Origin of the sequence: Nocardia macrotermitis, assembly GCF_009604405.1 — a bacterium.
Taxonomy (GTDB): Bacteria; Actinomycetota; Actinomycetes; order Mycobacteriales; family Mycobacteriaceae; genus Nocardia; species Nocardia macrotermitis.
On sequence record NZ_WEGK01000013.1, the window covers coordinates 114,538 to 172,208 of the forward strand.

The following is a 57,671-nucleotide window of genomic DNA, read 5'->3' on the forward strand; positions in this document are numbered from 1 at the left end:
GGCCTCGGGTATCTACCTGATCAACGACGCGATGGACGTGGAGGCCGACCGGGCCCACCCGACCAAGCGGTACCGGCCCATCGCGGCCGGTGTGGTGCCGGTCAACCTGGCCTTCGCGCTGTCGGTCGTGCTGCTGGTCGGTTCGCTGCTGATCTCCTTCGTCGCGGCCTGGCAGCTCGCGGTCACCATGGCGGTGTACATCGCGATCCAGCTGGGCTACTGCTTCGGCCTGAAACATCAAGCGGTGCTGGACATCTGCATCGTGTCCTCGGGCTTCCTGCTGCGCGCGGTGGCCGGTGGCGCGGCGGCGAACATCCACCTGTCGCAGTGGTTCCTGCTGATCATGGCGTTCGGCTCGCTGTTCATGGCGGCCGGAAAGCGCTACGCGGAGTTGAAGATCGCGCTGGACACCGGCGCGAAGATCCGTAAGTCGTTGCAGTACTACACGCCCACCTACCTGCGTTTCGTCTGGACGATCTCGGCGACCGCGCTGGTGGTGTTCTACGGCCTGTGGGCGTTCGAGACCGATCACAAGCGCACCCTGTGGTACGCCATCTCGATGATTCCGTTTACTATCGCAGTCCTGCGTTACGCGGTCGACGTCGATGGCGGCGAGGCCGGAGAACCTGAAGAGATCGCGCTGGGCGACCGCGTATTGCAGTTCCTGGCCATCGCCTTGATCGGAGCGGTAGGTGTCGCTGTCTATCTCACCTGACGAGATGCTGGCAGACGGGGAACAGCGGGAGGGGACGGACGGTTCGGGCGATACGCTCGACCGTGTCCGGCTACGTGATCCCGCACGTCGTTTCGCGCTGTTCGCTCGCCTGGCATTCGTCGGTGGGGTGGTCACCACCGTGGTCGTGTTCGCCTGTGGCGCCTGGGCGCGCCGCTGGATCGCGGACGACGGCCTGATCGTGCTGCGCACCGTGCGCAATCTGCTGGCCGGCAACGGCCCGGTCTTCAACGCGGGTGATCGCGTGGAGACCAACACCAGTGCCGCGTGGACCTATGTGATCTGGTTCTTCAGCTGGATCACGCACGCGCGCCTGGAATACGTGAGCCTGTTCACCGCACTGACGCTCTCGCTGCTCGCGATCACGTTCGCGATGTTGGGCGCGGCGCGGCTGTGGGGCGGCGCGGCAACGCAATTGCTGCTTCCGGCCGGTGCGATCGTCTACATCGCGGTGCCCCCGGCCCGCGACTACGCCACCTCCGGCCTGGAGAACTGCCTGGTCATCTTCTGGCTGGGCGTGCTGTGGTATCTGCTGATGCGCTGGTCGCAGGCCGAACGTGTGCGGCTGCCAAACCTTTTCGGCCTGGTGTTCTGGGCCGGGTTGTGCTGGGTGGTGCGGCCGGAGATGACCATTCTCGGCGGGCTGGCCCTGATGCTGGTGTTCTGCGCGCCGATGCCCGCCTCGCGGCTGCGTCCGATCCTGTTGCGCGCCTGCGTCGTCGTGGTCGGCGGCGCCGTGCCGGTGGGGTATCAGATCTGGCGGATGGGTTACTACGGACTTCCGGTGCCCAACACCGCGGTCGCCAAGGAGGCGGGCGGTGCGAAGTGGGGACAGGGTTTCAAATATCTGTGGGATCTGAGCGGGCCGTACTTCCTGTGGGCGCCGCTGCTGGTGTTGGCGATCGTCGCGGTGGTGATCCTGCGGTCGCGCCGGGCGCAGCGTGCGTCGGTTGCCGACGACGATTCGGAATCGACTGCGACACCGGGACGTTCGGGTCTGCTCGGCCGGATCGAAAGCGTCCGGCAGCAGCTGCGCACCTCGCGCGCGGTGGTCACGTTGTTCCTGGTCGGCGCGGTACTGCTGATCATCTTCGAACTGCGCGTCGGCGGCGATTTCATGCACGGCCGAATGCTGTTGCCGCAGTTGTTCATTCTGCTGCTGCCGGTGTCGGTGCTGCCGGTGTGGCGGTTCGGCGCGGTGGCACGCGGTGCGCTGCACCGGAATTGGGCGTTCGCGCTGCCGGTGGTCTGGGTGGCGATGATCGTCTGGGCGTTCTTCGCGGCGAACACCACCGGGAACAAGTCCGGTGCGGGGATCAGCGCGGACGGCATCGTCGACGAGCGGATCTACTACGTGCTCAACAGCGGTCACGATCATCCGATCCTGGCCGAGGACTATCTGGACTATCCGCGCATGCGCGCGATGGTCGACGATATCGACAACACCCCGAACGGCGGCCTGCTGCTGAACTCGCCGTCGTTCATGATGTGGTACATCGCGCCGCCGCCGCTGCCGATCCCGGCGGGCGGGGCCGATCACACCGTGTACTTCCTGAATCTGGGTATGACCAGCATGAATGTTCCGCTGGACGTGCGCGTCATCGATCAGGAGGGCCTGGCCTACCCGCTGGCCGCGCATTCGGACCGCCTCACCGACGGCCGCATCGGCCACGACAAGAGCCTCTACCCGGACTGGCCGCTGGCCGACACCGGCATGGTCGACATCCATCCGTGGATGCCCTGGTATCTGGACGAGAAGTGGGCCAAGCAGGCGCACGCCGCGCTGACCTGCCCGGCCACCCAGGATCTGCTGGCCTCCTCGCGGGCGCCGCTGACGCTCTCGCGGTTCAAGCACAACCTGGTCCAGGCGTGGGGATTCTCCAAGTACCGCATCGATCGGGTGCCCAAGTACGAGATCGAGCGCTGTCATCTGGTGGACCCGGCTCCGACGCCGCCCCCGCCGGTGCTCACCCCGCCGAAGTAGCTCGTCCGACCGGGCGGCGGACACCGTCGTGATGTGTCCAAACCTGTTATTTGCTGTGAAGTTACTGTGTATTTCGACGTGCGGTCCGGCGCGGTCGGTTTCCCGGCCGACCGGACGAACGTCCAGGTCAGCTGGGTAACGAATCGTTATCCCGAGTTGTCCGCGAACCCCGGTCGTGATGTGCTGGACACCCGTTCCGCACGGCGTTTTCCGGTACTTCGTATCATTTCGGTAACGCTGCGGCATGGTTCGCGCGATAAGCTCACCGAGTACTTCCGTCCGGCGGTGCAGGCCCGCTTGTGCTGGTGGACGGACCGCATGACGCGGCCGAGCCCGGCCGCACAAGGGAAGGGCCGAACAGGATATGCGAGGCGTGACTGTGCGTTGGGCGCAGGAGAGACGTCGGAGACGGTCGCCGGATCAGGCGGCTCGACGACGCACCGGCTGGATGCGGCGCTCGGCGCTCGGATTGGCGTTGGCCACGCTGCTGCCGCTGGGAATGTCCGCGGCTCAGGCGGGGACCGCGTCCGCGGCGTTCACCCCCACCGGATTCGACTTCTGGGTCGATTCGTCGGTCATGGGTCCGATCAAGTCGCGGGTCTTCCGCGCCGCCGACGGCAACACCGACCGCGTGGTGTACGCGCTCGACGGTGAGCGCGCCGGCCTGGACCTGTCCGGCTGGGAGATCAACACCAACGTCGCCAATGCGCTGACCCGCGCCAACATCAACGTGGTGATGCCGGTCGGCGGCCAGTCCAGTTTCTACATGGACTGGAATTCGCCCAGCTCGTTCCTGGGCATTCCGCCGCAGGCCGGTTCGTCGGGGTCGTCCTCGGGCTCCTCGTCGGGTTCGGGCGGCTTGCAGATCCTCGGGCAGGGCCCGGGCAAGAGCTACCGGTACGACTGGGAATCCTTCGTCACCCGCGATCTGCGCAACGCGCTGCACGACCGGCTCGGCTTCCGCACCACGCGCAACGGCGTGTTCGGACTGTCGATGGGCGGTAGCGCGGCGCTCACCCTGGCCGCCCACCACCCGGACATGTTCCACTACGCGGGCGCGTACTCGGGTTATCTGAACATCTCCGCGCCCGGTATGCGAGAAGCGTTGCGCGCGGCCATGATCGACGCCGGTGGGTACAACATCGATTCGATGGCCCCGCCGTGGAGCCCGAAGTGGTACTACATGGATCCGTTCGTGTTCGCGCCGCAGTTGAAGGCCAACAACACCAGGCTGTGGATCGCGGCGGGCAGCGGTATTCCGGGTCTGGGCGATGTGTCCAATGCGATGGACGTCATCCAGGGCTCCCCGCTCGAGGCGTTGGCGCTGGCCAATACCCGGGCCTTCCAGGTCCGCATGCTGAGCCTGGGCGCCCGCAACGTCACCTACGACTTCCCCTCCCTCGGTGTGCACAACTGGCACAACTGGGAGGCCGAGGTCGACAAGATGATCCCGGATCTGTCCGCCAACATCGGCTGATCCGCCGGGTAACAGAATGGCCGCGTACGGAGTGCCTCTCCGTACGCGGCCATTGTTCGGTTAACATTCTCGCCTATTGAGATCCAGCTGAGGATCACCTCGTTTCAATTCCTCGGACAGACGTCAACCCCAAGGTTCGCGGCCCGTCTTGCCGTTCGGACGCGTGGCGGGTGCGAGGAACGAGTGCCCGACACGGGGCCGAACGGCAAGACCTCGGGGGCCGCGAACACGCCGGAGCGAAGCGGAGGCAATTCAACACTGCGTGGTCGATACTCGTTCTGTTGTCGACGTCCGTGCTGTACGGGGGCGCACCGTATGCGCCGAGGAGTTCGTCTGTGTTGTCCGAATAGATGGGGTATCGGGCCGCGAGCGGGTATGCGGAGACCGATGCCCGAGCGAAAGGCGAGACCCGATGCGATTTGCGCCCAGGAAGCCAGGCTTCGGTTCACCCGGCATCCGACGATCGTGGCCCGGCCGGGGGTTCGGCCGCTCGGCGCGGAAGTGGTTCGGCCGCACGGCGGTGGCGGCGGCGTTGGTCGTGGTGATGCCGATCGGGCTGTCGATCCAGGGGGAAGTGCCGAGGGCCGCGGCGGCATTCGATCCGCACGCCTTCGACTTCTGGGTGAACAATGCGGCGATGGGTCCGGTGAAGACCCGGATCCTGCGCGCCCGCGACGGTAATACCAATCGCGTCGTCTACGCGCTGGACGGTATGCGCGCCCGGCAGGACCTCAATGGCTGGGAGATCGAGACCAATGTGGCCGAGGTGCTGGCCAACTGGAATATCAATGTGGTGATGCCGGTCGGCGGCCAGTCCAGCTTCTACGCGGACTGGAATGCGCCGAGTTCGTTCTTCGGGCTGCCGCCGACCAATTTCGGGTCCTCGAGCGGATCGGGCGCGACCGAGACGTTCATGTCCGGTCCCGGTAAGTCCTACCGGTACGACTGGGAGACGTTCCTGACCCGGGATCTGCGCAACGCGCTGCACGACCGGCTCGGCTTCCGAACCACCCGCAACGGCGCGTTCGGCCTGTCCATGGGCGGCAGCGCGGCGCTGATGCTGGCCGCGTACCACCCGGATCAGTTCAGTTTCGCCGGGTCGTTCTCCGGATATCTCAATGTGTCCGCGCCCGGTATGCGCGAGGCGATCCGGACCGCGATGATCGATGCGGGCGGCTACAACGTCGATTCGATGGCCCCGCCGTGGGGGCCGAAGTGGCTGGCCATGGATCCGTTCGTGTTCGCGCCGCGGCTGGTCGCGAACAACACGAGGCTGTGGATCGCGGCCGGTAGCGCCGTGCCCGACCAGGCGGATCTGGCCCCGCCGGTGGGCGCCGCCGCGGATCGGGTGGTCCGCGGTATGCCGCTGGAATTCCTGGCGCTGCTGAACACCCGGTCGTTCCAGGTGCGAATGCAGACCCTCGGCGCGCGCAACGCGGTGTATTCGTTCCCCAATTACGGCATCCACGACTGGATCAACTGGAGTAACGAGGCGTACCGGATGATTCCGGACATGTCGCGCAATATCGGCTGAGCGGCAGCTACATTCGGCCCGGGACCAGCAGGTTCCGGGCCGAATGTCGTTCCGGTGGCGTCCATGTGACACGGATTGTCTTGGGCCGCGCGGCAATTCGGATATGTGAACGGGCGGAAACGGTGATCGGGCGGTGCGGTTTCCATGATCGTTACCGCCCGGATGAATTCCCGGCGCGCACCGGTTCGAGCGGATTCCCAGTTACCACGAATTCCTGGATCGGGGAAGGGTTCCCGCGACATAACCGCCCGAACGCGATAGGGTCACTGCACGATTACGAAAGGTCTCGGGCGGATTTCGGACACGGCATCCACCCCGTCTTGCTAACCGCGGATCCGTCGAATATGGTCCAGCGAGCGCAAGTGTGACCACCCTCGTAGACGCGCCGTGGCTCGCTTCGGAGATCGGGATCCGATGTGAGTGTGTACCGTGCCGCCGACAGCAGTTCGACTGCGGTTGCGCGGTACGCCTACAACAGCAGACTACAGCAGCAGAAAGTGAGCAGTATCCATGCGTTTCGGCAGGTCCGCAGCGCCGACGTCGGATTCGGCGTCCGCCTCGGCGGGAGTTTCCCAAGGGCGGCGAAATGCTCGGTTCGGTTGGCGCGCGCGACTTCTCGCTGCTGGCGCCGCTGCACTGGCGCTCCCGCTGGCGACGGCTGCGGCGATCCCCGCGGTCGCCGTCGCATCCCCGATCGTCGGTCACCCGGTGCACCAGACCCCGCCCGGTGGCTACCAGGAACTGATGGTTCCGTCCTCGATGGGTCCGGTCAAGGTCCAGGTGCAGTGGGCCCGGCGCGGCGGTAATGCCGCGCTGATGCTGCTCGACGGCCTGCGCGCCCGCGACGACCGCAACGCCTGGTCGTTCGAGACCAACGCGCGCGGCATGTTCGGTAACGACAACGTCACGCTGGTCATGCCGGTGGGCGGTCAGTCCAGCTGGTACGCCGACTGGCAGTCGCCGAGTAACACCAACGGCCAGAAGTTCACCTACATGTGGGAGACGTTCCTGACCAAGGAACTGCCCAACTTCCTGGCGAACTACGGCGTCTCGCGGACCAACTGGGCCGTCGCGGGGCTGTCGATGAGTGGTCCGGCCTCGCTGCGGCTGGCGGGGTTCCACCGGAACCAGTTCAAGTACGCGGCGTCGTTCTCGGGCCCGTTGAACTGGAACGCACCCGGTATGCGTGAGGCGATCCGCGTCATGATGCTGGACGCCGGCCGGTTCAACGCCGACTCGATGGCCGCGCCTTGGAGCCCGCAGTGGCTGCGCTCGGACCCGATGGTCTTCGCCCCGCAGCTGCGTGGCCTGCCGATGTTCATCTCCTCCGGCAGCGGTCTGCCCGATCAGCGCGACAACGTGAGTTCGGCTGTGGGCGTGTTCAACACGAGCACCGCGATGGCGCTCGAGGCCATCGCGATGGTCAGCACGCACACCTTCCAGGCGCGGCTGGAGTCGCTCGGCATCCCGGCCACCTACGACTTCCCGGCCACCGGAACCCACATCTGGCGGAACTGGCAGGACGAGCTGGGTAAGGCCCGTCCGGGCATCCTGGCCGCGCTGCATGCCTGATATGTAACTGGAACTCCCCCAACCGGCGTCGTGCCTCGTGCACGACGCCGGTTGTCGTTTGCGGGCAGTTTGTCCGGGCCCGATCCGGCGCGCAGCGGACGTTGAATGGACAACCCCTAGTTCTATCCGCGCGTCGGCACCTTCAAACGTGATTCGCGCGGTAGAAAAACTTCTGTGGCAGGTGTGGCGGATGAGAGCAGGGGGAATGCGAAACGCGCCCGAGCGCGCCGGTTCAGGCTCGCGGCCCTATCGGCCGCTGTCGCCCTACCGATCGCCGCGGGCTACGCGACGGGCACCCCAGCTATCGCCCAGCCACCCATCCCCCCACCCCCGCTAACCCCGACCCACACAGCCCCGGCCCCCTCGGCCCCGGCACGAGTCACCCCCGCTCCCGGCCCGGCTCCCGCGGCACATCCGGCTTCGACCCCCGCTGCGCCGACCCAGGCGGCTCAGGTGCCCGCGTCCGCCCCGGCGGTGCCAGGCCCGGTGGCTTCCGCTCCCGCCGCTGGTGATGCCGCCGCCCCGGGCTCGGCCCCTGCGCCAGCTGCTCCGACGTCGGCGGCCCCGGCCAAGTCCGGCCCGGTGGTCCCGGCTCGCACAGCTCCGGTTGTCCCCTTTGCGCCGGTTCGCGCGCCCGCGCCCGCCGCCCCGGCTCCCACCCCGGCCGCGCCCGCATCTGCCGCGCCCGCCGCCCCTGCGCCAGCTGCTCGGACGTCGGTGGCCCCGGCCAAGTCCGGCCCGGTGGTCCCGGCTCGCACAGCTCCGGTTGTCCCCATTGCGCCGGTTCGCGCGCCCGCGCCCGCCGCCCCGGCTCCCACCCCGGCCGCGCCCGCTCCGACTTCGACTCATGCTGCGCCTGCACCGGCTGCGCCTGCTGCTGCTCCGGTGGCTCCCGCACCTGCTCCTGGGACGACTCCGGCGGCGGGGGTGCAGCCTGCGGCTCCTGCTCCGGCTGCGCCGAAACCGGCGGCTCCGCAGTCGGCAGCGCCTGCGGCTCCGGCTCCGGCGCCGCAGGCCGCGCCCGCGCCCGCGCCGCAGCCCGCGGCTCCCGCGCCCGCGCCGCAGGCGGCGCAACCGGTGCCTGCGCCGCAGGTGAAGCCTGCGCCTGCGCCTGCGCCGTTGCCGGGTGGAGCGAGTGTGCGGAAGGTGGTGTGGCTGAACAGTCGGTGGGTTTCGCTGTGGATCAATTCGCCGTCGATGGCTACGCCGATTCAGGTGCAGTTGTTGTTGCCGCGGGATTGGTATACGCGGCCGGATATGCGGTTTCCGCAGTTGATCATGTTGGACGGGCTGCGGGCGACCGATGATTACAGCGGGTGGACGCACGATGCGGGGGCGGCCGATTTCTATGCCGACAAGGATGCGCTGGTCGTGTTGCCGATCGGAGGGCAGTCCAGCTTCTACTCCGACTGGGCCAAGCCGGACAACGGCAAGAACTACCAGTGGGAGACGTTCCTGACCAAGGAGCTGTCCCCGGTGCTGGAGAGCCAGTGGCGGGCCACGGCGGTGCGCGGCATCGAGGGGCTGTCCATGGGCGGTACGGCCGCGATGTTCCTGGCCGGGCGCAATCCGGACTGGGTGAAGTACGCGGCCTCGTATTCGGGGTTCCTGACCACCACGACATTGGGTATGCCGCAGGCGATCATGTTCGCGATGCGCGACGCGGGCGGCTTCGACGCGAACGACATGTGGGGGCCGCCGACCAGTTCGGAGTGGGCCGCGCACGATCCCGCCGGACTGGCCGAGAAGTTGAAGGGGATCAGCCTGTACGTCTCGGCGGGCGCGGGGACCACGGGCACCTACGACACCCCGTCGGGGATCGCGCCGGGGATGAGTACGAACGTCGCGGGGATGGGGCTGGAGATCCTGTCCCGGCTGACCACGCAGAACTTCGTCAGCAAGCTGAACAGGCTGGCGATTCCGGTGACCGCGGAATACCGCCCGTCGGGCACGCACTCCTGGCCGTACTGGGATTTCGAGATGCGGCAGTCCTGGCCGCAGGCCGCGCAGGCACTCGGAGTGCCCGCCGACGCACCCGCCTGCAACACCGGCGGCGCGATCGGGGCCGCCGCCGCGATCGGCTCGTGGCTCGGCCACTGCACCACCGCTGAGTACCAGGTGGCGGGCGGCAGCGCGCAGGACTTTCACGGCGGCCAGGTGCTCTGGTCCCCGTCGACCGGTGCGCACCCGGTGGCCGGTGCGATCAGCGGCACCTATCAGGCGACCGCGGGACCCGCTGGGACACTGGGCTTTCCGGTCTCCGACGAACGTCCGCTGCCCGACGGGCACGGACGTTTCCAGCGCTTCCGCAACGGCGTGATCTATTGGTCCCCGCAGACCGGCGCGCAGGTGGTGCGCGGCGCGATCCTGGACGCCTGGAACAAGCTGGGTTCCGAACGCGGCCCGGCCGGATACCCGACCGGACCCGAGACCAGAACCCCGAACCGCGACGGCGTGGTGCAGGGCTTCCAGAACGGCCCGATGTACTTCAGCGCCAAGACCGGCGCTCACCGCGTGGTCGGCCTCATCCTGGGCAAGTACGCCCAACTCGGTTTCGAGAACAGCTTCCTGGGTTTCCCCACTGCCCCCGAACAACCCCTGGCCAAGGCCGGACGCATCAGCCGCTTCGAAGGTGGAAACATCTACTGGAGCCCGCTGTCCGGAGCCTGGGCGGTCCGCAACGGTCCCATCATGGACGCCTGGGCCCACCAGGGCTTCGAACAGGGCAGACTCGGCTACCCGATCAGCGACGAATTCCCCGTCCCCGGCGGCGTCCAACAGAACTTCCAAACCGGCTACGTCGTCATCAACAACGGCAAACCGGAAATCCACGGGCTGTAATTTCTTCCTCCGCCCCGAGAGGTACGTGACCGTGAGTTCTGCCGCCGCCACCGTGCGGACAACCTCCCGATACCTGGTTCCGCCGACCCCGTAGCACGCCGACAGCAAGGTTTGCGGCGCGGCTTGCCGGTCGGACGCGTGGCGGGTGCGAGGAACGAGTGCCCGACACGGGGCCGAGCGGTGAGCCCTCGGGCGTCGCAAACCCGCCGGAGCGGAGCGGAGGCAGAAAATACAGCTAGCCTGGATGCGACCTGACCTGACCTGACCAGATCGAGGATACGAATTCATGCTTCGGACCAGTGGAAAGGCTTCCGGCCTCGCCGGACGTGGTGCGGCCGCGGGTGTGGCCGTCACGATCGCCTCCGTCCTGTTGCTCGCCGGTTGTGGCGGTAACGACTCGACCGCGTCGAGCACGCCGACGTTGCGGACCTCGACGACCACGGCCGCGCCGACCAGCACCACGACCGTCGCGTCCAGCGCCACCGCGAGCACCACGAAGGCCGCGCCTGCGACGACCACGACCGAGCTGCCGCAGCCCGCGGTGACGCCGACGCTGACCGCCCCGAAGCTGACCGCGAAGGATCAGGCGTACCTGGACGCGCTCAAGGCGCGCGGAATCTCGGTGTCCTACACCGATATCGCGCTGTCGGTGGGTGACTACATCTGCAAGGCCGAGAAGAGCGGCGTCTCGCAGCAGGAGGTGCTGACCTACGTGAACGCGATGGCCGGTCAGGATCCCTCCTACGATCCGAACAAGATGCCGATCGCACAGCTCGGCCAGGCCTATGTCGCGGTAGCCAACCAGACGTACTGCAAGTGACGGCGCGGCGTTCGGGATACGGCAGGGGCGGGCGCGGTCGGCGGCGTTCGGGATGTCTGACGGTGCTCGGGGTGCTCGCGCTCATCGTCGTGCTGGTGATCCTGCTGTGGTACATGCTCGCGGGGTGTTCGCACATTCCGGTGCCGACCCCGCCCGGGACGACCAAGAAGCCGACCTCCCAGTCGGCCTCCTGCCCGGACGTGCAGTTGCTCGCGATTCCCGGCACCTGGGAGTCCAACAGCAACGACGATCCGCACAATCCGACCGCGAATCCGCTCTCGTTGATGCTGAACATCACCAAACCGGTGCAGCAGCAGTTCGCGAGCAGCCGGCTGGACGTCTACACCGTCCCGTACGTCGCGCAGTTCTCCAATCCGATCGCGCTGCCGCCGGACGGGCAGGCCTCCTACAACGTGAGCCGCTCCGAGGGCACCTCGCGCGCGGTGGCCGAACTGACCTCGATGTACCAGAAGTGCCCGCTGACCACCTATGTGATCGCCGGTTTCTCGCAGGGCGCGGTGATCGCCGGTGACATCGCCGCGGATATCGGCGCGAGCAAGGGTCCGGTTCCGGCCGATCAGGTGCTCGGGGTGATGCTGATCGCCGACGGCCGCCGCGAACCCGGTGCGGGTCAGGCGATCGAGGTCGGTCCGACGCCGACGGGCGTGGGCGCGGAGGTCACGTTGAAGGGTCTGAGCGTTCCGGGCATCACCATGACCGGGCCGCGGGCGGGCTTCGGCACGCTGGCCGATCGCACCTACACGATCTGCTCGCAGGGCGATCTGATCTGTGCGGCTCCGAGTCAGGCGCTGACCCCGGCCAATATGATCCCGAGTCTGATGACGCTGGTCCGCGCGGCCGGGAATCCAGTGCACAGCCTGTACAACTCGTTCGTGGTCGACGCGAGCAACCGCACCACCGCGACGCAGTGGACCGCGGGTTGGGCCGAGGGTCTGGTCAAGGGTGCACCGCATCCGAAGCACTCCTGAGGCGCTCCCGAAGCGGCTCCGGAGAGCTCGGGTGAGTGCTTCGTCCGGAGTCCTCGTTCATCAGGACTCGACGAGAACCCCTCGGTTCCCGTCATAGGCTGTAAAGTGCAGCTTTGATCGCGACGCCGGAGCCGGTTCCATCGGGACCGACCGGCGTCGCACCGATTTCCGCACGGGTCAGGAGCATGGGTTTCATGACACAAGCCGTTGCACCGGCCGGTCGTACGACCGCGCCGGGCGCGCCACCGCGGGCCTCGCGCCGCGCGAGGGCAGGCGAGGGCATTCCGCACCGGGACGACGTGGGCGCGTTCGGTGAACGCATCCCGCGGCCCGGCGGACGGTGCGCACCGACTGTGGTGATCGGCACATCGGGCGAGATCGACGGAGAGGTCCGTAACATGGGCCGGGTCGGGTCGATGTCCTATAGTGGAGCGTTTCCGACCCGGATGGGTGTTCTCGTCCAGAATCGGGCCGCAGGGTGTGGTCCACAACAGGTTGGGTCCGCTGAGCAGACTGCCGCGGTGCCCGCTCTGTACCATGTCTCTGGTTTTGAATACATCTAGCCGATAGGCGGTCACCGCGCAGACCGCCGACAAAGCCGCAGGCAGGCTCTTGCACGAAGAGCGGCCGCGGCCGTAAGAGAGTCGGGGCCTCACAGGTATCAGCGGCCATGGTGCCGTGCTGCGTGTGCCTCGGAGGAGAAGGAATGACGGACGAGACTTTCGACGACTACTTGGACGAAACCGGGAACATCAGGATTCCCGAGGGTCGCACCCTGGTCGACTACGTCGAGAAGCACACCCGCAACGACGCGAACACCCTTGCTTATCGATACATCGACTACTCACGTGAGCGCGACGGTGAGTACCAGGACCTGACCTGGAAGGAATTCGGTGTCCGGCTGCGCGCGGTGGCCGCACGCCTGCAGCAGGTGAGCAAGCCGGGCGATCGAGTGGCGATTCTGGCGCCACAGGGTCTGGACTATGTGATCTCCTTCTTCGCCGCGATCTACGCGGGCTGCATCTCGGTGCCGCTGTTCGATCCGGACGAGCCCGGTCACACCGACCGGTTGCACGCGGTGCTGGCCGACAGTGCGCCCTCGGCGATCCTGACGGCGAGCTCCTCCGCCGCCGGCGTGCGCCAGCTCTTCCGTGCCCTGCCCGCCGCGCAACGTCCCCGCATCATCGCCGTGGACGCCGTGCCCGATGCCATGGGCGACAAGTGGGTCGTGCCGCAGGTCGACGTCGACGATATCGCCTACCTGCAGTACACCTCGGGATCGACGCGCACTCCGGCCGGTGTGGAGATCACCCACCGCGCGGTGGGCACGAACCTGTTGCAGATGGTCAACGCGATCAATCTGGACTGGAATTCGCGCGGGGTGACCTGGCTGCCGCTGTTCCACGACATGGGTCTGCTGTGCGTGATCCTGCCCGCGATCGGCGGCAAGTACATCACCATCATGTCGCCGAGCGCGTTCGTGCGGCGGCCGTACCGGTGGATCAAGGAGCTGGCCGCGGTCTCCGACGGCGCGGGCACCTTCGCCGCCGCGCCGAACTTCGCGTTCGAGCACGCCGCCGCACGTGGTCTGCCGCGTAACGGCGAGACGCTGGATCTGTCGAACGTGATCGGGTTGATCAACGGCAGCGAGCCGGTGACGACGTCCTCGATGAAGAAGTTCAACGAGGCGTTCGCGCCGTACGGGCTGCCCAAGACGGCCATCAAGCCGTGCTACGGCATGGCCGAGGCGACGTTGTTCGTGTCCGCGACGCGGCACGAGGACGAGGCCAAGGTCGTGTACGTCGACCGCGACGAGCTCAACGCGGGTCGTGTGGTGAGGCTCGAGCAGGGTGAGCCCGGGGCGATTCCGCAGGTCAGCTGCGGTTATATCGCGTTGTCGCAGTGGGCGGCGATCGTCGACGGCGACACCATCGACAGTGCCGAGGGCGCTGCCGAGCTGCCCGAGGGCCGGGTCGGCGAGATCTGGCTGCACGGTGAGAACATCGGCATCGGGTACTGGGGCCGGGACGAGGAGACCCGCAAGACCTTCAAGAACCAGCTGGTGCACCGGCAGACCGAGGGTTCGCACGCCGAGGGCACCGCGCAGGACGCGATCTGGCTGCGCACCGGCGACTACGGCGTCTACATCGACGGCGAGTTGTACATCACGGGCCGGGTCAAGGACCTGGTGATCGTGGACGGCCGCAACCACTACCCGCAGGATCTGGAGTATTCGGCGCAGGAGGCCAGCACCGCGCTGCGCCCCGGTTTCATCGCCGCGTTCTCGGTGCCCGCGAATCAGCTGCCGGCCGAGGTGTTCGAGTCGGGCAGCCATTCGGGTCTGCAATTCGACGCCGACGACGCCTCCGAGCAGCTGGTGGTCGTCGCCGAGCGTGGTCCCGGCGCCGGTAAGGCCGATCCGCTGCCCATCGCGGACGCGGTGCGCGGTGCGATCTCGCAGCGGCACGGTGTTACCGTTCGCGACGTGCTGTTGGTTCCCGCGGGTTCGATTCCCCGCACTTCGAGCGGCAAGATCGCCCGCCGCGCCTGCAAGGCCGCGTATCTGGAGGGCACACTGCGTGGCGGTTACACGCAGCAGGCGTTTCCCGATGCACCCGATGAAGAGTGACGTGACGGCGATTTCGGTCGTCGGTCCCTGCCCGCGCACCACCCGGACACAGGTAGCTTGAGGATTGATGGCTGACAACGAGGGCACCCAGACGACCGAGACCGCCGCCGCACACGCGGAGTCTGCCGATACCGCCGCCGCGGAGTCCGCGAACGGCGCCGCCGAGACCGCGGAATCGACTGCGGCAGTGGCGAAGTCGGGCGAGGCGCAGCCCACGGGCACCGATATGTCGGTGGCCGAGCTGCGCGAGTGGTTGCAGCGCTGGGTCGCCGACGCGACCGGCCAGCCGATCGAGAACATCACCGTGGATCGGCCGATGGAGGAATTCGGTCTGGCCTCGCGTGATGCCATCGCACTCGGCGGCGATGTCGAGGAACTGACCGGCGTGCTGCTGAACGCGACGATTGTGTACCAGCATCCGACGATCGCCTCGCTGGCGGAGCGAATCATCAACGGGGAGCCCGAACTTCCCGAGGACACCACCGACGATTCCTTCTACACCGCCGGATACCGGCCGGGAGAGGCCCACGACATCGCGATCGTGGGCCTGTCCACCCGACTGCCGGGTGCGGGCGACACCCCCGAGTCGACGTGGGAGTTCCTGATCAGCGGCGGCGACGCCATCCGGGAGCTGCCGCCGGGCCGGTGGTCGGAGTTCACCGCCGATCCGGAGGTCGCGGCGGCCGTGGCGGCGGCCAACACCCAGGGCGGTTATCTGGACCAGGACGTCGTCAAGGGCTTCGATGTGGAGTTCTTCGCGATGTCGCCGGTCGAGGCGGCGCGGGTGGATCCGCAGCAGCGGTTGATGCTCGAGTTGACCTGGGAAGCGTTGGAGCACGCCAGGATTCCCGCGAGCGACCTCAAGGGTGAGTCGGTCGGCATCTATGTCGGCAGTTCGACCAACGACTTCCAGCTGCTCGCGGTGCTGGGTGCGGGCAATTCCGATCCGGACGCGCCCGCCTCGGCCGACGCCTACGCGATCACCGGTAGCTCCTCGGCGATCATCTCCAACCGCGTCTCGTACTTCTACGATTTCCGCGGCCCGTCGGTCACGGTCGACACCGCCTGCTCCTCGACGCTGGTCGCGGTGCACCAGGCCGTGCGCGACCTGCGTTCGGGCGATGCGGATCTCGCGCTCGCGGGCGGGGTGAACATGCTGCTCGCGCCCGCCGGTTCGCTGGGGTTCGACGCGATCGGCGCGTTCGCAAAGGACGGGCACATCAAGGCGTTCTCCGCCGACGCGGACGGCATGATCCGCTCCGATGGCGCGGGCCTGGTGGTGCTCAAGCGGCTCGCGGACGCCGAACGCGACGGTGACACCATCCACGCCGTCATCAAGGGCACCGCGATCAACAACGACGGCCGGTCCAACGGCCTGCTCGCGCCGAACCCGGAGGCGCAGGCCGATGTGCTGCGGCGCGCGTACCGGGACGCCGGAATCGCGCCCTCCACAGTCGATTACATCGAGGCGCACGGCACCGGCACCCTGATCGGCGATCCGATCGAGGCGTCCGCGCTGGGTCGCATCGTGGGTCGCGGCCGCGACGAGGACAAGCCCGCGCTGCTGGGTTCGGCCAAGACCAACTTCGGTCACCTGGAGTCCGGCGCGGGTGCGGCGAGTTTGGCCAAGGTCGTGATGTCGTTGCGGCACAACGTGATTCCGCCGAATATCCGGTTCGCGGGCCCGAACCCGTACATCGACTTCGACGAGGCGCACCTCGAGGTCGTCGACGCGCCCACCGAGTTCCCCCGCTACAGCGGCACCGCCACCATCGGTGTGTCCGGTTTCGGTTTCGGCGGTACCAACGCGCATGTCGTGATCCAGGAGTACGTGCCCGCCCCCGCCGTGTCGGAGGCCCCGGAGGCAAGTGCCGCAACGGATCTGGACGACGAGACCACCGATATCGTCGCCGACGCCGAGGCCATCCTGGACCGGACCGACGAGAACGCCGAATCCGATGCGCCGGAATGGACTTCGGAGCGTACCGACCCGTTGCCGGTGATCCTGCCGGTCTCGGCCTATCTGCCCTCGCGTCGCCGCCATGCCGCGCAGCAGCTCGCCGACTGGCTGGAATCCGAAGCGGGACAGGATGTTCCGCTCGCGGATGTGGCGCGGTCGCTGGCCAAGCGCAATCACGGACGTTCGCGCGGCGTGGTCGTGGCGACCACCCGCGAGGAGGCGATCGCCGGACTGCGCGCCCTCGCCACCGGTAAGCCGGGCCAGGGCGTGTTCACCGCCGACGCGCCCGCCGCGAAGGGCGCGATGTGGGTGCTGTCGGGCTTCGGCTCGCACCACCGCAAGATGGGTAAGCAGCTGTACCTGGAGAATTCGATCTTCGCCCGCACCATCGACGAGGTCGACGAACTGGTGCAGGACGAGGCCGGATACTCGGTGCGCGAGATGATGCTCGACGACGCGCAGGACTGGGACATCGGCACCTCGCAGGTCGGCGTGTTCGCCATCCAGTTGGGTATCGCCGCGCTGCTGAAGGCGCACGGGGCCGAGCCGTCGGCCATCGTCGGACATTCGCAGGGCGAGGCGGCCGGATCGTATCTGTCCGGCGGTATGCCGCTCGAGGACGCGGTGCGGGTGATCTGCGCGCGGTCGCGGCTGATGAAGGAGGGCGACGAGATGTTGCCCGACTCCGATATCCGCAATATGGCGCTGCTGGAGTACAGCGCCGAGGATATCGAGGCGCTGTTGCCGGAATTCCCGGACATCGAGGTCGCGGTGTACGCCGCGCCGACCAACACCGTGATCGGCGGGCCGCCGGAGCAGGTGCACGCGATCGTCGCGCGGGTCGAGGCGGCGGGCAAGTTCGCCCGGGTGCTGCAAACCCGCGGCGCGGGGCACACCTCGCAGATGGATCCGCTGCTGGGTGAGTTGGCCGCGGAGCTGGCGGGTATCGAGCCGACCAAGCCGACCGTCGATCTGTATTCGACCGTGCACAAGAGTGTGGTGTACCGCGCGGGTTCGGATCCGGTGCACGACGTCGACTACTGGGTGACCAATATGCGGCACTCGGTGTACTTCACCAATGCGGTGCGCCAGGCCGTGGACGCGGGGATCACCACCTTCCTCGAGCTCGCGCCGAATTCCATCGCGCTGATGCAGGTGCTGGGCACCACGTTCGCCGCCGGTGTGCACAATGCCGCGTTGATCCCGACGCTCAAGCGCAAGGAGGACGAGGCCGCGGGCATCATCTCCGCGCTCGCCCAGCTGTACGTGCAGGGGCATCGGGTCGATCTGTTCTCGCTGGTGGGTGCCGGTGACTACGCCGACGTGCCGCGAACCGCCTTCCTGCGCAAGGAACATTGGCCCAAGGTGAGCCTGGCCACGGGTTCGGGCAGCGGCCGGGCGCCGGGTGCGCACGTCGCGATGCCCGACGGTCGGCACGCCTGGGAGGTGCAGGCCGCGGCCGTGGCCGGACTGCCCGAACTGGTCGCCGCCGCCGCGTCGCAGGTGCTCGCCGACGTGGTTGTCGGTGCGGCACTGGCACATTCGCCGGTACCCGCCTCGGGGACGTTGACCACCACGCTGACCCCGCATCCCGGTGGTGCGTCGGTGCAGGTGCATGCCAAGCAGGACAACGCTTTCCGGTTGTTGTTCGAGGCGGTCGTCACCTCGTCGGCCGCGGGTGCTCCGGCTGTCGCCGCGCCCGCTGTCGCGGAAACCGTTGCGGCACCGGCTGTTACCGCCGCCGACGGCCCGGTCGCGCTCGCCGAGTTCGGTGAGCGCTGGGATCCGGCCAGCAGTGAGACCGTCGAGGAGCGCCTCGCGATCATCGTCTCCGAATCCATGGGTTACGCCGTGGAGGATCTGCCGATGGAGATCCCGCTGATGGAGCTGGGTCTGGATTCGCTGATGGCGATGCGGATCAAGAACCGGGTCGAATACGAATTCGACATTCCGCAGTTGCAGATCGCGGCGGTGCGCGATGCCAGCCTCAACGAGGTCGGCAAGGTGCTGCACTACGCGATCGAGCATCGGGACGAGATGGTCGCCATGGCCGAGAAGCAGGCCGCCGAGGGCGGCACGCTCGCGGTGGACGACGAGTTCGTCGCCGCGGCCCGTGCGGCGGTGGAGTCCGGACAGGATCCGGCCGAGCTGCTGAAGGCCAAGGCCGCCGAGGCCGAGAAGTCCGCCGCCGCAACCGAATCCGATCAGGCGGCGAAATCCGCTGCTGTGGAACAGGATTCGGCCGACAACGCGAAAGTCGCTGTCGAGGAAGCGGAGTCCGGCGGTGACGCGAAAGCCGTTGTCACGGAGGCGAAGTCCGACGCGAATTCCGCTGCTGCGGAATCGGATTCGACTCCGGCGGATATCGCCAAGGCCGCCGAGGCGAACATCCCCCCGCGTGACGCCGCCGAACGTCTGGCCTACGCCACCTGGGCGACCATCGTCGGCAAGTCCGCGGGCGGCATCTTCGACGCCCTGCCGGAACTGGACGACTCGACCGCGCGAAAGCTGGCGGAGCGGCTCACCGAGCGGGTCGGTTCGGAGGTCACCGTCGCGGATGTGCGCGGTAGCGAGACCATCGAACAGCTCGCGAACATCGTGCGTGCGCATCAGGCCGACGACGTCGACGGTTACGTGCGCACCCTGCGCGCACCCGTCGAGGGCTCGGATGCGTTGCCCGTCTTCGTATTCCACCCGTCGGGCGGTAACACCCTGGTGTACGAGCCGCTGCTCAAGCGGTTGCCCGAGGACACCCCGATGTACGGGTTCGAGCGCATCGAGGGGTCGATCGAGGATCGGTCCAAGGAGTACGCGGACAAGATCCGCACCCTGCACCCGGACGGCCCGTACGTGCTCTACGGCTGGTCGCTGGGCGCGGTGTTCGCGCTCGGTGTCGGCCAGGTGATGCGGGCGGCCGGTGACGACGTGCGCATGGTCGGCCTGATCGATCTCGCGATTCCCGTTGAGGCCGAGGACAACAGCCCGAAGGGGCGGCGCGCGCGGGTCGAGCGTTTCCAGGAATTCGCGCAGAAGACCTACGGCATCAAGGGTGAACTGGACGACGACATGCTCGACGAGCTGGCCCAGGCCACCGACGAGGAGCAGTACCAGATCATCATCGAGCTGATGAAGTTCGCGGACGTCAAGATTCCCGGCGGCGTCATCGAACATCAGCGCACCTCGTGGCTGGACGGCCGGGACCTCGAGAAGACCCGCCCGTCGCACTACGACGGGGAAACCGTGCTCTACCTCGCCGATCGCTACCACGACGGCATCATCGAGATCGAACCCCGCTACGCCGACCGTCTCCCCAACGGCGGCTGGGACGATTTCATCCCGAATCTGGAAATCATCCACATCCCGGGCGATCATCTCCAGATCATCGACGAACCACGTATCGCAACGATCGGGGCAGACCTCACCCTGAAACTCGCGGAAATTGCGAAGGGAGCCCAGTGAACACCACGGCGGAGAAGCTTGCCGATCTGCGCAAGAAGCTCGAACTTGCCCAGGAACCGGCGGGCGAAGCCGGTGTGGCCAAGCGCGCCAAGAAGGGGATTCCGTCCGCCCGCGAGCGGATAGAGATGTTCCTCGATCCCGGCACCTTCGTCGAGATCGGCGCGCTGATGCGCAACCCGAACGTCAAGGATTCGCTGTACGGCGACGGTGTCGTGGTCGGGCACGGCAAGGTCGAGGGACGTCCGGTCGCGTTGTTCTCGCACGATCAGACCGTGTACGGCGGGTCGGTCGGCGAGATGTTCGGCCGCAAGGTCGGCATGGTCATGCAGTACGCGGCCAAGGTCGGCTGCCCGATCATCGGCATCCAGGATTCGGGCGGCGCGCGCGTGCAGGAGGCCGTGGTCTCGCTGGCCTGGTACGCGAACCTCGCGCTGCTCACCGAACCGCTCTCGGGCATGGTCCCGCAGATCTCGATCATCCTGGGCAACTGCGCCGGTGGCGCGGTGTACCAGCCGATCAACACCGACGTCGTGGTCGCCACCGAGAGTGCGCACATGTTCGTCACCGGGCCCAAGGTGCTGCGCGAGGTGACCGGTGAGGACATCAGCCTCGAGGAGCTCGGCGGCGCGTACAGCCAGGCCGAGTACGGCAACGTGCACCACATCGCCAAGGACGAGCAGGCGGCGTTCGACTGGGTGCGGCACTATCTGAGTTTCATGCCGTCCAGCTGCCAGGACGTGCCGCCGGTGATCAATCCGGGCCTGGAACCCGAGGTCACCGACACCGATGTGGAACTGAACACGATCGTGCCGGATTCGGACAACGCCGGCTACGACATGCACGACATCCTGCTGCGGATCTTCGACGACGGGGATTTCCACGAGGTCGGCGCCGCGGCGGCGAAGAACATCATCACCGGATTCGCCCGCGTGGACGGGCATGCGGTGGGTGTGGTGGCGAATCAGCCGATGGTGTACGCGGGTTCGCTGGACGCGCGGGCCTCGGACAAGGCGTCGCATTTCGTGCGTATGTGCGACGCGTACGACATTCCGCTGGTGTACGTCGTGGATACGCCCGGGTTCATGCCCGGTGTGGAGCAGGAGAAGATCGGCGTCATCAAGCGCGGCGGCCGGTTGCTGTTCGCGTTCGTGGAGGCCACGGTGCCGAAGGTGACCGTGGTGATCCGCAAGTCCTACGGCGGCGGGTACGCGGCGATGGGGTCCAAGCAGCTCGGCGCGGACATCAATCTGGCCTGGCCGACGGCCCGGATCGCGGTCATGGGCGCGGAGAGCGCGGTCAGCCTGATCGGTGGACGGCAGATCGCGGCCGCGCCGGAGGTGCAGCGCGAGGGTATCCGCAAGCAGATGATCGACTTCTACAACGCGACCGTCGCGACGCCGTGGGTGGCGGCCGAGCGCGGTTACGTCGACGCGGTCATCGAGCCGTCCTCGACTCGGCTGGAGATTCGCCGGGCGATGCGGTTGCTGCGCGAGAAGCGGCTGGTCCGCAACCCGCGCAAGCATCATCTGCTGCCGCTGTAATCCGTTGTCCCCGTTGGCTTTCCGATGCCCGTTCGGCCGTCCGGAAGAGCGGGCATCGGCCGCATCCGGTCACGCCTGCGGCGGGGTGTCCTCGCCGGGTGTGTGGGTTATCCGGACCACCACCTGCTCGTTGTCGACGGTGTAACCCTCGTAGACGAATTCGGTGTGGGTGGCGGCCACGTATTCCTGCCAGGCGCGGTATTCGTGGTGTTGCCAGCCCGGATAGTTGAAGTATTCGTCGAAGACGATGACGCTGCCCGGGTGCAGTCGCGGCCCGACCAATTCCAGCACCGTGCGCGCCGAGCTGTACAGATCGCAATCGATGTGCAGGAAATCCACCGGGCCGGGATGTTCGACCAGGAATTTCGGCAGCACATCGGCGAACAGGCCGACGACGAGTTCCGCGCCGGCCACCTCCGGCCACCGCTCGGTGGCGAAACTGCCTTCGGGAAAACCGGTGCGCCAGGATTCGGGCAGGCCGTGGAACGAGTCGAAGCCGTACACCCCGCCGTCGCGGTTCTCGGCGATGACCCGCAGCGTATTACCCGTGGCCACACCGAATTCCAGGGCCAGACCGTCGCCCGCGCACAGTGACAACGCGTAGCGCAGGGTGTTGTGCGGGGTGTCGAACACCTGGCCGGTCGTCATCTGATCCGTGGCCAGGCGGGCGCTGTCCGACGCCGCGACGGCCTGCGCGGCGAATACCAGGTTGCGGCGGTGGCGTCGCTCGTAGCCGTCGATCGACTGCAACATCACGTTGGCGGTGGCCGTCACATGATCGCGTAGTTCCCTGGTGATCTCCTCGCGCAGGGAATTGCGGAGTTCGTCGAGTTCGCGGGACCAGGTGCGCGCCGGTGCGGCGGACTCGACGGTGTGCGGGGGATGGGTGTGCAGTTGTTCCGCGAGTTTCCGATATCTGCCCAGTATGGCCTCGTAGGGGAAACCTTCGTCCTGCGGGAAGAATGTCAGGTGGCTGACCAGCAGTTTCGGGTATATGCAATTCGGGCGGCCGAGATATCCCGGTATCTGCACCGACAGCATGTGTTCGTCGTCCTGCATATCGGCGGACATGAAGGACATGTCCCGGCCGAGCCAGGCGACGAAGTTGATGCTGATCCGGCCGCCGAACCGGACGGGGGCCGCGGGCATCCGCTCGAACAGGTCGCGATTGTCCAGGAAGTAATTGTGCAGGTCGGCCGCCATTGTCGCGCTGGCCCACAGGTATTCGTGATGGTTCTCCGGGGACGGGCTCACCCGGATCAGATCCCGCGGCACCGCGCCGTGGCGCTGTTGCAGATCGGCGCACACGCCATTGTTCACGACATTCGCGCTGACCAGGAAGTATTCGCGTGCGCGGGCCCGGAATCGGATGAAATCGGCCAGCTCGTCCAATTGGATGTAGACGATGTCGTCATCGCATTTGAGGAATACCGTATCGGCGTAGTGCTCGGCGCGTTCCGCGTAACTCATCAGCGCCTCGGACCAGCCCGATTCCGAGCGTCCGGCGGTGTGGTAGAGGTACTCCCCGGCGCCTTCGCCGTTCTCGCGGTCCGGGAATCGCCATTCACCCGTGGCGCCGTAACCGGTCTTCACGTGGATGTCGTATCTGCCCTGGACCATTTCCATCTCGTGCGTGAATGCCGGATTGCCGTCGATCGACAGCGTCAGGCCCGCGGAATCCAGGCGGAGTTCGATATCGCGGAACAGGACCGCGGACAATATGCCCGGAGTTTCCTTCTGGGCGATGATCGGCGGTTCTTCGTCGCGATCGGTGAACAGTTCCGCCGGGGTGTCGATGCGCCGGAGCGCGGTGCGGGTGTTCGCCCAGCCGCCGATGATCAATTCATAGGCGGGCGCGGACGGGTAGCAGGGATCGATCCCGATATGGACGTCGCTGCCCGCGCGTACCCGGGCGGAGAATATCCGGGCGTCGTCGAGATTCGTGTCCACGCGAACCGTGGGGTAATAGATCAGATCATCCGGTGTGCGCCCGATCACCGGAAACCGGGATTTCAGCCAGTTGTCGTCGTGCTCGTTGCGGGAGAAGTTCCACACGTGCCATTCGTCGATGATGCCCCGGCGCAACGCTTCTCGGACATAATCGGTCAACAGTTCCATGCGGTCCTGGCGACCGGCGAAGGTGAGCATGACCACGGGCTGTCCGTCGACCGGCACGGAGTTGTACGCCTTCCCATCGGCACCGCGCGGCCGAGCCGCGTCTGGATCGACCGAAGTCTACCTGAGCTGGGAATGTCTGTAATTTCGTGCGCGCGCCTGAACGGGCACTGTCGGGGGACTGAACGAGAGCTGAACGGAGTGTCTTTTCCGGATTCGACCGGTCCGCCTCCCGCATATGAGAGCCTTCAGCTATGGGTATCGCACCGAAGGCAGTCCTGGAAGGCGGCCCCGCCGACCTGCCGCAACGCATCGTCCCGATCACCCCGCCCGGCATCGAACTGCGCGTGCAGTTCCACGGCGGCTACGAGCGTTTCAAGGTGACGCCGCGCCACCAGGACACGCCCGAGGGCAACCTGCCCGTCTACCAGTGGTGCGAGCGTCTGGAATAGACGTCTCATCGAGGATTCGCTCAGGTTCCTTCACGACGGACGGCAGGCGGCGCGGGAAGTATTGCGCCGCCTGCCTTTTCGTCTCAGTAGCTGCGCATGGGACCGGGTGACCAGAGGCCCGAGCGGGTCGCGGTGCCGGTGGTGACCGTCGCCGGGGTCGCGTCGGGGACGTAGCGGTCGTAGCGCTCCAGGGAACCCCAGTCGCGGGCCCAGTTGTCCTTCAGATAGGTGGGGATGGTGGTGGAATTCGCCAGCATCTGGGTGAAGCCGAGCGGGCCGCCGAACTCCTCGGCCTGCCAGGTGTCGGTGGAGCTGACCGCGAGGGGGCGGTCCGGCAGGATGCGGTAGTTCGGCATGTCGGCCACGCCGTACCGGTGCAGGAACGGCTGCTGGCAGGGGAATTGCAGGCCGACGGCCCAGTCCTCGAGCACCGGCTGCGTCGAACCCAGGAAAGTGTTGAGCGACTGGAGTTTCGGCACCCGCGGCGGGGTGAAGGCCAGCCACTGATCGCCGATCAGCACCCGGCGGTCCGCGACGATGCGCACCGCGTCGGCGTCGGGGGAGAGCTTGTCCAGCGGGATGCGCAGGTTCCGCCAGGACGGCGCGGGGCCGACATCGCGCGGGACGTAATTGCCTTGCGACACAACCGATCCGTCGGCCTGGCGCTTACCGTATTCGAGCACCAGATTCTGGCCGTACTGCAACGCGCCGGTCTGGTCGTAGGACAGGATCCGCCCGGCCGCGGTCACCACCACCAGCGGTGACTGCGCCGAACGCGGCGGCAGCTGATACCAGCTCGAGGTCAGATGCGCGGGGGTCTGCAAACCCTCCTGGTAGCTGCCCATGATCGGGGTCTTCGCCGGATCCAGCCCGAACGGCAGGGCGACGGTACTGCCGTTGATGCCCGGATGTTTGATCGAGCCGCCACCGGTTCCGGCGTTCTGGCCCTCGGCGAAGTTCGCGCCGACCGACTGGCTGGAGGTGTTGCCCGTGCCCGGTTTCACCTCCACCGCATCGGCTTTCAGATCCGCGGGCACGCCGTTGGGGGTGAATCCGGAGGGATCCGTGCCCGCGAGCGGATCGCCCTTCGCGGGGGGATTCGCCCGATCGGCGATCGGCTGCAACCGGCCGTCGTTCGGATTCGATTCCACCAGAACGTCATTGGCCAGGCCGCAGGAATTACCGCGCAGCGCGTCGAAGTTCGACCGGGCCAGCGAGAACGCCGGATACTGCGAGTACGCGCCCTTGGCCAGCGAGAGCACCTCGAACAGCACCATCGCGGCCGCGACCACCGTCAGCGGGATGGCGGCGAATTTGCGGATTCGTTTGCCGCGCACGGATTTCGAGGACTCCGGCGGTTTGGCGTATCCCTCCCGCAGCGCCTGCCAGCCCACCAGGATCACCGCCAGGCCGAACAGCACCAGGACCACGGTGTTGGACTTGATGTTGTGCAGCACAACCATTTTGTCGAACCACGGCACACCGTAACTCGACACGTACCAGTAGCCGTTGATGCCCGAGAACGACAATGCCAGCGTGAACAGCAGTGCCGCAAGGAAAATCGAGCGGTTCTTGCGTGACCGCAGCGCCGTCGCCGAGACCGCCACCGCGGTCACCGCCGCCAGCGATCCGGCGATACCGGCGTACGCGCCGAAGTGGTGGGTCCACTTGGTCGGGTTGAACATCATCAGGAAGATCGTCCCGAACACCACGCCCAGCAGCCGCCAGGTCGGCGCGCTCGCGATACCCGGCACCCGGCGGCGGCGCAGCAGCACCAGCATCGTGGTGATCAGGCACAGGATCATCACCAGGAAGGCGAAGCGGCGCGAGACCGAACCGTCCACGGTCTTCACGAACAGGTAGTAGTACCGCAGATAGTCCTCGTACCAGGCCAGATTCGGTCCGGTCTGCTGCCGCAGCCGGTCGGCCTCCTGAATTCCGGCGAAGGTCTGATCGCTGTAGACCACGGTCAGCACCAGGAATCCGGCCGCGGCGATCGGGGCCAGCAGCGGCAGGGTGGAACCGAAGAACGAACGGTCCCAACGGTTTCGGCCGGATTCGGCGAGAACGCGCCTGCGGCGCACCACGATTCGCACCAGCGGCCGGATACCGGCGAGCAGGGCGGCGATACAGTTCAGGCCGGTCGGCGCGGCGGCCAGGGTGAACGCGGCGGCCAGCACCGCGATCGCGGCGGGCATCAGGCGGCCGGTCGCGATGGCGCGTTCGATGGAGACCCAGGTCAGCAGCACACCAAGGGCGACAATGGGTTCCGAGCGCAGGCCGTTGTCGTAGGGGAGCCAGAAGGCCAGGAAGACCAGACCACCGGTCCACAGCGCGACCCGTGAGTTGCGTACGCCCCGGCCCAGGCGCGGCACCACCTCGCGGCTGATCACCATCCAGCAGGCGATGGCGCACAGCGTCGCGGGGATGCGCACCCACGGGCTCGCGGTGGAGATGTGCGCGAACCACTGGATGACGTCGTAGTACCAGCCGAACGGCGCCTCGGGCACCCCGTACCAGCGGAAATAGTTGGCCAGATAGCCCGCGTGCGGCGCCACCCGCACCATGGTCAGGATGTAGCCGTCGTCGGAGGTGTTCGCGCCGATGAAGTGCCACACCAGCAGTGCGCCGATCACCGCGCCGTCGGCCCACGTCGGCTTCAGCCAGTGCCGGGGGAAGATGCGCCGATGGCCGCGCCCGTCACCGGAATCGAGCCGGGCCAGCGCGCCCAGCGCGATCAGCGTGCACAGCAGCGCCGCGATCGAGGCCGCCAGTTTGGTCACCGTCGGGGTGGAGGTGAAGCGGGAGTCGACCGTCATGTGGAAGGACAGGCCGGCCGGAACCGCGCCCTTCAGATCGGAGAACACGCCCACCACCTGCGGCCGCAGATCACCCGCCTGGGTGCCCTCGACCGGGACGGTCACCTTCGTGGTCCGACCGTCCGGCCCCGGCTGATCGATCTGCGTGGTCAGCCCGGTGAACGCGGCGTAGGTGTGGGTGATGTCCGAAGTGATGTGGATCGCGCCGCAGCCGCGCAGCTCCGAGCGTTTGGCCGAGGCCACGATGGCATTGCGGTTCACCACGTCGACCGTGTCCGGCGTGACCCGGACGAACAACGCCTCCAGCGCGGCCCGATCCCCCTGCGCCGGGGCGGTGTTGAGCACCATCGCGCCCGGCGCGAGCTTCGCCACCGCCGCACACGGAATGCTCGCCTCCAGATCCACCGGCACCTGCGACATCAGCGGCGCCTCGACACTGCCGAGCGTCCCGTGCTGCGGCCAGTTCACCTCGGAGGTGGTCTGGTTCACCGGCAGGAACGGCGTCGCCAACGCGAACACCGCACCCAGGATTCCGGCGATCAGGGCGATCAGACGGGCGGTGCGGAAGTCACTGGACGTCGCGGGAGTAGCGGCGGGGATCGGGTCTGTCAAGACAGCAGTAGCGGCGTCGGGCACTGGGTGATCGTAGCTGTGTTTTTTGCCTCCGCTCCGCTCCGGCGGGGTTTTCGGCGCCCGTGTGGCTCGTCGTTCAGCCCTCGAGACTCGGCCTCCGGCCATGCGCTTCGAGGGCTGAACGACGAGCCGCGCCGAAAACCCTTGGAGCTGGCCTTGTTGAGCCTTTCGCTTCGCGGGCAATTTCCAGCCGGACGGAGACGGTTCGCCGCTGGGTGCGTTGGTTGTTGCGTTGGGTTGGCTCGGTGGCTTGCTGGCTCGTCGTTCAGCCCTCGGGACTCGGCCTTGGGTCTTGCGCTTCGAGGGCTGAACGACGAGCCGCGCCGAAAACCCTTGGGGTTGGGCTTGTTGAGCCTTTCGCTTCGCGGGCAACTTCCAGCCGGACGGAGACGATTCGCCCCTGGGTGCGTTGCAGGGACGGGCGGTGTTGCGGGGGCGGGTGGTGTTGCAGGGACGGGTGGTGTGGTGGTCACTTCTCCTTGATGGGTGCTTCCTTCTTCCATCCCCAAGCGTTGTGCACCGTGACGCCGATGTCGGCTGGGGTGGCGGTGGGGGTGTAGGGGGTGAAGTGGACGAGGGAGCCCCAGTCGCGGTCCCAGTCGTTGTTCAGGTAGGCGGGGACGGTTTGGGCTTTCAGGAGTAGTTCGGTCCAGCCGAGGGGGCCGCCGCCGATGTCGTCCTGCCAGGCGTTGGCGGCGTCGGAGCCGGTGCGGTCGGGCAGGATGCGCCACTTCGGGACCTCGGCTACGCCGTCGTGGTGGTCGTAGGGGCGTTGGCAGGGGAAGGCGAGGCCGACGTGCCAGTCCTCGAGGACCGGATCCTGGTGTCCCAGTACCGAATTCAGGGGGGCGAGTTTCGGGAGGCGGGGTGGGGTGACGGCGAGCCACTGCTTGCTGGTCAGGTCGTTGGCGACGGCGACGATGCGAACGGCGTTGGTCTGGGCGGGGATTCGATCCAGGGGTACGCGCAGGTTGCGCCAGGAGGGCGCACCACCGATGTCGAGCGGGACGAACGAGCCCAGTGCGGTTTCGACGCCGTCCGGTGCGCGGTGGGCGAATTCGACGCTCAGGTCCTGGCCGTAGGTGACCACGCCGTCCTTGTCGACCGACTTGATCCGGCCCGCGGCGGTGACGACCAGTGTCTTGTAGGCCGAGTCACTCTGCGCCCGAGCGAGATCCAGTCGGTACCACTGCGAGGTGAGGTGGGCCTGCTGTTTGTCGCCGGTCGTGTAACTGCCCATGACCGGGGTGCGGGCGGGGTCGAGGCCGAACGGGAGGGCGACGGTGCTGCCGTTGATTCCGGCGTGATCGGTTGTGCCGCCGCCGGTTCCGGCCGAGGTGGTGCGGGTGGTCTTGTTCTGTGAGTCCTGGTTGACCGAGTTCGCGCCGCCGGTCGAGGTCTCCTCGGCGTCGGCGGTCAGGTCGTCGGCCACGCCGTTCGGGGTGAAACCGGTGCTGTCGCCGGACAGGCCGTTGGCGGCGGGGCCGGAGAACGGGGTGAGCAGCGAGTCCGCGGTATTCGTCTCGACCAGGACGTCATCGGCGAGGGCGCACGAATTCCCGCCCAGCGCACGCAGATTCGACTTCGCGATGGAGTACGCCGGGTACTGGGTGATCGCGGCCTTGCCCAGGGAGGCGACCTCGAAGAGCACCATGGCCGCGGCGGCGATGGTCAGCGGCTGCACCGCGACACTGTCGAAACGTCGCTTGGCGCCCGGAATGTCCTTGCGCCGGTACGGTTCCCGGTAGTACTGCCAGGCCGCGAGCAGCAGGCACAGCACCGCCAGGCCCAGGAACGCGGTGGAGAAACCCTTGCCGAACAGCAGTGGGGCCTTGTCGTACCAGGACACCCCGTAACTCGACACGTACCACCAGCCGTTCGACCCGGTGAACGTCACCGCCAGCAGGAAGAACACCCCGGCGGCGAAGACCGAGCGGTTGTAGCGCGCGCGAATTCCGTTGGCCCCCACCGCGACCGCGGTGAGTGCGGCCATCGAACCGGCCAGTCCCGCGTACACGCCGAAGTGATGGGTCCACTTGGTCGGCGTGAACATCATCAGCAGCAGCGACATGAACACGACGCCCTGGATGCGTGCGGACGGCCCGCGCGAGGTCCCCGGAATCCGGCCGTTCTTGCGCAACATCACCAGCACGCACACCGCCAGGCACAGCAGGATGCCCAGGATGCCGAACCGGCGAGCGAGCGAGCCGTCGGGTGACAGCGACAGCAGCGCGTCCCAGCGGGTGCGTTCGTCGAACCAGGCGGCATTGGGGCCGATGATCGTGCGGACCCGGGTCGCCTCCATGACAGCGGCGAGAGTCTGATCGGCGAAGACGACCACCAGCACGAGGGTTCCGGCGGCGACGCCGGGGGCCAGCACCGAGCCGTAACGCAGCAGGACCGAACCGATTCCGCCGCGTTTCGCGTCCGGCGTCTCGCGGCCCGAACCGTGGCGCGCGCGTTTGACGATGATCTGCAGGACCGGCCGCGATCCGGCGATCATGGCGGCGATGCAGATCAGTCCGGTCGGCCCGGCGGCCAGCGAGAAGGCCGCGATGAGTACGCCGATCGCGGCCGGGAGCAGACGTCCGGTGGCGATCGCGCGTTCGATCGAGGCCCAGGTCAGCAACGCGCCCAACGCGATCAGCGGTTCGGGGCGCAGGCCGTTGTCGTAGGGCAGCCAGGCGGCCAGGAAGATCAGGCCGCCGGTCCACAGCGCCACCCGGTCGCGGCGCACCCGAGCGCCCAGGCGCGGCAACACTTCCCGGCTGATCACCAGCCAGCACAGGATGCCCGCCAGCAGCGCGGGCAGCCGCATCCAGGGACTCGAATCGCTGATCCGGGTCATCCAGGACAGGATTTCGTACGGCCAGCCGAAGGGGGCCTCGGCGACGCCGAACCACCGGTAGTAGTTGGACATGTAGCCCGAGTGTCCGGCCGTGCGAGCCATGTTCAGGATGTAGCCGTCGTCGGAGGTGTTCGCGCCGATGATGTGCCACAGCACCAGCGTGCCCAGCACGACCACGTCGGCGAGGGTGACCCGCCACCAGTGCGCGGGCAGGAAGCGGCGCGGGCGGCGGCCGTCGGCGGTGTCGATCAGGTGCAGCATGACCAGGGCGAGCACGGTGAACAGCACCACGCCGACGGTCGCGGCGGTCTTGAGCCCGGTCGGGGAGGAGGAGAACCGCGCGTCGACGTCGGCGTGCAGGTGCGCGGCGCCGAACTGGGCGCGGGTCAGATCGGTGAACACGCCGACCAGTTGCGGGCGCACATCTCCGGCGACGGTATTGGTGAACGGGGTGCCGTCCTGGCGGTGGACGCCGGTCAGGGTGGCGGTGGTCCCGGCGACGGTGGAATCGAGGGTGAACTCACCGCATCCGGCGATCTCGGTGACCGGCGCGGACAGCACCGGGATCTCGCGCTGGAGTACCGAGAACGTGCGGCCGGTGCCCGGTTCGTCGCCGATCCGCACCAGCAGGCCCTTGGCGGTGGCCTTCGGGGCGTCGACCGGGACCGTGGCCAGGACGGTGCCGTGCGGCAGACTCTTCAACACCGTGCACGGCAGCGAAAGATGCAGTTCGAGTGGGGTGTACGAGACCAGCGGCGCGTTCACGTCGACCGATTGCGGCTGCGGCCAGTCCAGCGTCGCGTGATCCTGCCGGACCGGCAGTAGTGGCGTGATCACCGCCAGCAGGACCGCAAGCACTCCCGAGACGAGAGCAATCAGCCGGACACGGGAGAACCCCGGGGAGTCAGCGCGCACGATCCCCGATGCTAGCCATGGGCCGGTGTGATTCCCCTCGCCGGGCTCCGACGGGGGGAATCATTCCCCGAGGTGGGTGCGGTGGCGAGGAGTTATCCACAGAAAATGCCCTATTCCACAAGGTTATGCACAGGCTGGTCGATGTGTGTGCATCGCCACCTTGTCACTGTGGGTGTATTGAAACCGCAGGTAGAGGCGTTGTTCGCATCACTGGACGACGACCAGGGTGAACGGGCCGATATCGGTGATCCGGAAATGCGGGTCCGCGAACAACGTCTTGGGGAACGTCACGGAGTAGCGTCGCACGTTCGGATCGTTCGGGTACACATCCGAGGACAGCCGCAGGGTGTAGCTGTCGCCGCTGCTGCGGAACAGGAAGGCGTCCGGCGCGCGCCAGGGGGAGTGCGCGAGGGCGTCGCGGAGTTCGGCCGGGGACTCGAGCTCGGACCAGCGGGCGATCTCGTCGGCGCGGGCGTCGAACTCGGCCAGCGGATTGGCGTAGTGCGGGGTCAGCGCCTGGAAACCGTAGTACGGGTAGTAGGCCAGGAAGCTGGTGTCCGCGGTGAGTACCACGGTCCGGTCGCGCGGACGCCCGGTCTGGGCCAGCAGCGCGGCATCGACCTCGTGATAGTGCGACACCGCCGACGGGCTGCGCTGATCGGCCCGCGTCCCGTTGCCGTCGGTGTCGGTGTAGGCGGTGGTGATCTCGGTGTTCAGGATGCTCGGGATGTCCTGGGCGAAGGCGAGCGCGCCGAGCACCCCGACCACGACGGCCACCGCGCGAAAACGCTTGGGCTCGTTCAGGATCTGGTAAACCGCGCGGGTGCCCTCGGCGAATCCGAAGACTCCGGCCGAGGCCAGCAGGACCTGCAGGATCGGTTCGAGCCGGAACTCCAGCAGCGTCGTCCCGATGACGGTCACGGTCATCGACAGCAGCGACCACAGATAGATGGCCACCACCGCGATCCCCAGCGCCTGCGCCCGCCGCGAACTCGCCGCCCGCAGCACCAGCCAGATCGTGCCGACCAGGCACAGCAGGCCCAGCAGCGAGAAGTCGAACATCGGGAAGGCGAGTTGCGAACCCGCCTCGGGCAGATAGTGCATGGCCGCGTTGGACATGTGCCCGCTCAGCGCCTGCAGCAGGTAGGGCCCGTAGGTGAGCAGGCCGAGCGCACCGGAGATGACGCCGATCACGATGAGCCGCAACAGAATCGGCCCCAGTTCGCGCAGCCACCACAGGCCCGCGCGGTCGGTCTCGCCGCGTCGTCGGGCGATCGCCGCGACCCACGCGAACAGCCCCATCAGGCAGACCGCGAAGACCGCGATGCCGAAGAACAGCGTGTAGGACATGGCCGAAACACCCAGGAACACCCCGGTGCCGATGACCGCGCCCCAACCACCGGCCGTCGCGACAGATGTCTCGTCACCCGAACTCGGCGGCCGATGCAGCGCACCCCACGCCAACACCATCGCCGGAGCGAACAACACCACCAGCACCGCGCTGTACGCCTCGGGCGAGGCATAGGCCACCATCACCGCCGTGGTGACCGCCGCCACCCCGACCGCCCAATCCGCGCGAATCAGCTTGGACCACAACACCGCCGCCAGCACCGACGCCACCGCCAGCGACACGATCGCCCACGGTTTGAACGCCTCCCACCCCGACAGCCCCAGCACACTGGCCACCCGCCCGCCGACCCAGAACCACCCCGCCGAGTAGTACGGCGGCAGATCCACATAGGTCATATCGTGCAGCGCCGCCGAATCGGTCAGCCGCGTCAGGAATTCGGTCCGGAACTCCTGATCCACCGAAATCCCGTACAGATACAACTTCGTAGCCGCCAACGGCATCCCCAACGTCACCGTGACGAACCCCGAAATCCCCACCCAGGAAAGCACTTTCGCCACCCACGGCCACCGCCGCGCCCGCATCAACCCCACCGCCACGACCAACACCACCGCGGCGACCACCTGCCCCACGGTGGTAACCGCCCGAGTCACATTGGACGAGTTGAACGCAGGCCAGTGCACCACCGAAAACGCCTCGAGACCGACCACGGCCACGACCACCGCGACGACGGTCGCAATTACACCGTCCCCCACGGCCCCGCCGATCCGCCGACCCACCATCGACAAGCGCCCCACCGAATTCACCGCAGCCCTTCCGCTGAAACTCCGTCCGTCACAACATCATCGCCGCGTTGCCGCGGGGCAGATCGTCGAGTGTGCCAGGACTGTTCGGAGAGCCGGCCGCAGACCGCAGCCATCCCGTCAGGGAAGTCCGCACTCGATCGCCGCGCGGCCGAACCGCCTACCGGGAACTGCCCGATCCTGTGCACTGTGCCTCCGGAAAGTCTTCTCGCCACGCTGCTCGAGCGTCCGTCGCCGCGCGCCAGCCTAACCAGTCGCCCGCACGGCGGCGGACGAGGTCCGTCAGGTTACGGTCGAACGGCTCCGGTCCTCGCTATACGGAAGATCCCGGGGCGTTTCGACGCCCCGGGACCGATGGTGCTGCTCGCGATCTACGACTAGATCGGGAGGCGGCGGAAGATCGGGCGCGGTATGTGGCGCAGGATCATCATGACGAAGCGGAACTGGTTGGGGGCCCAGACCAGGTCCTTGCCCTTCTGGGCCGAGGAGACCGCGAGGGTGGCGATGTCTTCCTTGTCGACCGTCATCGGCGCTTCCTTGACGTGCGCCGAGAAGCGGGTGCGGACCATGCCGGGGCGGATGACGGTGACGCGGGGGCCGTGCGGGCGCAGTGCCTCGCCGAGGCCCAGGTAGAAGCCGTCCAGGCCGGCCTTGGTGGAGCCGTAGACGAAGTTGGAGCGACGCACGCGCTCACCGGCCACCGAGGACATCACGATGATGCGGCCGAAGCCCTGCGCCTTCATCTTCTCGCCCAGCAGCACGCCGACCGAGACCGAGGCGGTGTAGTTGACCCCGGCCACGCGCACGGCCTTGGCCTGGTTCTGCCAGAGTTCCTCGGGGTCGCCGTCCAGGGCGAAGGCGACGATGGCGACGTCCACATCGCCCGCGCTCCACGCCGCGTCGATCACCTTCGGGTGGCTGTCGGTGTCCAGCGCGTCGAAGTCCACGACCTCGACCGCCGACGCACCCGCGGCCTCCATCTGCGCGACCGCGTCCGCGCGCAGCGGATCGTTCGGCAGCGCGGCCAGCACGATGCGGGCCGGGCCCTTCTTCAGGTACTCGGCGCAGATCGCGAGGCCGATTTCCGAGGTGCCGCCCAGGAGCAGAATCGTCTGCGGGTTACCTACGGCGTTGATCACTGCAACTCCAGCCTTCTCGCCATGTCGGACATGAAAACGCCTGTGGGATCGACACTTCGGCGGATCTTGATCCACTCGTCGATCCGGGGATACATCTTGTGGAAGGCCTCCGCGGTGGTGCGGGAGTCCTTCGCGGTGTAGAGACGGCCGCCGAATTCCATGACGCGGCGGTCCAGATCGCTGACCAGCTCGTTGAGGCCGGGACGAATCGGGAAGTCGACGCAGATGTTCCAACCCTGCATCGGAAAGCTCAGCGGCGCAGGGTTACCCGGGCCGAACAGCTTGAACACGTTCAGCGCGGAATAGTGCCCGGACGCCTGGATGTCCACGATGATCTTCTTGAATTCCTCGACCGCCTCGGTCGGCACCACGAACTGGTACTGCAGGAATCCGGCCGGACCGTAGGCGCGATTCCATTCCGCGACCATGTCCAGCGGGTGATAGAACTGCGTCAGGTTCTGGATCTTGCCGGTGTAGTTGCCGCCCATCGCGTAGTACGCCTCGCCGACGGTACCGAGCGTGAGCTTGTTCATGGTGAAGCTCGGGAAGATCGGCGGCACCGTAAGCAGTTGCGGCGCATCGAATTTCAGCGGAGCCTTCTGCTTCTTCTTCGGCAGTTCGTCCAGCTTCGCGAGGCGACCGCGGGTGATCGTGGCCCGGCCCAGTTTCGGCGCGGGATTCATCACGTCGAACCACGCGCTCGAGTACGTGTAGTTCGCCTCGCTGCCGTCACTGTGCGCGGCGATCGTCTCGTCCAACGTCGTGGTCTTGACGCCGTCGTTGATGAAGTACGCCGTCTCGGTCGGCGCCATCTCGATGCTCGCGCGCAGGATGATGCCGGTCAGCCCGTTGCCGCCGACCGTCGCCCAGAACAACTTGGCGTTGCGCTTGGGCGTGATGTGCTGCACCTGCCCGTCGGCCGTGAGCAGTTCGATCGAGCGGACGTGGTTGCCGAAACTGCCTTCGCTGTGGTGGTTCTTGCCGTGGATGTCGGAGGCGATGGCGCCGCCGATGGTGACCTGCCGGGTGCCCGGCAGCACCGGAACCCACAGGCCGAACGGCAACGCCGCCTTCATCAGCTGATCCAGGCTGACGCCGCCGTCCACGTCGACCATGCGGGTGTCGCGGTCGATGCGGTGGATGCGGTTCAGCGCGGTCATGTCGACGACCAGGCCGCCGGCGTTCTGCGCGTGATCGCCGTAGGACCGGCCGAGGCCGCGGGCGATGACGCCGCGACGCAGGTGCGCGGGCTTGGATTCGTTGTCCTCGGCGACCATGGTGACGGCCCGGGCGATCACTTCCGGATCACCGGTCGAGAGCACTTCGGAGGTGGTTGGCGCGGTGCGACCCCATCCGGTCAGCCGACGGGTGTGCGTGGCGAGTGCTGGGGATCCCTGCGACTCGGCGCTGCCGATCTGCGGTTCGCCGCCCTCACTGGCGGTCGGATCCGCGGCTGTGGAGGTCTGAGCTTTCGTGGACATCGGCATAGAGGCTACAGGTATCGCCGGATGAAGGGCCGGGCGTCACCGTCGCCTCCGCTGGATGGAACCCATGTCACAGTGCGCTGGGAAGTTACTGGACAGCCGATCGTCGGGGGGACCGACGCGTTCGGCGCGGCCCGCTACGCTCGTGCCCGTGACTGCGGAACCCCATCTTCCCCTGCCGCCCGAATTGCCCCTGGTCGATGAGCCGGCCGGCGTGGAAGGCGGGCCCGAAGGAGGCAGCGTGCGTAACCACGTAGGGCCCCTGGAACGCCGAGTCGAGCAGAGCACGGACGTCGATCTGAAGACGCAGATCATCCGGTTCATCCTCACCGGTGCGTTGTCGGCGGTGGTGGATTTCGGGCTCTACCTGGTGTTGTGGAAGGTGTGCGGGCTCGAGCGCGATATCGCCAAGGCGTGCAGCTTCATCGTCGGCACCACGACCGCGTACCTGATCAACCGGCGCTGGACATTCAAGGCCGAACCCAGCCGCGCCCGGTTCGTCGCGGTGGTCGTGCTGTACGCGATCACCTTCGCCGCGCAGGTCGGCATCAACGCGTTGCTGAACACGACGTTGCCCGCGATGAAGTTGAGCCTCGGGGGTCATGCGGTGGCCCTGGCGGTGCTGGTCGCCTTCGTGGTCGCGCAGGGCGTCGCCACGGTGATCAACTTCGTCGTGCAGCGCGCGGTCATCTTCAAGATGCACTGACGTACGCCGACGGGGAAGTTCTCCGGAAGGTTGCTCGGACGGGCCGCAGCGCGGTGATCGAAGACAGTTCCGCCGCGCATGGACCAATCTCGGAGCGAGATCCGAACTCGGCCGTCCGTTCTCGAGCGTTGCGATCAGGCTGGGCCGACAGTGACCGGAACGCCGTTGAACACAGCATTCCCCGAAGGAACGTCGACCAGCGAGTCGTCGGTCAGAGTGTTGGCATTCACCCCGGGATGAGTGCGCGCGACCGATTGCGTCTCGTTCGCCTCGTGCCCCCACCCGTGCGGCAGGCTGACCACCCCGGGCATGATCTCGTCGGTCGGTTCGAGCGGGACGGTGAGCGTGCCCGCGGCGGATTTCACCACCGCGCGGTCGGTGAGGCCGAGGCGGGCGACGTCGTCGGGGTGGATGTGCAGGGTGCAGGTGTTGGAGCCGCCGACCAGGGTGGGGATGTTGTGCATCCAGCTGTTGTTGGAGCGCAGCTGGCGGCGGCCGATGAGCAGGATTTCGGGTGCGTCGTCGGCGAGACGGGCGCGCAGCCGGTGCACGTCCTCGAGTAGCTGCGGCGGGGCCAGATCCACGCGACGCGAGGCGGTGCGCAGCACGCCGGGCAGCCGCGGGCGCAGCGGTCCCAGGTCGATACCGTGCGGATTGTCCAGCAGCACTTGCAGATTCAGGCCCTCGTGGACGGCGGCGTTCTCGGGCGTCACGGCGGAATTCCATTCGCCGTAGGGGCCCAGCCGCAGCATCATGTCGATGCGCTGTTCGGTGCTGTTCTCGCCGAGCAGCTCCTCGCGACGTTCCAGCAGTCCGGCCTTGTGCAACGTCCCGGCGATGACCAACTCGTCCACGGCGGCGATCGGATCGTGGCTCGGCTCGGTTTGCTGGCCGGAAACCGCGAGCGCCAACCGGGCCAGGATCTCCGCCTCGGCGACGGCGTCACCGAGCGGAACCGCGGGCCGGGAGTAGCGCGCGTAGTTGTGCACCGCGAATTGCAGCAGCGCGAAATCGTAGTGCGGCGACTGCACGGTGCGCGGCGGCGGCAGGATCACATCGGCGTGCCGGGTGGTCTCGTTGAGGTAGCGATCCACGCTCACCATGAACTCGAGTTCGGCCAGCGCCGAACCCAGTCGCGGGCCGCCGGGCGCGGACAGCACCGGATTCCCGGCGACGGTGATCAGCGCCCGGATCTGCCCCTCGCCCGGGGTGCGGATCTCCTCGGCGAGCGTCGCGATCGGGAATTCGCCCATGGCTTCGGGCAATTCGCGCACGCGGGTGTGCCAGCGGCCGAGCCGGAACGGGCGGCTGCGTTCGATGCCGAGGGCGGCGGCGGTGGCGAACATCGCGCCGCCGGGACGATCCAGGTTGCCGGTGAGCGCGTTGATCACATCGACCAGCCATTGCGTCAGGGTGCCGAATTCGGCTGTGCAGGTACCGATTCGGGCGTAGACCGCGGCGCTGGGCGCGGCGGCGAGTTCGCGGGCCAGACGTCGGACCGTGTCGGCGGGGACGCCGGTGCGGGCGGCGACCACCTCGGGGGTGAAATCGGTTGCGGCCGAGCGCACCTCGTCCAGTCCGTCGACCGGGACGCCGATATCGGTGAGATCTTCCGCAAACAGCGTGTGCACGATCCCGAACAGCAGGTAGGCATCGCTGCCGGGCCGGATGAACAGATGTTCGTCGGCGATCTTCGCGGTGCGGGTGCGACGCGGATCCACCACCACGAGCCGACCGCCGCGTTTGCGCAACGCCTTCAGACGTCCCGGGTAATCCGGTGCGGTACACAGTGATCCGTTGGACTCCAGCGGATTCGCGCCGAGCATCAGCAGCAGATCGGTGCGATCCAGATCCGGCACCGGCACGGTCAGCGGATCGCCGAACATCAGTCCGCTGGCGACCTGTTTGGGCATCTGATCGGCGGTACTGGCCGAATACAGATTGCGAGTGCTCAACGCGCGCATCAACACCGGCACATACAGCGCCCCGGCGACGGTGTGCGCGTTGGGATTTCCCAGATACAGCGCCGCGGCCCCGCGACCGTACTCCTGGACCAGTGCCGGAATCCGTTCGGCGACAAGGTCGAACGCCTCCTGCCAGGAGGCGGTGCGCCAGCTGTCGTCGGCGCGGTCGCGGATCATCGGCCGGGTCAGCCGGTCCGGATCGGCGTCCAGATGTCCCAGGCTCGCACCCTTCGGGCACAGGAATCCGCGGCTGAACGGATCCTGGCGATCCCCGCGTACCCCGACGACGTGATCCTGCGCGTCGAGGGTCAACTCGAGTCCGCACACCGCCTCGCACAGCGGGCAGGTGCGCAACGCGGTGCGATGACTAATTGCTGACATCGTTCGAGACTTCCGGGGGCCGCGAACCCGCCGTAGCGGAGCGGAGGCCAAAGATGCTGCTCATATCCCCATCATCACCCGTGTGGCCCGCCGCCAATATGTAAACGGCCATACGCAACGCGAAACCGCGACAACCGGGCCGTCATCGCGGTTTTGCGGAGTTGAAACTTCAGCCTGGATTCAGCTGGCGATGCGGGCCAGCTGCGGCTTGCGGCGACCGCTGAGGGCCGAGCGGACGGCCGCGCCGAGCGCGACCACCGGCGGGATCCAGCGGGCCTCGCTCGGGGCGACGCCCCAGCAGGCGTCACCGGTCGAGAGCTGGGTCGGCGGCAGCGGGATGCCCGCACCGTCGGTGTGCACGATCGCGCCCGCCTTGCGCAGGGCCTCGATCGCCATGGTGGCCTTGGCGACGCCGGTCACCAGGTGGATCTCGCGACGCTCGGCGCCCGGGATCTCGATGACCGGGCCGGTCAGGTCGTTCGCCCGCAGGAACCGGCGCACGGCGACGGCGAGTTCGCCGGTGACCTCGATGCCCGATACAGCCTCGTCGGTGATCAGGCAGATGCCGTTGGCCGTTTCGGCGACCGTCCAGCCGCGCCGGATGTAGTCCTGCGCGCTGGCAGCCAGCGTGGCCGCCTTGACGGAAGTCGGAAACGTCGTACGCACTGTCTTCTCCATTCCCCGGTTAGATCTGGGTGCTACTTGGGTGCTGTTTGGTCTTGCTGCTGTCACTGGTCGGTCACGATCACCGGCCGGACGTGAGGGATATCGGCGCACAGCATCCGTGGTGTTACATATCCCCGAAACTTTTTCGGCAGCCGTAGAATTCGTCACAAGATCGGCAGTTTGATTCGCAACTGCTATAGCCTTGGTGGTCGTGCTCCGGGCTGTCATGGCTCTTACCTTCGCGCCGCTTCCTGTGAATCCCTGAGGTGCTCCCTGTGAATCAAATCCGTTGGGGCTGGCAGAATCCCAACGGATTTCTTAACGTCCGCTGGGAGCGGTCGCATTGCCGCAGGGTGCCGGTGGGTAGAGGATCACGGTCATGACCGATGACCCCGGCGAATCCGTGCCCGCGGCGGCCGGCGAGGAGTACCTCGCCTGGCGCGAGTCCGTGGCCCAGCGGCTGCCGTTGCGTTCCCGCACCGCGGGCGAGGAGCCGCGTGCCGAACCGTTCCGCAGTCCGGGGGCGTTCGGCGCGTGGTGTGCCGCGGCCGCGCGGGCGTTGCTGGACGTCCAGTTCGCCCGGCCCGCGACGCGCACGCTGCTGCCGCTGGCCTACATCCTGGGGCTGTCCTTCGCCATCGGGGTGCCGATCGTGCTGACGGTGCTGCTGTGGCAGCTGTCGTTACCGCTGGGGCTGGTGTTCCTGGTGGTGGTCGCGGTGCCGCTGGGGCTGACGATCGCCGCGGTGGTGCGGTTGGCGCTCGAGTTCCTGGTGAACGCCGCGCGACTGGCCGGGCGGGTCGAGCACATCACCGAACTGGCCGACGATCTGTTCCAGGTGCTCTCGGATGTGGCCGAGCCGGTGAACCAGCTGTCCGAAGATGTGCGGGCGGTGCAGTTCTGGCGGTTCCGCAGGCGTTCCGATCGAAAATAATCCTGATTGGCCCATCTGTGATGTTGGCGTGATTGCGCCACAACTCGATCGGGAGATCGTTTTGTTGTGCGACAATCCGAACTCGGGTCCGGGGCAGCCGAATCCGGTACCGCATAAGGGTTTTTGCCGTTCGGTGTGCCGCGATGGGCGAGTACGATCGGCGCACGGGACACAGGGGGAAGTACATGGGCCTACCGCACGGGATCACCGGTTCCACGATGCCCCGCCGCCAACTGGGCCGGCGGCTGCGGGATCTGCGCAACCGAGCCCGGATGACCACGCGGGTGGCCGCCCAGCGGCTGGAATGGTCCGAGGCCAAGATCTGGCGCATCGAAACCGGGCAGACCTCGTTGCGCGGGCTGGACGTCGAGGCCATGTGCAAGATCTACGGTGCGGCGGCGGAGGCGGCCGAACCCCTCATCGCGCTGGCCCGCGAGACCAAGGCGCGCGGCTGGTGGACCGAGTATTCCGATGTGATTCCCGAGGGTTTCGAGGTGTACCTGGGGCTCGAGGAGGCCGCCACCCGGCTGGCCACCTACGAGAACGAGCTGGTCCCGGGCCTGTTGCAGACTCCGGACTACGCCCGCGCGGTGCTGGCCGGCGCGCATCCGGACAGTTCGGCGGTGGAGATCGATCGGAAGGTCGCGGTGCGGGTCGCGCGGCAGTCGGTGCTCACCCGCGCTTCGAATCCCCTTCGGCTGGAAGCGATGATCACCGAGGCGCTGCTGTGGCACCGCATCGGCGGCACCGGTGTGATGGCCGCTCAACTAGATCACCTACGCCGGCTGTGTGAGCTACCCAATATCGAGATCCGGGTGGTGCCAACCGATTCCGGCTACCACGAGGGCATGGACTCCGGCTGTTTCAGCCTACTCGAATTCGATGACGCCGCAGGCGAATTGGCCGAACCGCCGGTCGTCTTCGTGCAGAACTACACCGGCACCGCGTATTTCGACAAGGACCACGAGGTCAACCGCTACCGCGATGCTTTCGAGAGCATCCGCGCGGTCGCCATCGACGCTCGCGAACCCCTCGAACAGGCCCGCGCCGGGTTGAAATCGTAGTCGGCGCTGCCGTGGCAGGTGGCCGGAATCGGATACCGCGACAACCAATTTCGTGAGTCGAGTACGACTCGGCGGGTGTATTCGAGCGGTGGTATGAACGCCGAAGATCGGGGCTGTGTGCAGGTCTTCCCGCGTACCGCCTTACGGATTCGGTGGCGTGCGTGCGGAGTCGGCAGTTCACACCTTTGTCAGGCGCCATCCGTCGTGAAAGCCGTTCGCGGAGAGGCGGTTACAGCGTCGCCTCGAGGATTTCGCGGTGGGTGCGGGCCGACTCGGCGTGTACGGTGCGGCCCTGGTCGGTGAGGCAGACGAAGATGGCGCGGCGGTCGTCGCTGCACATGCTGCGGCTGACCAGGCCGTCGCGCTCGAGGCGGGCGACCGCGCGGGACAGGGCGCTCTGACTCAGGTAGATGTCGGCGGCCAGATCGCTCATCCGGTACGTCTCGCAGTCGGCGTCGATCAGGCGGTCGAGCGTCTCGAATTCGCTCAGGCCGATGCGATGTCGCTGCTGCAACTCCTTCTCCAGGGCGCAGGACACGGTCGCGTGTTTGTCCAGGAGTTCGCGCCACTTGCCCACCAGAGCGGTGGGTGCTGCCGCTCGCGGCGCTGACGCTGTCGACGCCTTTGTCATGCCGCCATCCTAGTGGTCCGGGTCGAACAATGCAAACGCATTTAATGCTTGCGCATTTAATGCGTGTGCAAGTAATGTTCCGGGTCATGACTTCCACGGCAACGTTCTCGGCGGGCTCGGCTGCCGATACCCGGTGGTCGGCACGCCTGTGGGGCATGCTGATCACGCTGTGCATCGTGCTGTTCCTCGACGGACTCGACGTTTCGATGATCGGTGTGGCCCTGCCGTCCATCGGTAAGGATCTGCATCTGGGCACCTCCACCCTGCAATGGCTGGTCAGCGGCTATGTGCTGGGCTACGGTGGGCTGCTGCTGCTCGGCGGGCGCACCGCCGACCTGCTCGGCCGCCGCCGCGTCTTCCTGATCGCGCTGGGGGTGTTCGCTCTGGCCTCACTCGCGGGCGGGCTGGTCAGCTCGGCCGCCCTGCTCATCGCGACCCGCTTCATCAAGGGGCTGGCCGCGGCGTTCACCGCGCCGACCGGCCTGTCCATCATCACCACCAACTTCGCCGAGGGACCCGCGCGCAACAAGGCGCTGTCCATCTACACCGTGTTCGGCGCGGGCGGCTACTCGATGGGCCTGGTGTTCGGCGGGCTGATGACCGGACTCGGCTGGCGCTGGACCTTCCTGCTGCCGGTGCCGATCGCCCTGGCCGCACTCATCGCCGCGCTCGTCCTGGTGCCGCGCGACCGGCGCGCCGAGGAGGGCGGACACGATCTGCTGGGCGCGCTGCTGTCCACTGCGGGCATGCTGCTGCTGGTCTACACCGTGGTCTCCGCGCCGCAGGCGGGCTGGGCCTCGGCCCGCACGATCGGTTCCTTCGCGGCGGTGGCGGCGTTGTTCGTCGGCTTCGTCGCGGTGGAGAAGCGGGTGCGGCATCCGCTGATCCGGCTCGGCATCCTGCGCCGGGTGACGCTGGTGCGGGCGAGTCTGGTGATCATCGCGCTGGCCGGGTCGTACTTCAGCTGGCAGTTCATCGTGACGCTCTACCTCCAGGACGCGCTGCACTGGTCGCCGCTGCAACTGGCGATGGGTCTGCTGCCGGTGGGTCTGCTGGTGGCGCTGTCCTCGGTGTTCTCCGACAAGCTGGTCGACCGGTTCGGCACCGGCCCGATCATCGCGGTCACCATGATCGCGATGGCCGTGGGCTACCTGCTGTTCCTGCGCGTCGACACGCACCCGTCCTACCTGACCGTGCTGCTGCCCGCGGTGCTGCTGGTCGGCATCGGCTGGATCGGCTTCCCGGCCATCAACATCCAGGCCACCGCCGGAATCGACGACGACGAACAGGGCCTGGCCGCCGGCGTCCTGCAAACCTCCATGCAGGTCGGCGCGGCCATCGTGCTGGCGATCAACACCGCCATCATCGCCTCGGGCCCGCACACCGACACCTCACCCGCCGCCGTCCTGTCCGGCTACCGCCCCGGCCTGATCTTCGTCGGCGTCGTCGCGGCCATCGGAGCCCTGATCGCCCTCACCCACTTCCTCCCCACCCGCCGGGCCACCGAGCCCGTCGCAGACCTCGACGAGAACCCGAAGCAGGAACTCGCCGCCGCCTGACCCTCCGATCAGTTGAAACCCCTTGGTGGCGAACAGCATTCGTCACCAAGGGGTCCGCTGCGTGCTAGGCTCGCCGTCGCTGCGGGGCATGGCTCGGTGCTTACCGGTCGACCCCGTGTTCGGCGCTCGCACCTGCCGGGTGTCTCATCGGTCGGACGGGTCGCGGCCGCATCTCGCGAACGTCGATGTCGGTGTTCGTGGGGCGGAACCAATTGTCGGACTTCGATCCTCGGATGGATGATCAATGATCAGCCCCGCAAGCTGCGAAGGGTCGGTGCGGCAGCGTCTTTGGGGGAGCGGGTGTAGGTGAGGGGCTCTCCGTTGCGGCCCGTGGTGGGCCAGTCGATGGCGAGGTCCGGATCGAAAGCGTCGAGGTCGCGGTCGAATTCGGGGGAGTACTCCAGCGAGCACAGGTAGGTGGCGGTGGAGTTGTCCTCGAGGGAGAGCAGGGCGTGGCCGAGGCCGTCGGAGAGGTAGACCGAGCGGCGGTCGGCGTCGTCGATCAGGACGGTGTCCCAGGTGCCGAAGGTGGGGGAGTCGGGGCGCAGATCCACGATGACGTCCAGGAACGCCCCCCGCGCGCAGGTGACGTATTTCGCCTGGCCGGGCGGGGTTTCGGTGTAGTGGATACCGCGCAGCACGCCGGCCGCGGACACCGAGGTGTTGACCTGCCGCAGATCGAACGGCCGCCCGACGACCTTCTCGAACTCCGAAGCCTTGAACGTCTCGAGGAAGATCCCGCGCTCGTCCCCGTGCAGCCGCGGCGTGAACTCCCACGCGCCGGGTACGGACAGTTCCCGAATCTGCATATCACCAATCCTGTTCGTATTCCGGCGGATTCGTCTCGCGCCCGCGCGCGGGCAGTCCGAGCAGATAGTCGCCGTACCCCGAGCGCGTCAGCGGTTCGGCCAACCGGACCAGCCGCTCGTCGTCGATATAACCCATCCGCCACGCAACCTCTTCGGGCGCACCGATTTTCAAGCCCTGGCGTTCCTCGATGGTACGGACGTAGTTGGCCGCGTCCAGCAGCGAGTCGAAGGTGCCGGTGTCGAGCCAGGCGGTGCCGCGGGCCAGCACGTCGACCTGGAGCCGGCCCTGTTCCAGATAGCTCCGGTTGATATCGGTGATCTCGTATTCGCCACGCGCGGAAGGCTTCAGCTCGCGGGCGATCTCCACGACGTCGTTGTCGTAGAAGTACAGCCCCGGGATGGCGTAGTTCGAGCGCGGCCGCGCGGGCTTCTCCTCGATGGAAATCGCACGGCCGTCGGCGAATTCGACCACACCGTACGCGGTCGGATCGGACACCCGGTACGCGAAGATCGCGCCGCCGCTGATCCGATGGAACCGCCGCAGCCGGGTGCCCAGGCCGGGCCCGTGAAAGATGTTGTCGCCCAGCACGAGTGCGGCCGGTTCGGTACCGATGTGAGCCGCGCCGAGGACGAACGCGCGGGCCAGCCCGTCGGGTTCGGGCTGCACCACGTAGCTGATCGAGATGCCGAACTGCGACCCGTCGCCGAGCAGCCGGTGGAACGACGGCGCGTCCTCGGGGGTGGTGATGATCAGGATGTCCCGGATCCCGGCCAGCATCAGCGTCGAGAGCGGGTAGTAGATCATCGGCTTGTCGTAGACCGGGACCAGCTGCTTGCTCACCCCGCGCGTGATCGGGTGCAGCCGCGTTCCGGTGCCTCCGGCCAGAATGATTCCGCGCATGTCACACGAGTCTGCCAGCCGACGTGCGATTGGGCTCGATGAGGTTCCGAGTCGGTGCCGAAACCGTCACGGCGGGTTATGCGGGCCTCGATCCTGCCGATTCGTATTGCGTGGATCACCTATCCGTGGTCTTCTGAAATGGCACTGTGTGAGATGTCAGCGCCGACAACTCGCCTCCGGACCTCCGGTTGCCGACGTCGCGGCGCGTCCGGAGTGAGGTGGTGCGTGATGACGACAACCGTGGGAATGCGGGAAGCCGGGCCGGGTGTGGTCGCGAATCCCGACGGGATCAGTCTGACCTCCCGAATGTTGCTGCTGGCTTGCCGAGGCGTCGTCGGGCCGTTCGTGCGGCACTATCCGGTCACCCCGCTGACCATGCCGGTCGCGCGCCTGCTCGTCGACGGGCTCTCCGCGCTGCGTCCGGGCCCGAGCGGGGTGGAACGAGAGCAGGTGCGGCTCAACGGTTTCCGGATGGAGATCCTGCGTCCGGCCGGAGCCCGGAGGGCCCTGCGCGACGGCGCGGTCATGTACCTGCACGGCGGCGGCTTCTTCCTGTGCGGCCTGGACACCCATCGCCCGATCGCGGCCGCCCTGGCCCGCCGCACCGGGCTGCCGGTGGTCAACGTCGAATACCGCCAGCTCCCAGGCGCCTCCATCGCCGATTCGGTGCGGGACTGCCTGACCGCGTACCGGTGGCTGCTGCGGCACGGCGCTGATCCCGCGCGGATCGTCTTCGCGGGCGATTCGGCCGGTGGGTATCTGAGTTTCGCGACCGCGTTGCGCGCGGCCGAGCTGGGCCTGCCCACCCCGGCCGGGCTGGTGGGGCTGTCCCCGCTGCTGGATCTGGACTGCGCGGCGAAACAGGATTACGTGAACGTCGACCGCGATCCCTACATCCCGCTGTCGGGGCTGGAGCGGGTGGTCGAATACGGCGCGACGGTCGAGGGCCGCCTGGCCCCGGAGATGTCCCCGGTCAACGGCGCGCTGGCGAGTCTGCCACCGGCGCTGCTGATCGTCGGCGAGGACGAACTACTGCGCTACGACTGTGAGGTGATGGCCGAGCGGCTGACCGCGGCCGGGGTGCCGAACTCGCTGGAGTTGTGGCGCGGGCAGGTGCACGCGTTCATGAGCATCCTGCCGAACATGCCCGAGAGCCGCTCGGTGCTGGGCCGGGTGGCGCGTTTCGTGCGGGCCCGGATCGAGGCGGAGAGCCCTGCCCGGACCGCATGAGAGTTATTGTGCGGCAGCCTGATTCACCCGCTGCTGCACGAGAAACGCGTAAGTCTTGAATGAGAAAGCGCCCCCGCACTGTCTTTTCGTGCGGGGGCGCTTGTTCGCTTCGACCGGTATTACTTGGTCTTCGGCGCGACGAACGGGGCGTTGATCGTGGTGAAGTACTGCGCCGCAGCCGCGATCGCGACCGGAGCGGTCACCAGCAGCTGGCCCGCGAGGGTGCCCAGCGCGCCGACGGCGATGATGCCGCCGAGGCAGCCGACAGCCGCGGCCGGGATGAACGCGCCGAACAGGCCGACGATGGCCGCTGCCGCGACGGTCGCACCGGCGATGCCGCCGAGGACGCAACCGACCGCGCCACCGCTGAGGCCACCGACCAGGGTGCCGATGGTGGCGCCGGTGGAGATGGTGTCCTTCATGCGGTTGAAGGCGGCCTGCTCACGGTCGTACGGGGTCTTCCACGGCGCGCTGTCCTGGTAGGGCAGGTCGACCGGCTTGTAGACCGCGTGCTGCATGTCGAGCTGCGGGGTCAGGGTGGCGGTGTTGCCGGCGATGTTCGCGGCGATCGGGAACACGAAGTCGTCGACGCGGAAGTTCAGTTCCTGGCCGGCGAGGACCTTGCCGTTGGCGGCCTTGATCTTGAAGACGCCGTTCTCGACGTCCATCGAACCGGCATCGGTCTTGATGATGGTCGCGGTCTTGGTGGTGGTGGCCTTGTAGTTGACCGCGCCGTTGTCGGCAGCGGGGGCCGGGGCCGCGTTCACGGTGCCAGCGGTGATGCCGAGGGCGGCGATCACCAGGGCCGACGTCGCGGCGAATTTCCTCATCAACATGTTCGTGAACCTCGGTGGTTTCGAATCGGGGGGACCCACAAATCGAAATGCAGATCAGCTAACGTGCGGTGAATCGGCTGTGACCATTAATTCAAGTTCTGTTCACCGAACGGTACCGGCGGTCTGTGAGATTGCGCAAAATCGCAGCGCGCGTGTGGTTTTCGGGAACCAATCCGAATGGCGATCCGACTGAAGTGTGACGAAGATCACAACTAATCAAGCCCTTCAATGCTGGAAACTCGACCTGAATAGGGTATTGACACCACGCGCACTCCGGGTATCCATTCGGCGGATATGATCGGTCACCGTGCGATTGCTCATTACCGGCGGTGCCGGATTCATCGGCGCGAACTTCGTTCAGCGCACCGTGGCGGAGTATCCGGATATCCGCGTGGTGGTGCTGGACGCGCTCACCTACGCGGGCAACCGCGCCTCCCTGGATTCGATCGCCGACCGCATCGAGTTCGTGCGCGGGGATATCGCCGACGCCGAATTGGTCGACCGCTTGGTCGGTGGCGTGGACGCGGTCGTGCACTTCGCCGCGGAAACGCACAACGACAACTCGCTGGCCCGGCCGTGGCCCTTCGTGCAGACCAATATCGTCGGCACATACACGCTGCTGGAGGCCGTGCGGCGGCACGACGTGCGGTTTCACCACATCTCCACCGACGAGGTCTACGGCGACCTGGGCGCGGACGACCCGGCATTCAGCGAGAGCACTCCCTACAATCCGTCCAGTCCCTATTCCGCGGCCAAGGCGTCGAGCGACATGCTGGTGCGGGCCTGGGTGCGCTCGTTCGGGGTGCGCGCCACGATCTCCAATTGCAGCAACAATTACGGGCCGTATCAGCATGTGGAGAAGTTCATTCCGCGTCAGATCACCAATCTCATCGATGGCGTGCGGCCGCGCTTGTACGGGGCCGGGAATCAGATCCGGGACTGGATTCACGTCGAGGACCACAATCGCGCGGTCTGGACGATACTGGAATCCGGACGAATCGGTCAAACCTATCTGATCGGTGCGAACGGCGAACTCGACAACAAATCCGTGGTAGAGCACATCCTCGTCGAATTCGGCCGCGATCCGGGCGATTTCGATCACGTCACCGATCGGCCCGGACATGACCGCCGCTATGCCATCGATGCGACGTTGTTGCGCACCGAACTCGGCTGGGAACCGCGTTATCGGGATTTCCGCGCCGGACTGGCCGTCACCATCGCGTGGTATCGCGCGCACGAAACCTGGTGGCGGCCCGGCAAAGCCGCGGTGGAGAACGCCTACGCCGAAGCGGGCGAACGAGTTCTGCGATCGGGGTGATTCAGCCCCAGACCAGGTAGTGGTACTTCACGATCGCGGCGACCAGCGCCACGGTCGTGGCCACCACGATCACCACGGCCGGACCGCGCACCGGGGTCCGGCCGCCGGAGTCGCTCAGCCGCAACGGTATCCAGCGCAGCAGCACCACGATGCCGACTATCGCCAGCGGCACGAAGTAGCGGCCCTGCACCCCGTCGACCAGGTAGAACCCGACCGGCGAGAAGGACATGTAGAGCGTCACGTAGATCATCGCGACGCTCGCCACGATCACCAGCCCGACGATCGCGGTGCGCAGGTGCGCGGCGGACATCCGCTCGGCGATCCCGGCGCTCACCGCGAATGCCAACAGGCAGGCCAGGATCGACAGCGCCGGGACCTCGACGTACGAGAAGCCGAGTTCGCCGAAGAACTGCGTGAACCAGTGCTGATCGCGCAACCAGATGCTGTGCACGAAGATCTGCGTGAACCGCACCGGATGCTCGAGGATGAACTGCAACTGATCGCCCGTCCGCACCGAATGCCACTGCGCGGGCGGGCGCATCAGGCCCATCCCGTCACCGGTCGGCGCGGCGATCTTCATCCACGCCGCGAACAGCGCCGCGCCGAGAATCGCGAAGGCCCACGGGACCCAGCGCAGGGCGCGGCGGAATCCGTACTGCCGCACCGGAATCAGCGCGACCAGCATGGCCAGCAGCACATAGGTCGGTTTGCTCAGCGGTAGCGCGATGGTGGCGAACAGGGCCGCGACCACCTCGGCGCGGGACAGCCGCGCATTCAGGAACACGCCCTTGACCACCAGGCAGGACACCAGCACGGCCAGCGCGTTGGTGATGGTGTCGGCGGTGACGGTACCGGCCTGGAACAGCGCGATCGGCAGCACCGACACCGTGAACGCCAGCCACTGCACCCGGTACCCGCGCAACGCGCGCAGCCCGAAGGCGACCAGCACCAGATAGGCGAGCAGGCCGGCGAGCCTGGTCAGCAGCACCGTCTGCCCGACGTCCAGCCCGGTCGCCTCCGCGAGACGCAGCCCCACGGCCGCGGGCACGTACGGGACCGGCGAGTAGGCCGCGGTGTTGGTGAACCACATCTGCTTGGTCGCCGACGACACCGGCGCGTCACCGAGCCGGTCGTACGCGGCGCGCCCGGCGGACAGCGGCTCGGGCTCGGGCGGTTTGCGGTTGTAGTCGTGGAACGCGTAGCTCATCATCGCGTCGATGCTCACCGGGATCTGCCCGCCGTAGGACACCCCGCGCGAGTCCGGGATCCGCTCGGGCCCGAAACCGCCGTGCGCGACCTGATAGGCGCGGCCGAACTGGGTGAGTTCGTCGTGTCCCCAGAACGGCGGGGTGAGCGCGGTGAACACGCCGCCGAAGACGGCGGCGATCAGGATGAAGGCCAGTGCGCCGAAGCCGAGGTGCCGCTGGGTCCAGCACACCGCGGCGGCCATGCGGCTCTTGTCGGGCGAATCTGTCTGTGCCGCAACATCTTCGGGCTTGTCCCCGGCGTCGTCGGCGGGTGTGGGATCGGTTTCGGAGGCGGCCTGCGTGGTCATCTCGCCTGCCCGGCATGTTCGGGCACGCCCGCGCCCACCGCCGAATAGCGCAGATACATCAGCCGCGCGGCCTCGTGCCGGGAGCGGCGGATCCCGTCCAGGATCAGCCCCGCGGTCCAGGCCAGCGAACCCAGCAGCAACAGCGTGAACGCCAGGAACAGCGTGGGGAACCGCGGCACCGAATGGATCTGATAGAACTGCACGATGATCGGCACGGTCAGGATGATCGAGATCAGCCACGCCACCGTGCCGAACAGCCCGTAGAAAGCGACCGGACGCTCGTGCCGGGCCAGCCCGACGATCAGCGCCAGAATCTTGAAACCGTCGTGATAGGTGCGCAGCTTGCTCTCGCTGCCCTCCGGACGATCCCGGAATCCGACCGGAACCTGGGTCTGCGGCACCCGCAGATGCAGGGAGTGCACGGTCAGTTCGGTCTCGATCTCGAACTCGCGCGAGACCGCCGGGAAACTCTTCACGAACCGGCGCGAGAACACCCGGTAGCCCGAGAGCATGTCCTCGACGTTCTCGCCGAACACCTTGCCGACCACGCCGTTGAGCACCTTGTTGCCCGTCTCGTGCCCGGTGCGGTAGGCCGAGGCGCCCGCGTCCTCGCGGCGCACCCCCAGCACGTGGTCGTACGGTCCGGACAGCAGCGCCTCGATCATCCGCGGTGCGGCGGCGGCGTCGTAGGTGTCGTCGCCGTCGATCATCAGATAGATGTCGGCTTCGATATCGGCGAAGGCGCGTCGCACGACATTGCCCTTGCCCTTGGTGGTTTCGGTGCGCACGATCGCACCCGCCTCGCGGGCCCGTTCGGCGGTGGCATCGGTGCTCAGGTTGTCGTAGACGTAGACGACGATGTCCGGCACGGCGGCCTTGAGGTCGCCGACGACCTTGGCGACGGCGGCTTCCTCGTTATGACACGGCACTATGGCGGCGATGCGAAATTCGGTGGGGTCCACCCCGTCAATCCCTCGGTATTTTTGATCCGGCCGACGAAATACGAACACCGGGAGGCTATATCTTTGGCCTCCGCTTCGCTCCGGCGGGGTCGGGGCCCCTGAGGCTCGATTCTTCCCTCCTCCGCTCCTCCGCTTCGCTCCCCAGCTCCGTCAGTCCAGAATCGAGCCGGGCCCCGACCATTGCTGTCGGCGTTGTCCGGAGTTGGCGGAACTGGGTGACCTAGTTGTCGGCGTTGTCGATGGTTGACGGAACTGGGTGGCGAGGGGGTTGGTGGTGCGATCGGGTAGCGTCGCCCCGTGCCTCGCAGTGAGACGGTGACGGAGGAACCCGCGAAGTCGGGTGGTTCCGTGGTCACCAAGTTGGTCGGCGCATTGCGTACCGGCGGAGCGTTTCTGGTGGTCGGCGGGATCGGGTTCCTGGTCGACGCGGGCACCTACAACCTGCTGGTGTTCTGGGGCGGGCACGGGGTGCTGTACCACCAGCCGTTGGTCGGGAAGATCATCTCGATCGTGGTGGCCAGCGTGGTCACCTATTTCGGCAACAAATGGTGGACGTTCTCGCACAAGAAGGGCGGCAGCGCGGCGCGCGAATACGTGCTGTACACCGTGTTCAACCTGATCGCGATCGCGTTGCAGCTCGGCTGCCTGGGGTTTTCCCGGTACGTACTGCATCTGTCGACGCCGCTGTCGGACAACATCTCGGGCACTCTCATCGGCCAGATCGTGGCCGTGATCTTTCGCTATTGGGCATACGACAAATTCGTGTTCACCGGTGCGTCGGCGGCCCGGACCGACGCGGACGCGTGAGTCGGCGATAATGATCCTCGCCGCACAGGAAACACATAGCAGACGAAACACAGAGGGAAATCCAGTATGGAACAGTCGGCTGGCCAGGCCGTGACCGAGAACGTCCCGAGCTCCGCCGCCCCGGCCCCCGAGGTGCGGGCCGCGGCAAACCTGGCCCCGGACCGGATGGTGCTGGCCCGCGGTGTGTTCACCGGGCCCGCGCCGAAGATCAGTGACGAACTGTATGCGGTGGTCGAGGGCAAGGCGCAGCGCGATCGGCTGTCGCTACGGCTGGACAAGGGCGCGACCGCGCACACCAACACCTACTTCGGCCGGTTCGCGGCCAGCTACTGGCAGCGGTGGACGACCGTCACCGAGGTCGAGGTCGCGATGACCCTCGAGGTCGGCGATCGGGCGCGCATCCGGTTGGCCGCCTCCGATATCGCCGGGCACCGCCGCATCATCGACTCCGCCGACGTGTCCGGTGACGGTCGCGTGGTGCTGCGCGCGCCGCTGGACCAGTACGTCGACGGTGGTGCGCTGTGGCTCGAATTCGACGCTGTCGGTGGGGATCTCGGCATCACCGAACTCGCCTGGAGTGCGCCCGCGCCCGAACGCGTGCGTCCGGTGGCGATCGCGATCTGCACGTTCAACCGCGCGCAGGACTGCGCGCACACCGTCGCCGCGCTGGCCTCGGATCCGGTGGTGCTCTCGGCGCTGACCGCGGTGTACGTGGTGGATCAGGGTACTGATCTGGTCGAGAAGCAGTCGCTGTACCAGGAGACCGCGCCGCGCTTCGGCGACAAGCTGCACTACATCCGCCAGCCCAATCTCGGTGGTGCGGGCGGGTTCACGCGCGGACTGTACGAGGTGTCCGCGTCGGGCAGCTTCGACGGTTCCGAGCACGCCGACATCATCCTGATGGACGACGACATCCTGTGTGAGCCGGAAACCGTTGTGCGCCTTCAGGCTTTCGCCAATCTGACTGTGGAGCCGACGCTGGTCGGCGCGCAGATGCTGTTCCTGCTCAACCCCGACTACCTCAACGTCGGCGCGGAGGAGGTGCATCTGGGTGAGCTCAAGCACGGGCAGAAGGTGCCCAAGGCGCTGCGCAACACCAGCATGCTCGAGCGCAACCAGGAACGTCGCGTGGACGCGGGCTACAACGCCTGGTGGACCTGCCTGATCCCGGCCGAGGTGGTGGCGCGGATCGGACTTCCGGTGCCGATCTTCTTCCAGTGGGACGACGTGGAATACGGCATCCGCGCGCGCGAGGCGGGCTTCGTGACGGTGACGCTGCCGAACGCCGCGGTCTGGCACGCGGACTTCTACTGGAAGGACTACGACGACTGGGCGCGCTATTTCAGTATGCGCAATTCGCTCATCGTCGGGTCGCTGCACACCGATCTGGATCCCAAGGCGGTCACCCGGCAGCTGTTCCGGACGTTGGCCGAACATCTCGTCGCGATGCAGTACGGCCTGGTGCACACCACGTTGCAGGGCATCGAGGACTTCCTGGAGGGCCCGAAGGTGTTGCGGGACGGCGGAATCGCCGCCCTGGCCGCCGCGCGCGGCACCCGTTCGGACTACGAGGAGACGGTCAAGCATCCGGCCGCGACGGCCCCGGTCCGGTCCGCCGACATCCAGGTGCGCCGGGATACGGGAGATCCCAGCCGCCCGGTGCTGGTGCTGGTCAAGCGGGCGATCCAGCAGTGGACCGGCCGCACCCAGCCGGGCCTCAAGGCGATCACCCGCGAGGACGCGCACTGGTGGCACGTGGCGCTGTTCGACCACGTCATGGTGACCGACGCCTCCCAGTCCGGCGTGCGAATCCGCAAGCGGGACAAGGCCAAAGCCCGCGCCCTGCTGCTGCGCACCATCCGCGTCCTGCGCCGCCTCCGCCGCGAACTCCCCGCCCTGACCCAGCAGTACCGCACCGCCGTACCCGAACTCACCAGCCGCGAGAACTGGGAGCGCCTCTACGAAATCCGCTGACCGCGAATTCGGTTGGCGGACAGTGGGATCGGATCGACCGCGAATTCGGTTGGCGGTCGGTGAGTTTCGGCCGACCGCGAATTCGTCCCGTGGTCGGTGCGAGTCCCGGTCGGCGCCCCGCCGGGCTCGGCTCCGTCGGTAGCCGGTGGTGGGCGGCCTCTGCTCGGGACGGGTGGGCCAGTTCGTGGCAGCCGATCGGCGAGCGGCGCTGTCGGCGAGTCGGATTGCCGCTGAACATGATTCGGGCCCGGACCGGGTACGCGGTCCGGGCCCGAATGCGGTCGATCAGAGGAACAGGTCGGTGCTCAGCGGGCCGTCGCCGGGGGTGACGCGGTACTTGTCGAGGTCGGTGATGCCATGTTCGGCGAGTACCTCGTCATCGATGTAGAAATTGCCGGTCGCGCTCGCGGCGGGAGAGGTCAGGACCAGGTAGGCGGCGTCGGCGTAGATGTCGGGGGTGCGGGAGGTGGAGACCATCTCCTCGCCGCCGAGCAGGTTGCGGACCGCGGCGGTGGCGATGGTGGTGCGCGGCCACAGCGAGTTGACGCCGATGCCGTACTTGCGCAGTTCCTCGGCCAAACCCAGTGTGGTGAGCGACATTCCGTACTTGGCTATGGTGTAGCCGAGCGAACCGCCCGCCCATTTCGGGTCCAGGTTCAGCGGCGGCGACAGGGTCAGGATGTGCGGGTTGCGGTCGGCCTCGGCCGATGCGCGCAGCGCGGGAATGCTCAGTTTGGACAGCAGGAAACTGCCGCGGCAGTTGATGTCCTGCATCAGGTCGTACTTCTTCATGGCGAGTTGCTCGGTGGGCGCGAGATCGATCGCCGAGGCGTTGTTCACCACGATGTCGATGCCGCCGAACCGCTCGACGGTCTCCCGCACCGCGCGCGCGACGCCCTCGTCGTCACGCACATCCCCGACGAACTTGTGCGCCTGACCACCGGCTTCCTCGATCTCGGCGGCGGCGGTGTGGATGGTGCCGGGCAGTTTGGGATGCGGCTGATCGGTCTTCGCGATCAGGGTGATGTTGGCCCCGTCGGCGGCGGCGCGTTTGGCGATCTCGAGTCCGATACCCCGGCTGCCGCCGGACATGATCATGGTCCGGCCCGCTAGCGGCTTCCCTGCGTTCGTCATGTGTCTGTCTCCAATCTTCTCGGCGTCGCTCCCCTTCGATGATCTCGAACGAACCGCCGCCGATGTCCGGATCGACCTGAACGAACACTAAGCCACACCCGGCCTCTATGCAACCAGTTGCATATAAAGTCACACTGTGTGAGCCGAACCCCGGCGATCGGGTATGGATGACGAAATGAGATGTGGGAGAAGGGGAATCACCGGCGCACCGGCCGTCGATGTTGGTATCCGCCCGCGGCGGCGCACGCGAGAACCCCGAGGGTGTCGCGATTTCCGCACCGCGTCCGTTCGTACGGAACGCGCGGGCCGGGACCCAGCCGGTATCGAACAGCCGTGCATATACCCAGCGAAAAACGGCCGGGATCGGCCGTGTGGACAATGGGAGACCGCGTCGACGGTGAGCACGCCGCGGGGCGACCGGGCCGGTAGGGCGGCCCGGTGCCTGCGCGCGGGGCTCAGCGCAACGGGTGAGGGAGGGAGATAGGTGCGACGACGCGGGTCGTCTCACCACCTCGCTGCCCGGCCCCCGGTGTCCGGAAATTCGCCTTCACGTATCTCACCTCCTGCCCTTCGATGGTTGCTTCGAACTGTGATACCTACTGTCGCAGTCCATTACACGGACCGCAACGGAATTAAAACGCTACCGCGCGAGCCGGATCAGGAGGACGCGGCGATCAGCAGCAGGTTGAGCAGCAGCAGGAAACCGACGATGCCCCAGGTGATGTACATGAAGATCATGCCGGGCGTCTTCTGCGGCACCGGGCCGATCGCGCCGCGGATCATCCACATGATCGGCGAGCGGTAGTAGACCTTGGTGCTCTGTCCGTCGGCGACCGGCACGACCGCGTTGCCCGGCCCGTAGTCCCACAGCCAGCGGGTCTTGACCTCGACCTGGTACTGACCGGCGGGGACGGGGATATGCGTTGCGCCCCAACGCGCCCCGGGCACCTCCTGCCCGTTCACCCGGATCCGCGGCCCGGTCAGCGCGAGGAGGAACTGCAACGGGAAGTACGAGGAATCCACCACGATGCCGGGCGGGCCGGGCTCGGGACGGAACTGATCGCCCTGCGGCGCACCGTAATTCGCCGGCGGGTAGCCGCCGGGCTGACCGCCGTACGGCGCACCCTGCTGCGGCACACCGGGATTCGGCACGCCGTAGCCGGGCTGGGGATAACCCTGCTGCGGATACCCGGGCTGTGAATTACCCGGCTGCGGGTATCCGGGCTGCGGGTATCCGGGCTGGGGATAACCCGGCTGGGGATATCCGGGCTGCGACGGGTTCTGCTGCGGATACCCCGGCTGCGAGACGCCCTGCTGGGGATAGCCCGGCTGCGGAATTCCCGGCGACGACACATTCTGCTGTGCATAACCGGGCTGGGGATATCCGGGCTGCGACGGGTTCTGCTGCGGATACCCCGGCTGCGAGACGCCCTGCTGGGGATAGCCCGGCTGCGGAATTCCCGGCGACGACACATTCTGCTGTGCATAACCGGGCTGGGGATATCCCGGCGAGGAATTGCCCTGCGGCTGTTGATAACCCGCCTGCACGGCCGGTCCCGGCTGTGCCCCGTGCCCGTTGGCGGACTGCGGCGCATCCGGGCTCGGCTGCGGGCTGTTCGGCTGCCAAGGCTGGCCGTAGGGTGAATTTCCGCCGTAGGGGTTGCTCACGGCCAAGCCTCCAAAAGTGCTGATCTATCCCGGTTTGTGGAATTGTTCGCGCCGCCCGAGTCGTCGCAGGCGCAACCATTCTCGCAGACCCGCCGGATCCTTCTGCTGCACCAGGAAGAACCAGGAGAACCGGGCCCACTCCTGCGGCAACAACTTACGCATACCCGGCTGCGCCATCAGGTACCCGCGATTGCGATAGGTGAAGTAGCGCTTCACCGGATCGTCCGGATACTGGGTGTGCATCCGCCCGCCCAGGATCGGCTTGAACTCCGCGGACCCGTTCGGGTGCAGATACGCTGTGCGCAAACAGGTTCCGAACGGCAGCCCGGAACGGACCAGCCGCCGGTGCACCTCCACCTCGTCACCGCGTACGAACAACCGCAGATCCGGCACCCCGATCACATCCACCGCGCGGGCGGAGATCAGCGCGCCGTTGAACAGCGAGGCGATGCCGGGCAGCAGATCCTCGTCGCCGTC

The 57,671-nt window shown here is 67.2% G+C and carries 37 protein-coding genes (2 of these 37 only partly in view); 20 read left to right on the forward strand and 17 right to left on the reverse strand.

The features are described 5' to 3' along the window. From NRB20_RS27150 to NRB20_RS27200, 11 genes are all read left to right on the forward strand, one after another. Positions 1–715: the 3' portion of a decaprenyl-phosphate phosphoribosyltransferase gene (locus tag NRB20_RS27150; protein WP_153413946.1), read on the forward strand. 230 nt of this gene lie to the left of the window's left edge; only the last 715 of its 945 coding nucleotides appear in the window; its start codon lies off the left edge, out of view; the stop codon is at positions 713–715. Between the two features lie 4 nt (positions 716–719). Beyond that, positions 720–2,717 (forward strand): flagellar motor control protein ZomB, encoded by a 1,998-nt coding sequence (zomB, locus tag NRB20_RS27155; protein WP_153413948.1) that lies wholly within the window; start codon positions 720–722, stop codon positions 2,715–2,717. A gap of 448 nt (positions 2,718–3,165) precedes the next feature. After that, positions 3,166–4,194 (forward strand): alpha/beta hydrolase, encoded by a 1,029-nt coding sequence (locus NRB20_RS27160; RefSeq protein ID WP_153413950.1) that lies wholly within the window; start codon positions 3,166–3,168, stop codon positions 4,192–4,194. Between the two features lie 412 nt (positions 4,195–4,606). Further along, complete coding sequence (locus NRB20_RS27165; protein WP_264766386.1) at positions 4,607–5,728, forward strand: alpha/beta hydrolase; 1,122 nt, start codon at positions 4,607–4,609, stop codon at positions 5,726–5,728. A 510-nt stretch (positions 5,729–6,238) separates the two neighbouring features. After that, on the forward strand, positions 6,239–7,300 hold the full coding sequence (locus NRB20_RS27170) for an alpha/beta hydrolase (RefSeq protein ID WP_153413952.1): 1,062 nt from the start codon (positions 6,239–6,241) through the stop codon (positions 7,298–7,300). Between the two features lie 927 nt (positions 7,301–8,227). After that, positions 8,228–10,141, forward strand: coding sequence for an alpha/beta hydrolase-fold protein (locus NRB20_RS27175; protein WP_406603884.1), 1,914 nt, complete (start codon positions 8,228–8,230; stop codon positions 10,139–10,141). Positions 10,142–10,427: 286 nt separating this feature from the next. Further along, positions 10,428–10,961, forward strand: a complete 534-nt coding sequence (locus NRB20_RS27180; protein WP_153413954.1) for a DUF732 domain-containing protein — start codon at positions 10,428–10,430, stop codon at positions 10,959–10,961. Continuing rightward, positions 10,958–11,950, forward strand: a complete 993-nt coding sequence (locus tag NRB20_RS27185) for a cutinase family protein (RefSeq protein ID WP_319945464.1) — start codon at positions 10,958–10,960, stop codon at positions 11,948–11,950. Before NRB20_RS27180 ends, NRB20_RS27185 begins: the two co-directional genes overlap by 4 nt. Positions 11,951–12,656: 706 nt before the next feature. Next, positions 12,657–14,579: a long-chain-fatty-acid--AMP ligase FadD32 gene (gene fadD32 / locus NRB20_RS27190; RefSeq protein WP_194290023.1), complete on the forward strand. Its 1,923-nt coding sequence runs from the start codon at positions 12,657–12,659 to the stop codon at positions 14,577–14,579. Positions 14,580–14,646: 67 nt separating this feature from the next. After that, positions 14,647–19,998: a polyketide synthase Pks13 gene (pks13, locus tag NRB20_RS27195; RefSeq protein ID WP_153413958.1), complete on the forward strand. Its 5,352-nt coding sequence runs from the start codon at positions 14,647–14,649 to the stop codon at positions 19,996–19,998. Then, positions 19,995–21,539, forward strand: coding sequence for an acyl-CoA carboxylase subunit beta (locus NRB20_RS27200; protein WP_319945465.1), 1,545 nt, complete (start codon positions 19,995–19,997; stop codon positions 21,537–21,539). The genes pks13 and NRB20_RS27200 overlap by 4 nt, the downstream gene beginning before the upstream one ends. Before the next feature lie 69 nt (positions 21,540–21,608). Here NRB20_RS27200 and NRB20_RS27205 read toward each other — a convergent pair whose 3' ends face one another. Further along, a complete protein-coding gene (locus NRB20_RS27205; protein WP_153413960.1) occupies positions 21,609–23,714 on the reverse strand; it encodes a class I SAM-dependent methyltransferase in 2,106 nt (701 codons plus the stop codon). A 194-nt stretch (positions 23,715–23,908) separates the two neighbouring features. On the opposite strand from NRB20_RS27205, the gene NRB20_RS27210 reads away from it, so the two are divergent. Further along, positions 23,909–24,106, forward strand: coding sequence for a DUF5988 family protein (locus tag NRB20_RS27210; protein WP_153413961.1), 198 nt, complete (start codon positions 23,909–23,911; stop codon positions 24,104–24,106). An 83-nt stretch (positions 24,107–24,189) separates the two neighbouring features. On the opposite strand, the gene NRB20_RS27215 is transcribed toward NRB20_RS27210, so the two are convergent. The 5 genes from NRB20_RS27215 to NRB20_RS27235 all read right to left on the reverse strand — a co-directional run bounded on the left by NRB20_RS27215 (position 24,190) and on the right by NRB20_RS27235 (position 36,092). Then, positions 24,190–27,561: an arabinosyltransferase domain-containing protein gene (locus NRB20_RS27215; RefSeq protein ID WP_406603880.1), complete on the reverse strand. Its 3,372-nt coding sequence runs from the start codon at positions 27,559–27,561 to the stop codon at positions 24,190–24,192. Positions 27,562–28,027: 466 nt separating this feature from the next. Further along, a complete protein-coding gene (locus tag NRB20_RS27220) occupies positions 28,028–31,321 on the reverse strand; it encodes an arabinosyltransferase domain-containing protein (protein ID WP_319945466.1) in 3,294 nt (1,097 codons plus the stop codon). Between the two features lie 207 nt (positions 31,322–31,528). Further along, a complete protein-coding gene (locus NRB20_RS27225; RefSeq protein ID WP_153414150.1) occupies positions 31,529–33,451 on the reverse strand; it encodes a galactan 5-O-arabinofuranosyltransferase in 1,923 nt (640 codons plus the stop codon). A gap of 398 nt (positions 33,452–33,849) precedes the next feature. Then, the gene (locus NRB20_RS27230) at positions 33,850–34,611 is read right to left on the reverse strand and encodes a decaprenylphospho-beta-D-erythro-pentofuranosid-2-ulose 2-reductase (protein ID WP_319945467.1); all 762 of its coding nucleotides are present in this window, start codon (positions 34,609–34,611) and stop codon (positions 33,850–33,852) included. Further along, positions 34,608–36,092, reverse strand: a complete 1,485-nt coding sequence (locus NRB20_RS27235; RefSeq protein ID WP_153413965.1) for an FAD-binding oxidoreductase — start codon at positions 36,090–36,092, stop codon at positions 34,608–34,610. Before NRB20_RS27235 ends, NRB20_RS27230 begins: the two co-directional genes overlap by 4 nt. 244 nt (positions 36,093–36,336) lie before the next feature. On the opposite strand from NRB20_RS27235, the gene NRB20_RS38490 reads away from it, so the two are divergent. After that, positions 36,337–36,801 carry a GtrA family protein gene (locus tag NRB20_RS38490; RefSeq protein WP_319945468.1) on the forward strand — a complete coding sequence of 155 codons (465 nt, stop codon included), beginning with the start codon at positions 36,337–36,339 and terminating at the stop codon, positions 36,799–36,801. Between the two features lie 134 nt (positions 36,802–36,935). On the opposite strand, the gene NRB20_RS27245 is transcribed toward NRB20_RS38490, so the two are convergent. Then, on the reverse strand, positions 36,936–39,146 hold the full coding sequence (locus tag NRB20_RS27245; protein WP_153413969.1) for a molybdopterin oxidoreductase family protein: 2,211 nt from the start codon (positions 39,144–39,146) through the stop codon (positions 36,936–36,938). Positions 39,147–39,326: 180 nt separating this feature from the next. Then, complete coding sequence (locus NRB20_RS27250; protein ID WP_406603881.1) at positions 39,327–39,812, reverse strand: hypothetical protein; 486 nt, start codon at positions 39,810–39,812, stop codon at positions 39,327–39,329. 379 nt (positions 39,813–40,191) lie between these two features. Between NRB20_RS27250 and NRB20_RS27255 the strand changes: the two genes are divergently transcribed. Then, positions 40,192–40,746 (forward strand): DUF4282 domain-containing protein, encoded by a 555-nt coding sequence (locus NRB20_RS27255; RefSeq protein WP_153413973.1) that lies wholly within the window; start codon positions 40,192–40,194, stop codon positions 40,744–40,746. Between the two features lie 143 nt (positions 40,747–40,889). Beyond that, entirely contained in the window at positions 40,890–41,810 is a 921-nt protein-coding gene (locus tag NRB20_RS27260) for a helix-turn-helix domain-containing protein (RefSeq protein ID WP_227833914.1), read from the forward strand. A 229-nt stretch (positions 41,811–42,039) separates the two neighbouring features. On the opposite strand, the gene NRB20_RS27265 is transcribed toward NRB20_RS27260, so the two are convergent. After that, complete coding sequence (locus tag NRB20_RS27265; protein ID WP_153413975.1) at positions 42,040–42,441, reverse strand: MarR family winged helix-turn-helix transcriptional regulator; 402 nt, start codon at positions 42,439–42,441, stop codon at positions 42,040–42,042. Between the two features lie 86 nt (positions 42,442–42,527). Between NRB20_RS27265 and NRB20_RS27270 the strand changes: the two genes are divergently transcribed. Next, complete coding sequence (locus NRB20_RS27270; RefSeq protein ID WP_153413977.1) at positions 42,528–44,000, forward strand: MFS transporter; 1,473 nt, start codon at positions 42,528–42,530, stop codon at positions 43,998–44,000. A gap of 248 nt (positions 44,001–44,248) precedes the next feature. Here the strand turns inward: NRB20_RS27270 and NRB20_RS27275 are convergent, their stop codons facing one another. Together NRB20_RS27275 and rfbA are read right to left on the reverse strand one after the other, a co-directional pair. Beyond that, positions 44,249–44,809: a dTDP-4-dehydrorhamnose 3,5-epimerase family protein gene (locus NRB20_RS27275; RefSeq protein WP_153413979.1), complete on the reverse strand. Its 561-nt coding sequence runs from the start codon at positions 44,807–44,809 to the stop codon at positions 44,249–44,251. Between the two features lies 1 nt (position 44,810). Beyond that, a complete protein-coding gene (gene rfbA / locus NRB20_RS27280; protein WP_153413981.1) occupies positions 44,811–45,710 on the reverse strand; it encodes a glucose-1-phosphate thymidylyltransferase RfbA in 900 nt (299 codons plus the stop codon). 228 nt (positions 45,711–45,938) lie between these two features. Here rfbA and NRB20_RS27285 point away from each other — a divergent pair, with 228 nt between their 5' ends. Beyond that, positions 45,939–46,940, forward strand: a complete 1,002-nt coding sequence (locus tag NRB20_RS27285) for an alpha/beta hydrolase (protein WP_227833915.1) — start codon at positions 45,939–45,941, stop codon at positions 46,938–46,940. 119 nt (positions 46,941–47,059) lie between these two features. Here NRB20_RS27285 and NRB20_RS27290 read toward each other — a convergent pair whose 3' ends face one another. Continuing rightward, the gene (locus tag NRB20_RS27290; protein WP_153413983.1) at positions 47,060–47,776 is read right to left on the reverse strand and encodes a hypothetical protein; all 717 of its coding nucleotides are present in this window, start codon (positions 47,774–47,776) and stop codon (positions 47,060–47,062) included. A 307-nt stretch (positions 47,777–48,083) separates the two neighbouring features. Between NRB20_RS27290 and rfbB the strand changes: the two genes are divergently transcribed. Beyond that, positions 48,084–49,094: a dTDP-glucose 4,6-dehydratase gene (gene rfbB, locus NRB20_RS27295; protein WP_319945469.1), complete on the forward strand. Its 1,011-nt coding sequence runs from the start codon at positions 48,084–48,086 to the stop codon at positions 49,092–49,094. 1 nt (position 49,095) lies between these two features. Here the strand turns inward: rfbB and NRB20_RS27300 are convergent, their stop codons facing one another. Together NRB20_RS27300 and NRB20_RS27305 are read right to left on the reverse strand one after the other, a co-directional pair. Further along, positions 49,096–50,649, reverse strand: coding sequence for a DUF2142 domain-containing protein (locus NRB20_RS27300; RefSeq protein WP_153413985.1), 1,554 nt, complete (start codon positions 50,647–50,649; stop codon positions 49,096–49,098). Continuing rightward, on the reverse strand, positions 50,646–51,611 hold the full coding sequence (locus NRB20_RS27305) for a glycosyltransferase (RefSeq protein ID WP_319945470.1): 966 nt from the start codon (positions 51,609–51,611) through the stop codon (positions 50,646–50,648). The genes NRB20_RS27300 and NRB20_RS27305 overlap by 4 nt, the downstream gene beginning before the upstream one ends. Positions 51,612–51,908: 297 nt before the next feature. Between NRB20_RS27305 and NRB20_RS27310 the strand changes: the two genes are divergently transcribed. Continuing rightward, positions 51,909–52,418 (forward strand): GtrA family protein, encoded by a 510-nt coding sequence (locus NRB20_RS27310; protein ID WP_319945471.1) that lies wholly within the window; start codon positions 51,909–51,911, stop codon positions 52,416–52,418. Between the two features lie 66 nt (positions 52,419–52,484). Then, positions 52,485–54,392, forward strand: coding sequence for a glycosyltransferase (locus NRB20_RS27315; RefSeq protein WP_153413987.1), 1,908 nt, complete (start codon positions 52,485–52,487; stop codon positions 54,390–54,392). A gap of 285 nt (positions 54,393–54,677) precedes the next feature. On the opposite strand, the gene NRB20_RS27320 is transcribed toward NRB20_RS27315, so the two are convergent. The 3 genes from NRB20_RS27320 to glfT1 all read right to left on the reverse strand — a co-directional run. Beyond that, positions 54,678–55,526, reverse strand: coding sequence for an SDR family oxidoreductase (locus tag NRB20_RS27320; protein ID WP_153413989.1), 849 nt, complete (start codon positions 55,524–55,526; stop codon positions 54,678–54,680). Positions 55,527–56,183: 657 nt separating this feature from the next. Further along, positions 56,184–57,194 carry a hypothetical protein gene (locus NRB20_RS37700; RefSeq protein ID WP_194290025.1) on the reverse strand — a complete coding sequence of 337 codons (1,011 nt, stop codon included), beginning with the start codon at positions 57,192–57,194 and terminating at the stop codon, positions 56,184–56,186. A 24-nt stretch (positions 57,195–57,218) separates the two neighbouring features. After that, positions 57,219–57,671, reverse strand: partial view of a galactofuranosyltransferase GlfT1 gene (gene glfT1, locus NRB20_RS27330; RefSeq protein ID WP_153413991.1) — the end only. The gene runs 501 nt beyond the window's last position; 453 of the gene's 954 nt are visible here — the last part of the coding sequence; its start codon lies beyond the right edge, outside the window — the gene reads right to left on this strand; the stop codon is at positions 57,219–57,221.

Coding starts and splice junctions, on each gene's coding strand:
- zomB (WP_153413948.1), top strand. CDS start 720: ATGCTGGCAGACGGGGAACAGCGGGAGGGGACGGACGGTTCGGGCGAT.
- NRB20_RS27160 (WP_153413950.1), top strand. CDS start 3,166: ATGCGGCGCTCGGCGCTCGGATTGGCGTTGGCCACGCTGCTGCCGCTG.
- NRB20_RS27165 (WP_264766386.1), top strand. CDS start 4,607: ATGCGATTTGCGCCCAGGAAGCCAGGCTTCGGTTCACCCGGCATCCGA.
- NRB20_RS27170 (WP_153413952.1), top strand. CDS start 6,239: ATGCGTTTCGGCAGGTCCGCAGCGCCGACGTCGGATTCGGCGTCCGCC.
- NRB20_RS27180 (WP_153413954.1), top strand. CDS start 10,428: ATGCTTCGGACCAGTGGAAAGGCTTCCGGCCTCGCCGGACGTGGTGCG.
- fadD32 (WP_194290023.1), top strand. CDS start 12,657: ATGACGGACGAGACTTTCGACGACTACTTGGACGAAACCGGGAACATC.
- pks13 (WP_153413958.1), top strand. CDS start 14,647: ATGGCTGACAACGAGGGCACCCAGACGACCGAGACCGCCGCCGCACAC.
- NRB20_RS27210 (WP_153413961.1), top strand. CDS start 23,909: ATGGGTATCGCACCGAAGGCAGTCCTGGAAGGCGGCCCCGCCGACCTG.
- NRB20_RS27225 (WP_153414150.1), bottom strand. CDS start 33,451: ATGGTGGGTCGGCGGATCGGCGGGGCCGTGGGGGACGGTGTAATTGCG.
- NRB20_RS27235 (WP_153413965.1), bottom strand. CDS start 36,092: ATGTCCACGAAAGCTCAGACCTCCACAGCCGCGGATCCGACCGCCAGT.
- NRB20_RS27245 (WP_153413969.1), bottom strand. CDS start 39,146: ATGTCAGCAATTAGTCATCGCACCGCGTTGCGCACCTGCCCGCTGTGC.
- NRB20_RS27255 (WP_153413973.1), top strand. CDS start 40,192: ATGACCGATGACCCCGGCGAATCCGTGCCCGCGGCGGCCGGCGAGGAG.
- NRB20_RS27260 (WP_227833914.1), top strand. CDS start 40,890: ATGGGCGAGTACGATCGGCGCACGGGACACAGGGGGAAGTACATGGGC.
- NRB20_RS27265 (WP_153413975.1), bottom strand. CDS start 42,441: ATGACAAAGGCGTCGACAGCGTCAGCGCCGCGAGCGGCAGCACCCACC.
- NRB20_RS27270 (WP_153413977.1), top strand. CDS start 42,528: ATGACTTCCACGGCAACGTTCTCGGCGGGCTCGGCTGCCGATACCCGG.
- NRB20_RS27275 (WP_153413979.1), bottom strand. CDS start 44,809: ATGCAGATTCGGGAACTGTCCGTACCCGGCGCGTGGGAGTTCACGCCG.
- rfbA (WP_153413981.1), bottom strand. CDS start 45,710: ATGCGCGGAATCATTCTGGCCGGAGGCACCGGAACGCGGCTGCACCCG.
- NRB20_RS27285 (WP_227833915.1), top strand. CDS start 45,939: ATGACGACAACCGTGGGAATGCGGGAAGCCGGGCCGGGTGTGGTCGCG.
- NRB20_RS27290 (WP_153413983.1), bottom strand. CDS start 47,776: ATGTTGATGAGGAAATTCGCCGCGACGTCGGCCCTGGTGATCGCCGCC.
- NRB20_RS27300 (WP_153413985.1), bottom strand. CDS start 50,649: ATGACCACGCAGGCCGCCTCCGAAACCGATCCCACACCCGCCGACGAC.
- NRB20_RS27315 (WP_153413987.1), top strand. CDS start 52,485: ATGGAACAGTCGGCTGGCCAGGCCGTGACCGAGAACGTCCCGAGCTCC.
- NRB20_RS27320 (WP_153413989.1), bottom strand. CDS start 55,526: ATGACGAACGCAGGGAAGCCGCTAGCGGGCCGGACCATGATCATGTCC.